Origin of the sequence: Prochlorococcus marinus (genome assembly GCF_001180245.1) — a bacterium.
Classification (GTDB): Bacteria; Cyanobacteriota; Cyanobacteriia; order PCC-6307; family Cyanobiaceae; genus Prochlorococcus_A; species Prochlorococcus_A marinus_F.
In genome coordinates, this window is sequence record NZ_CVSV01000131.1 from 111,402 (window position 1) to 169,072 (window position 57,671).

Annotated in this window: 64 protein-coding genes (2 of these 64 cut by a window edge); 35 read left to right on the plus strand and 29 right to left on the minus strand. The window is 32.1% G+C overall.

Going from position 1 to position 57,671, the window contains the following annotated elements:
• Together rplS and AMO19_RS05875 are read right to left on the minus strand one after the other, a co-directional pair.
• Positions 1-358, minus strand: partial view of a 50S ribosomal protein L19 gene (rplS, locus tag AMO19_RS05870; protein WP_257008970.1) — the 5' portion only. 122 nt of this gene lie to the left of the window's left edge; 358 of the gene's 480 nt are visible here — the first part of the coding sequence; its start codon is at positions 356-358; its stop codon lies off the left edge, out of view.
• A gap of 23 nt (positions 359-381) precedes the next feature.
• A complete protein-coding gene (locus tag AMO19_RS05875; protein WP_011862496.1) occupies positions 382-690 on the minus strand; it encodes a PepSY domain-containing protein in 309 nt (102 codons plus the stop codon).
• Between the two features lie 95 nt (positions 691-785).
• Between AMO19_RS05875 and map the strand changes: the two genes are divergently transcribed.
• The gene (gene map, locus AMO19_RS05880) at positions 786-1,625 is read left to right on the plus strand and encodes a type I methionyl aminopeptidase (protein ID WP_075507690.1); all 840 of its coding nucleotides are present in this window, start codon (positions 786-788) and stop codon (positions 1,623-1,625) included.
• Between the two features lie 3 nt (positions 1,626-1,628).
• On the opposite strand, the gene AMO19_RS05885 is transcribed toward map, so the two are convergent.
• Positions 1,629-2,348: an SDR family oxidoreductase gene (locus AMO19_RS05885; protein WP_075507691.1), complete on the minus strand. Its 720-nt coding sequence runs from the start codon at positions 2,346-2,348 to the stop codon at positions 1,629-1,631.
• 155 nt (positions 2,349-2,503) lie between these two features.
• Here AMO19_RS05885 and AMO19_RS05890 point away from each other — a divergent pair, with 155 nt between their 5' ends.
• The 5 genes from AMO19_RS05890 to AMO19_RS05910 all read left to right on the plus strand — a co-directional run bounded on the left by AMO19_RS05890 (position 2,504) and on the right by AMO19_RS05910 (position 5,863).
• The gene (locus AMO19_RS05890; RefSeq protein WP_075507692.1) at positions 2,504-3,613 is read left to right on the plus strand and encodes a phosphotransacetylase family protein; all 1,110 of its coding nucleotides are present in this window, start codon (positions 2,504-2,506) and stop codon (positions 3,611-3,613) included.
• 25 nt (positions 3,614-3,638) lie between these two features.
• Positions 3,639-4,151 (plus strand): hypothetical protein, encoded by a 513-nt coding sequence (locus tag AMO19_RS05895; RefSeq protein ID WP_011817989.1) that lies wholly within the window; start codon positions 3,639-3,641, stop codon positions 4,149-4,151.
• 66 nt (positions 4,152-4,217) lie between these two features.
• The gene (locus tag AMO19_RS05900) at positions 4,218-4,715 is read left to right on the plus strand and encodes a YajQ family cyclic di-GMP-binding protein (RefSeq protein WP_075507693.1); all 498 of its coding nucleotides are present in this window, start codon (positions 4,218-4,220) and stop codon (positions 4,713-4,715) included.
• A 26-nt stretch (positions 4,716-4,741) separates the two neighbouring features.
• Positions 4,742-4,951, plus strand: coding sequence for a hypothetical protein (locus AMO19_RS05905; protein ID WP_011817991.1), 210 nt, complete (start codon positions 4,742-4,744; stop codon positions 4,949-4,951).
• A 108-nt stretch (positions 4,952-5,059) separates the two neighbouring features.
• Complete coding sequence (locus AMO19_RS05910) at positions 5,060-5,863, plus strand: prohibitin family protein (RefSeq protein ID WP_025926125.1); 804 nt, start codon at positions 5,060-5,062, stop codon at positions 5,861-5,863.
• 71 nt (positions 5,864-5,934) lie between these two features.
• Here the strand turns inward: AMO19_RS05910 and hemL are convergent, their stop codons facing one another.
• The gene (gene hemL / locus AMO19_RS05915; protein WP_075507694.1) at positions 5,935-7,236 is read right to left on the minus strand and encodes a glutamate-1-semialdehyde 2,1-aminomutase; all 1,302 of its coding nucleotides are present in this window, start codon (positions 7,234-7,236) and stop codon (positions 5,935-5,937) included.
• A 226-nt stretch (positions 7,237-7,462) separates the two neighbouring features.
• Entirely contained in the window at positions 7,463-8,308 is an 846-nt protein-coding gene (xth, locus tag AMO19_RS05920) for an exodeoxyribonuclease III (RefSeq protein WP_075507695.1), read from the minus strand.
• Positions 8,309-8,379: 71 nt separating this feature from the next.
• On the opposite strand from xth, the gene AMO19_RS05925 reads away from it, so the two are divergent.
• Genes AMO19_RS05925 through AMO19_RS05940 form a run of 4 tightly spaced genes read left to right on the plus strand, consistent with a single transcriptional unit; the run spans position 8,380 to position 11,542 of the window.
• Entirely contained in the window at positions 8,380-8,673 is a 294-nt protein-coding gene (locus AMO19_RS05925) for a hypothetical protein (RefSeq protein ID WP_075508041.1), read from the plus strand.
• Between the two features lie 32 nt (positions 8,674-8,705).
• Positions 8,706-9,317, plus strand: coding sequence for a hypothetical protein (locus AMO19_RS05930; protein ID WP_075507696.1), 612 nt, complete (start codon positions 8,706-8,708; stop codon positions 9,315-9,317).
• A gap of 39 nt (positions 9,318-9,356) precedes the next feature.
• Positions 9,357-10,589 carry a nickel pincer cofactor biosynthesis protein LarC gene (gene larC, locus AMO19_RS05935; RefSeq protein WP_075507697.1) on the plus strand — a complete coding sequence of 411 codons (1,233 nt, stop codon included), beginning with the start codon at positions 9,357-9,359 and terminating at the stop codon, positions 10,587-10,589.
• Positions 10,586-11,542, plus strand: a complete 957-nt coding sequence (locus tag AMO19_RS05940; RefSeq protein ID WP_075507698.1) for a hypothetical protein — start codon at positions 10,586-10,588, stop codon at positions 11,540-11,542. The genes larC and AMO19_RS05940 overlap by 4 nt, the downstream gene beginning before the upstream one ends.
• Here the strand turns inward: AMO19_RS05940 and AMO19_RS05945 are convergent.
• From AMO19_RS05945 to AMO19_RS05960, 4 genes are read right to left on the minus strand one after another with little or no spacing between them, the layout of a single operon-like run.
• Positions 11,539-13,077, minus strand: a complete 1,539-nt coding sequence (locus tag AMO19_RS05945) for an ABC transporter permease (RefSeq protein WP_075507699.1) — start codon at positions 13,075-13,077, stop codon at positions 11,539-11,541. The genes AMO19_RS05940 and AMO19_RS05945 overlap by 4 nt on opposite strands.
• Positions 13,078-13,105: 28 nt before the next feature.
• A complete protein-coding gene (locus tag AMO19_RS05950) occupies positions 13,106-14,254 on the minus strand; it encodes a CobW family GTP-binding protein (protein ID WP_075507700.1) in 1,149 nt (382 codons plus the stop codon).
• A gap of 29 nt (positions 14,255-14,283) precedes the next feature.
• On the minus strand, positions 14,284-14,574 hold the full coding sequence (locus AMO19_RS05955) for a 4a-hydroxytetrahydrobiopterin dehydratase (protein WP_075507701.1): 291 nt from the start codon (positions 14,572-14,574) through the stop codon (positions 14,284-14,286).
• A gap of 35 nt (positions 14,575-14,609) precedes the next feature.
• Positions 14,610-15,065: a secondary thiamine-phosphate synthase enzyme YjbQ gene (locus AMO19_RS05960; protein ID WP_075507702.1), complete on the minus strand. Its 456-nt coding sequence runs from the start codon at positions 15,063-15,065 to the stop codon at positions 14,610-14,612.
• A gap of 108 nt (positions 15,066-15,173) precedes the next feature.
• Between AMO19_RS05960 and AMO19_RS05965 the strand changes: the two genes are divergently transcribed.
• Both AMO19_RS05965 and AMO19_RS05970 read left to right on the plus strand, forming a co-directional pair.
• Positions 15,174-16,679: a carboxypeptidase M32 gene (locus AMO19_RS05965; RefSeq protein ID WP_075507703.1), complete on the plus strand. Its 1,506-nt coding sequence runs from the start codon at positions 15,174-15,176 to the stop codon at positions 16,677-16,679.
• A gap of 63 nt (positions 16,680-16,742) precedes the next feature.
• Positions 16,743-17,330 carry an inorganic diphosphatase gene (locus AMO19_RS05970; protein ID WP_025887731.1) on the plus strand — a complete coding sequence of 196 codons (588 nt, stop codon included), beginning with the start codon at positions 16,743-16,745 and terminating at the stop codon, positions 17,328-17,330.
• Between the two features lie 6 nt (positions 17,331-17,336).
• Here AMO19_RS05970 and hemC read toward each other — a convergent pair whose 3' ends face one another.
• Complete coding sequence (gene hemC / locus AMO19_RS05975; protein ID WP_075507704.1) at positions 17,337-18,287, minus strand: hydroxymethylbilane synthase; 951 nt, start codon at positions 18,285-18,287, stop codon at positions 17,337-17,339.
• Positions 18,288-18,384: 97 nt separating this feature from the next.
• Entirely contained in the window at positions 18,385-19,569 is a 1,185-nt protein-coding gene (gene rpoD / locus AMO19_RS05980; protein ID WP_075507705.1) for an RNA polymerase sigma factor RpoD, read from the minus strand.
• 321 nt (positions 19,570-19,890) lie between these two features.
• On the opposite strand from rpoD, the gene priA reads away from it, so the two are divergent.
• A complete protein-coding gene (gene priA / locus AMO19_RS05985; protein WP_075507706.1) occupies positions 19,891-22,167 on the plus strand; it encodes a replication restart helicase PriA in 2,277 nt (758 codons plus the stop codon).
• Here priA and AMO19_RS05990 read toward each other — a convergent pair whose 3' ends face one another.
• From AMO19_RS05990 to AMO19_RS06000, 3 genes are all read right to left on the minus strand, one after another.
• Positions 22,168-23,277, minus strand: coding sequence for a DUF3153 domain-containing protein (locus AMO19_RS05990; protein ID WP_075507707.1), 1,110 nt, complete (start codon positions 23,275-23,277; stop codon positions 22,168-22,170).
• Between the two features lie 3 nt (positions 23,278-23,280).
• Positions 23,281-24,132 carry an acetylglutamate kinase gene (argB, locus tag AMO19_RS05995; RefSeq protein WP_032514873.1) on the minus strand — a complete coding sequence of 284 codons (852 nt, stop codon included), beginning with the start codon at positions 24,130-24,132 and terminating at the stop codon, positions 23,281-23,283.
• A 64-nt stretch (positions 24,133-24,196) separates the two neighbouring features.
• Positions 24,197-24,727, minus strand: coding sequence for a DUF2854 domain-containing protein (locus AMO19_RS06000; RefSeq protein WP_075507708.1), 531 nt, complete (start codon positions 24,725-24,727; stop codon positions 24,197-24,199).
• A gap of 42 nt (positions 24,728-24,769) precedes the next feature.
• On the opposite strand from AMO19_RS06000, the gene AMO19_RS06005 reads away from it, so the two are divergent.
• Positions 24,770-24,952, plus strand: a complete 183-nt coding sequence (locus AMO19_RS06005; RefSeq protein WP_075440528.1) for a hypothetical protein — start codon at positions 24,770-24,772, stop codon at positions 24,950-24,952.
• Position 24,953: 1 nt separating this feature from the next.
• On the opposite strand, the gene AMO19_RS06010 is transcribed toward AMO19_RS06005, so the two are convergent.
• A complete protein-coding gene (locus AMO19_RS06010) occupies positions 24,954-25,379 on the minus strand; it encodes a single-stranded DNA-binding protein (RefSeq protein ID WP_075507709.1) in 426 nt (141 codons plus the stop codon).
• 28 nt (positions 25,380-25,407) lie between these two features.
• On the opposite strand from AMO19_RS06010, the gene AMO19_RS06015 reads away from it, so the two are divergent.
• A complete protein-coding gene (locus AMO19_RS06015; protein ID WP_075507710.1) occupies positions 25,408-26,205 on the plus strand; it encodes a precorrin-6A/cobalt-precorrin-6A reductase in 798 nt (265 codons plus the stop codon).
• A 13-nt stretch (positions 26,206-26,218) separates the two neighbouring features.
• The gene (gene cutA, locus AMO19_RS06020) at positions 26,219-26,524 is read left to right on the plus strand and encodes a divalent cation tolerance protein CutA (protein ID WP_075507711.1); all 306 of its coding nucleotides are present in this window, start codon (positions 26,219-26,221) and stop codon (positions 26,522-26,524) included.
• Between the two features lie 6 nt (positions 26,525-26,530).
• Here cutA and AMO19_RS06025 read toward each other — a convergent pair whose 3' ends face one another.
• From AMO19_RS06025 to AMO19_RS06040, 4 genes are all read right to left on the minus strand, one after another.
• Positions 26,531-27,532, minus strand: a complete 1,002-nt coding sequence (locus AMO19_RS06025; protein WP_075507712.1) for an adenosine kinase — start codon at positions 27,530-27,532, stop codon at positions 26,531-26,533.
• A 15-nt stretch (positions 27,533-27,547) separates the two neighbouring features.
• Positions 27,548-28,858, minus strand: a complete 1,311-nt coding sequence (locus AMO19_RS06030; protein ID WP_025887755.1) for an adenylosuccinate synthase — start codon at positions 28,856-28,858, stop codon at positions 27,548-27,550.
• An 81-nt stretch (positions 28,859-28,939) separates the two neighbouring features.
• Positions 28,940-29,377, minus strand: a complete 438-nt coding sequence (psb27, locus tag AMO19_RS06035; RefSeq protein ID WP_025926148.1) for a photosystem II protein Psb27 — start codon at positions 29,375-29,377, stop codon at positions 28,940-28,942.
• Between the two features lie 26 nt (positions 29,378-29,403).
• Complete coding sequence (locus AMO19_RS06040; protein ID WP_075508042.1) at positions 29,404-31,206, minus strand: proline--tRNA ligase; 1,803 nt, start codon at positions 31,204-31,206, stop codon at positions 29,404-29,406.
• Between the two features lie 175 nt (positions 31,207-31,381).
• Here AMO19_RS06040 and AMO19_RS06045 point away from each other — a divergent pair, with 175 nt between their 5' ends.
• The 5 genes from AMO19_RS06045 to lepB all read left to right on the plus strand — a co-directional run bounded on the left by AMO19_RS06045 (position 31,382) and on the right by lepB (position 33,669).
• Positions 31,382-31,732 (plus strand): resolvase, encoded by a 351-nt coding sequence (locus AMO19_RS06045; protein ID WP_075507713.1) that lies wholly within the window; start codon positions 31,382-31,384, stop codon positions 31,730-31,732.
• A 96-nt stretch (positions 31,733-31,828) separates the two neighbouring features.
• Positions 31,829-32,083: a hypothetical protein gene (locus tag AMO19_RS06050; protein WP_025894160.1), complete on the plus strand. Its 255-nt coding sequence runs from the start codon at positions 31,829-31,831 to the stop codon at positions 32,081-32,083.
• Complete coding sequence (locus AMO19_RS06055; RefSeq protein WP_075507714.1) at positions 32,073-32,627, plus strand: inorganic diphosphatase; 555 nt, start codon at positions 32,073-32,075, stop codon at positions 32,625-32,627. The genes AMO19_RS06050 and AMO19_RS06055 overlap by 11 nt, the downstream gene beginning before the upstream one ends.
• On the plus strand, positions 32,624-32,980 hold the full coding sequence (locus AMO19_RS06060; protein ID WP_075507715.1) for a Spx/MgsR family RNA polymerase-binding regulatory protein: 357 nt from the start codon (positions 32,624-32,626) through the stop codon (positions 32,978-32,980). Before AMO19_RS06055 ends, AMO19_RS06060 begins: the two co-directional genes overlap by 4 nt.
• 29 nt (positions 32,981-33,009) lie before the next feature.
• On the plus strand, positions 33,010-33,669 hold the full coding sequence (lepB, locus tag AMO19_RS06065) for a signal peptidase I (RefSeq protein ID WP_075507716.1): 660 nt from the start codon (positions 33,010-33,012) through the stop codon (positions 33,667-33,669).
• A 53-nt stretch (positions 33,670-33,722) separates the two neighbouring features.
• Here the strand turns inward: lepB and AMO19_RS06070 are convergent, their stop codons facing one another.
• Positions 33,723-35,051 carry a histidine phosphatase family protein gene (locus AMO19_RS06070; RefSeq protein WP_075507717.1) on the minus strand — a complete coding sequence of 443 codons (1,329 nt, stop codon included), beginning with the start codon at positions 35,049-35,051 and terminating at the stop codon, positions 33,723-33,725.
• A gap of 116 nt (positions 35,052-35,167) precedes the next feature.
• Between AMO19_RS06070 and AMO19_RS06075 the strand changes: the two genes are divergently transcribed.
• The 4 genes from AMO19_RS06075 (at position 35,168) to tal (ending at position 39,885) form a co-directional block, all read left to right on the plus strand.
• On the plus strand, positions 35,168-36,529 hold the full coding sequence (locus AMO19_RS06075) for a CPBP family intramembrane glutamic endopeptidase (protein WP_075507718.1): 1,362 nt from the start codon (positions 35,168-35,170) through the stop codon (positions 36,527-36,529).
• Positions 36,530-36,613: 84 nt separating this feature from the next.
• Entirely contained in the window at positions 36,614-37,042 is a 429-nt protein-coding gene (locus tag AMO19_RS06080) for a hypothetical protein (RefSeq protein ID WP_075507719.1), read from the plus strand.
• Positions 37,042-38,793 (plus strand): peptidoglycan D,D-transpeptidase FtsI family protein, encoded by a 1,752-nt coding sequence (locus tag AMO19_RS06085; RefSeq protein WP_075507720.1) that lies wholly within the window; start codon positions 37,042-37,044, stop codon positions 38,791-38,793. The genes AMO19_RS06080 and AMO19_RS06085 overlap by 1 nt, the downstream gene beginning before the upstream one ends.
• 90 nt (positions 38,794-38,883) lie before the next feature.
• On the plus strand, positions 38,884-39,885 hold the full coding sequence (gene tal / locus AMO19_RS06090) for a transaldolase (RefSeq protein WP_075507721.1): 1,002 nt from the start codon (positions 38,884-38,886) through the stop codon (positions 39,883-39,885).
• Between the two features lie 23 nt (positions 39,886-39,908).
• On the opposite strand, the gene AMO19_RS06095 is transcribed toward tal, so the two are convergent.
• From AMO19_RS06095 to AMO19_RS06115, 5 genes are all read right to left on the minus strand, one after another.
• Entirely contained in the window at positions 39,909-41,042 is a 1,134-nt protein-coding gene (locus AMO19_RS06095; RefSeq protein ID WP_075507722.1) for an NAD(P)/FAD-dependent oxidoreductase, read from the minus strand.
• Complete coding sequence (gene frr / locus AMO19_RS06100) at positions 41,039-41,587, minus strand: ribosome recycling factor (protein WP_075507723.1); 549 nt, start codon at positions 41,585-41,587, stop codon at positions 41,039-41,041. Before frr ends, AMO19_RS06095 begins: the two co-directional genes overlap by 4 nt.
• 20 nt (positions 41,588-41,607) lie before the next feature.
• Positions 41,608-42,312 carry a UMP kinase gene (gene pyrH, locus AMO19_RS06105; RefSeq protein WP_075507724.1) on the minus strand — a complete coding sequence of 235 codons (705 nt, stop codon included), beginning with the start codon at positions 42,310-42,312 and terminating at the stop codon, positions 41,608-41,610.
• 128 nt (positions 42,313-42,440) lie between these two features.
• On the minus strand, positions 42,441-43,133 hold the full coding sequence (gene cobO / locus AMO19_RS06110) for a cob(I)yrinic acid a,c-diamide adenosyltransferase (RefSeq protein ID WP_075507725.1): 693 nt from the start codon (positions 43,131-43,133) through the stop codon (positions 42,441-42,443).
• Positions 43,134-43,167: 34 nt separating this feature from the next.
• Entirely contained in the window at positions 43,168-44,337 is a 1,170-nt protein-coding gene (locus AMO19_RS06115; protein ID WP_075507726.1) for a site-specific integrase, read from the minus strand.
• A 65-nt stretch (positions 44,338-44,402) separates the two neighbouring features.
• On the opposite strand from AMO19_RS06115, the gene hemH reads away from it, so the two are divergent.
• From hemH to AMO19_RS06130, 3 genes are all read left to right on the plus strand, one after another.
• Complete coding sequence (gene hemH, locus AMO19_RS06120; protein ID WP_075507727.1) at positions 44,403-45,578, plus strand: ferrochelatase; 1,176 nt, start codon at positions 44,403-44,405, stop codon at positions 45,576-45,578.
• A 137-nt stretch (positions 45,579-45,715) separates the two neighbouring features.
• Entirely contained in the window at positions 45,716-47,479 is a 1,764-nt protein-coding gene (ilvB, locus tag AMO19_RS06125; protein ID WP_075507728.1) for a biosynthetic-type acetolactate synthase large subunit, read from the plus strand.
• Between the two features lie 67 nt (positions 47,480-47,546).
• On the plus strand, positions 47,547-47,897 hold the full coding sequence (locus AMO19_RS06130) for a hypothetical protein (RefSeq protein WP_075507729.1): 351 nt from the start codon (positions 47,547-47,549) through the stop codon (positions 47,895-47,897).
• A gap of 5 nt (positions 47,898-47,902) precedes the next feature.
• Here AMO19_RS06130 and pgeF read toward each other — a convergent pair whose 3' ends face one another.
• Genes pgeF through AMO19_RS06145 form a run of 3 tightly spaced genes read right to left on the minus strand, consistent with a single transcriptional unit; the run spans position 47,903 to position 50,815 of the window.
• The gene (pgeF, locus tag AMO19_RS06135; RefSeq protein WP_306452421.1) at positions 47,903-48,685 is read right to left on the minus strand and encodes a peptidoglycan editing factor PgeF; all 783 of its coding nucleotides are present in this window, start codon (positions 48,683-48,685) and stop codon (positions 47,903-47,905) included.
• A gap of 22 nt (positions 48,686-48,707) precedes the next feature.
• A complete protein-coding gene (locus AMO19_RS06140) occupies positions 48,708-49,613 on the minus strand; it encodes a Tab2 family RNA-binding protein (RefSeq protein ID WP_075507731.1) in 906 nt (301 codons plus the stop codon).
• Positions 49,610-50,815 carry a S1 RNA-binding domain-containing protein gene (locus tag AMO19_RS06145; protein WP_075507732.1) on the minus strand — a complete coding sequence of 402 codons (1,206 nt, stop codon included), beginning with the start codon at positions 50,813-50,815 and terminating at the stop codon, positions 49,610-49,612. Before AMO19_RS06145 ends, AMO19_RS06140 begins: the two co-directional genes overlap by 4 nt.
• 66 nt (positions 50,816-50,881) lie before the next feature.
• Between AMO19_RS06145 and AMO19_RS06150 the strand changes: the two genes are divergently transcribed.
• From AMO19_RS06150 to folE, 6 genes are all read left to right on the plus strand, one after another.
• Positions 50,882-51,676, plus strand: coding sequence for a creatininase family protein (locus AMO19_RS06150; RefSeq protein WP_075507733.1), 795 nt, complete (start codon positions 50,882-50,884; stop codon positions 51,674-51,676).
• Positions 51,677-51,788: 112 nt separating this feature from the next.
• The gene (locus AMO19_RS06155) at positions 51,789-52,517 is read left to right on the plus strand and encodes an aldehyde oxygenase (deformylating) (RefSeq protein WP_075508043.1); all 729 of its coding nucleotides are present in this window, start codon (positions 51,789-51,791) and stop codon (positions 52,515-52,517) included.
• A 108-nt stretch (positions 52,518-52,625) separates the two neighbouring features.
• Positions 52,626-53,666: a long-chain acyl-[acyl-carrier-protein] reductase gene (locus tag AMO19_RS06160; protein WP_075507734.1), complete on the plus strand. Its 1,041-nt coding sequence runs from the start codon at positions 52,626-52,628 to the stop codon at positions 53,664-53,666.
• A gap of 3 nt (positions 53,667-53,669) precedes the next feature.
• Entirely contained in the window at positions 53,670-54,677 is a 1,008-nt protein-coding gene (locus tag AMO19_RS06165) for an acetyl-CoA carboxylase carboxyltransferase subunit alpha (protein ID WP_075507735.1), read from the plus strand.
• Positions 54,652-55,386 carry an SDR family oxidoreductase gene (locus tag AMO19_RS06170; RefSeq protein WP_075507736.1) on the plus strand — a complete coding sequence of 245 codons (735 nt, stop codon included), beginning with the start codon at positions 54,652-54,654 and terminating at the stop codon, positions 55,384-55,386. The genes AMO19_RS06165 and AMO19_RS06170 overlap by 26 nt, the downstream gene beginning before the upstream one ends.
• A 153-nt stretch (positions 55,387-55,539) precedes the next feature.
• Positions 55,540-56,280 carry a GTP cyclohydrolase I gene (gene folE / locus AMO19_RS06175; protein ID WP_025945790.1) on the plus strand — a complete coding sequence of 247 codons (741 nt, stop codon included), beginning with the start codon at positions 55,540-55,542 and terminating at the stop codon, positions 56,278-56,280.
• Here the strand turns inward: folE and AMO19_RS06180 are convergent.
• Positions 56,277-56,933 carry a phosphoribosylanthranilate isomerase gene (locus AMO19_RS06180; RefSeq protein ID WP_075508044.1) on the minus strand — a complete coding sequence of 219 codons (657 nt, stop codon included), beginning with the start codon at positions 56,931-56,933 and terminating at the stop codon, positions 56,277-56,279. The two genes, folE and AMO19_RS06180, sit on opposite strands and share 4 nt — an antisense overlap.
• 55 nt (positions 56,934-56,988) lie before the next feature.
• On the opposite strand from AMO19_RS06180, the gene AMO19_RS06185 reads away from it, so the two are divergent.
• A protein-coding gene (locus AMO19_RS06185) for a site-2 protease family protein (RefSeq protein ID WP_075507737.1) crosses the window boundary here: on the plus strand, positions 56,989-57,671 show its 5' portion. The gene runs 541 nt beyond the window's last position; the window shows 683 of its 1,224 coding nt (coding positions 1-683); the start codon lies at positions 56,989-56,991; its stop codon lies off the right edge, out of view.

Consider the following 57,671-nt stretch of genomic DNA (forward strand, 5'->3'; position numbering starts at 1 on the left):
GTAGCATAAATACTCTTTCAACACCTATACCCTGAAAAATTCTTCTAACTGTAATAGTCTGGTTAATTCCTCCATGTCTTTTTGCTATGACAACGCCTTCATAAGGTTGGACTCTTTCTTTATTACCTTCTGTAATTTTCACTCCAACTTTAACAGTGTCACCTACATAAATTTCTGGTAATTCTTTTTTTAATTGTTCGTTTTCAAATTCCTTAATAAGATTGGATGCGCTTAAGGTTTGTGTAGTCTCAGAAACCGTATTTTTATCTATTTGTTCAACTGCTACATCAACTGATGCGTCGGCTTTAATACCGGTTTCTAAATCCTTCTCTTGTTTCTCTTTGGCCATTTTGGTCATTATTATCCTACAAGTTCTATATCTTAACCTTTTGACTCGCCTTTAGTAACCTTTTTGGTAAATGAAATTGTTTTTGAAAACATTTGGAATCCTGTGACGAGCATCCATAAAACTCCAAGGGAATTAAATATTACGTATATAAGTTCCCCATTATCTCCAAGCCATTCGCCCTCGTGGAGAGACATTAACCAATGAACTTGTTCTCTAGAGTACCCCAGTAAATCTTTTGAAACCCTATAAAGAAGACCAGTAATTGAAGATATAAATAATGGAAGAAAAATCCAGGGCGCCAAAGCCTTATGAAATTGCCTAGAATTAAATAAAGTTTTCATTTTAGTTTCTTTCCCGTTGTTATTGATAGATTTAAAGTAGCCAAGATTATAAAGGCTATTTTGAAGATATTCACTTATTACTATTATTTATTCCAATGAGACATTTTGCAGATCTTTTGTTAAATAAAAATAATTCTAAAGCTAATGATCAAGTTCCTTTTATTCAGAGGAGAAGAGGAATCGAAATAAAGTCTTCTCGGGAAATAAATTTGATGAAAAAATCTAGCAGAATTGTAGCTACTGTTTTGAGAGAAATTAATGACTTAATTAAACCTGGAATGAGTACAAAAGATTTAGATGATTTTGCAGAAAAGAGAATAAAAAGTTTTGGAGCTGTGCCAAGCTTCAAAGGCTACCATGGATTCCCTTCTAGTATTTGTTCTAGTATCAATAATGAGGTTGTCCACGGTATTCCAAATAAAAATAAAATAATTAAAAATGGTGACTTGGTTAAAATTGATACAGGGGCATATTTAGATGGTTTCCATGGAGATAGTTGTATATCAATTTGTGTAGGAGAAGTTAGTCCAAAGGCTCAAAAACTTAGTGATATAGCTTTTAAAGCATTGTATGCGGGCCTTTCGAAAATCAAAGCAGGTAATACACTTCTAGATGTGGCTGGAGAGATCGAAGACGTTGTTGTAAAAAATGGCTTTAGTGTTGTAGAAGACTATACAGGTCATGGAGTTGGCCGAAATCTTCATGAAGAACCATCGGTATTTAATTTTCGAACCAAAGAATTGCCTAACGTCATACTTCGCGAAGGAATGACATTAGCGGTGGAACCTATTGTTAATGAAGGGACTAAATTTTGCAAAACACTAAATGATAGATGGACCGTAATAACAAAAGATGGAAAACTATCGGCCCAATGGGAGCATACAATAGTTGTTTTAAAAGATGGTATTGAAATATTGACAGATCGAGATTTTTAGGCACTAAGATTTATATTTATAGATAATTTGGCAATATAAAAAATTAAAAAATTCTTTTAATGGGAAAAGTAAATATGTTAAAGGGTTTGGACTAATTATTACTAAATAATTTTTTGAATTGGCTAAATCATAAATTTTTTTAGAAACAAATTTGGGACTCATTATTCCGATAGGATTTAATTCTGATTTAAAAGGCCCTAAGATGATTTTTTTAATTATTAATTTTTTCTTTGTATTTTTGTCCAGTAGATTTTTTTTGAAAGAAACTAATTGACCAATAAGGGATTTACTAATCTCATATGACGGATTTAAGGCGGGTAATATTTCTGCTTCAGATGTATTTATCCAAATCTCTTTTTTTATTTGTGAATCATTGCTTAGAGCAATATCTTCAAATAAATTTAAAAATTTGAATTTGCTTAATGCATTTATCTCAATTGAGTTTTCATAATTAGAATTTTCTCTACTCAAATCATAGATACCATGGTTCAAAATTAAAATGTCTATATTCTCTAATTGTTTTTTTAATGACGACTCCTTCCCACATTCCCATTTAATCCATTCATTTGGAGATTCAAGATTTATTTCATAATTAGTTTTACTATGAGTAAATCCAATCACTTTATATCCTTTTTGACGAAACAACTTTGTTAATTCTTTCCCTAGCGCACCTGAAGCTCCAGTAATCCCTATGGTTTTTTCGTTTTTGGTTGGATTTATCATTTTGCTTGATTTTTATGAGATACCAAAGAATTAAAATAAATTTATCAAAAAAAGATTATTTATTTTTTTTATTTGATTAAAACTCATAAATAAATATTTGTTTAGTTCTGAAAAAAATATTATCTTAAACCTATTAATAAATAATTTACTAAATTATGAGCGATATATTATTAATTGGCTCGTGTGAGCCATTTAGTGGTAAGTCTGCAATGGTTCTTGGGATAGCAAAAAAACTTTTACAGAAGAAAAAAAAAGTACGCATTGGAAAACCTTTAGCAACTTGCATTGAACTTACAAATCTCCCCTCAATGTCTTATGAAGGATTAATAGATGATGATGTTAAGTTTATTGGATCAACGTTAAATATCGAAGAGGAGAATTTAATTTCTTCAGTAGGGTTATTGGATAATATCTCAGCTGAAAAAAGAATCTTCAATAAAGACTTACTCCCAGGAAAAGGTTTTGATCAGATTGAAGGATTGGTTAATGATGATTTTGAAGGTCTTAATATTTTAGAGGCAGCCGGAAGTCTTCATGAGGGTATGATTTATGGCTTAAGTCTCCCACAACTAGCTAAGGATTTAGATGCGAAAGTTTTAATTGTGAATTTATGGGAGGATTGTAAAAGTGTTGATGCATTACTTGATGCGAAAAAACAATTAGGTGAGAAATTGGCTGGAGTTGTATTAAATGGAGTTTTGCCGCAAGAACTCGAAAAAGTAAAAAATGAAATAATACCCTCTCTTAAAGATCTGGATATTGAAGTGTTTGGAGTGATGCCTAAATCACCACTTCTTAGAAGTGTCACTGTAGGCGAGCTTGTAAGAAGACTTGATGCCCAAGTAATTTGTTGCCCTGAAAAAGATCAATTGCTTGTTGAAACATTAAGCATTGGTGCGATGGGGGTAAATTCTGCAATGGAATTTTTCAGGAGAAGACGAAATATGGCTGTAGTTACTGGAGCTGATAGAACTGATATCCAACTTGCTGCTTTGGAGGCTTCGACTCAATGCCTTATTTTAACTGGTTTAGGAGATCCTTTGTCACAATTGATTCATAGAGCGGAGGAATTGGAGGTGCCAATCTTAAAGGTGGAATTAGATACTCTTTCCTCCGTGGAAATTATTGAACAAGCTTTTGGTCATGTCAGAATACATGAATCAATTAAAGCTTCTTATGCTATTCAATTAGTTCAAGAGCATGTAAATCTAAACAGAATTCTCGAAAAGATAGATTTTCCCTGCAATTTTTCAGATAAATGCTAATTTCAAATATAGGAACTTTATTATTTTGAGTCGCTCTTTAGATCTACCAGCAACCGAAGGTGTTGATGCCTTAGCTCAAGAACTTGCAAAACTCCAAGATAATGGGAAAAGGAGAATTGCTTTTTTAGGTAGTAGACACGTACCGGTCGTAGATATCCACTTAATTGAGTTGATAGCAAGGTCGTTAGCAGAGGAAGGACATAATATCCTTACGTCTGGGTCTCAAGGTGTTAATGCAGCTGTTATTCGAGCTGTCTTAGATATTAATCCATCATTATTAACTGTTTTATTACCACAAAGTCTTGATAGACAAATTCCTGAAATAAAGGACCAACTTGAGAGGGTTATGCATTTGGTTGAAAAAAGTGAAAATGATGAATTACCTTTGCCACTTGCAAGTAGTCTTTGTAATCAAGAAATTATTACTAGGTGCGATCAATTAATATGCTTTGCCTTTCACGATAGTGAAACTTTGCTAAATAGTTGTAGATGTGCTGAAGAAATGGGCAAAGTGGTTAGTTTGTTGTTTTTTGATTAAATTAACCCATTTCCCCTTATTAAAAGATGATTTATGCTAATAATATTTAGCGTTTAATAATTTACCATGGCAGAAAGTTTTTCATTTGATGTAGTTTCTGATTTTGATAGACAAGAATTAGTCAATACTTTGGATCAAGTTAAAAGGGAAATTTCTCAGCGTTACGATTTGAAGGGCACGGATACTTCAATTGAATTAGATAAAGAAAATATTTTTATAATCACCAATAGCGAACTAACCTTAAATGCTGTAAATGACATAATTAGACAAAAGGCAATAAAAAGAAACTTATCTTTGAAAATATTTGACTACGGTGAACTTGAAATGGTTAGCGGTAATAGGATTAAACAGACAATTTTATTAAAACAAGGAATTAAACAAGAAATTGCAAAAAAAATTAGTAAAAATATAAGAGATCAAATAAAAAAAATTAATGTCAGTATCAATGGAGAAACTCTCAGAGTAGCTAGTAAGAGCAAAAATGATCTTCAATTAGCAATTAAGCTTGTTAGTGAGTTGGAAGAGTCTTTGAACATTCCCCTAAAAGCTAATAACTTTAGATAAAATTTTTAATAGGATTATTTTAAAATATGGCAGATCATTCAGAATCTCTCATTAAATCACTCATTAAGAAGGTAAAAGAATATCCTCGTTTTTCAAAAGGAGAAATAGAGAAATTTTGTTGGATGGCGGTACATGAGCATAAGCATGGTGTTTTACCCTCTGAATATGACATAAGGGAAATAGATGAGGATCTTTATTTAGAACTTTTGCAAGAATTTAAATCAAATATCCATTAAAACTATCTGTATTTAAAATCACAATTATTAAAAAAATATTTTAATTAAATGTCTTATTAATGCACTAATTAGTCTATTTAAATATGATTAATTAAAAGAAAAAATTTAATGTCAACATCCTTTAAAAATGTCACACCAACAGGTCCTGGTGGGACAGCAACCCTTTTGATTGTATTGTCTTTTACTGGGTTTCTTTTACTTACCCAATCTCTTTTTGTTGTGCCTTCAGGACAAGTTGCAGTTGTTACAACTTTAGGGAAAGTAAGTGGGCCATCAAGGAGAGCTGGTTTAAACTTTAAACTTCCATTCATTCAGTCTGTATATCCATTTGATATAAAAACTCAAGTTCAACCTGAAAAATTTGAAACTTTAACTAAAGATCTTCAAGTTATTAGAGCTACCGCTACTGTTAAGTACTCAGTAAAACCTAACGAAGCAGGTAGGATTTTCGCAACAATTGCAAGCAGAAATAGCGATGTATATCAGAAAATTGTTCAGCCATCTTTGCTAAAAGCTCTTAAATCAGTTTTTTCTCAATATGAGCTAGAAACAATTGCTACTGAATTTGCAGTGATTTCTGAGAAAGTAGGAGATACTGTTGCAAAAGAACTTAATTCATTCGACTACGTAGATGTTAAAAGTTTAGATCTTACTGGATTAGAGATCGCTGAAGAATATAGAGCTGCTATTGAACAAAAGCAAATAGCTGGTCAGCAATTACTTAGAGCAAAGACAGAAGTTGAAATTGCAGAACAAGAAGCACTTAGATATGAGACATTAAATAGAAGTCTTGACGATCAGGTGCTTTTCAAATTATTTCTTGACAAATGGGATGGAAGTACACAAGTTGTTCCTGGCTTACCAGGTTCAGAAGGAGGTAGCCCCCCAGTAATAGTTGGTGGTAGAAGATAATTATTTAGATATAATGTTTCTAAACTTCTAATCATTTACTCATTTTTCTTTAAAGAAAGATTGGTAAATGATTATTTTTTTATTGCATTGAAAGATTCGTCAAAAGCCTCAATAGTTTTATCGATTTCTTCTTCGCTGTGAGCTAGTGATGTGAAACCAGCTTCGAAAGGACTTGGCGCTAGGTAAATTCCTCTTCGAAGCATTTCTTTATGCAACTTACCAAAAAGTTCGGCATCATTTGTTTTTGCTTCATCAAAGTTCCTAACAGGCCCATCGCATAAGAAAAATCCAAACATAGCACTTACACTTCCACCGTTGATAGCAATACCGTTATTTTCTGCAGACTGAATTATCCCTTCAATTAATCTAGAAGTTGTTAAATCAAGTTTGTCGTAAGTACCATCTTGTTTGAGCAGTTCAAGTGTTTTTATTCCAGCAGTCATTGCAAGAGGATTGCCACTCAAGGTTCCTGCTTGGTATACAGGCCCTGAAGGCGCTACCATTGACATTATTTCTTTCTTGCCCCCATAAGCTCCAACAGGTAGGCCTCCGCCAATTACTTTGCCAAGGGTGGTTAAATCAGGAGTAACCCCAAACTTTTCTTGAGCACCTCCATAACTTATTCTAAATCCAGTCATTACTTCGTCAAAAACTAACAAGGATCCATTCTCAGTGGTTAATTCCCTTAATCCTTCCAAGAATCCAGGTTCTGGAGTAATAAATCCAGCATTTCCAACTATAGGCTCGAGTATAACCCCCGAAATGGCATCAGGATTTTCAGAAAATAATTTTTTTACTGCTTCAAGATCATTGTAAGGAGCAGTAAGTGTGTTGGCAGTTGTTGTCCGTGGAACACCTGGAGAGTCTGGTAAACCCAGAGTGGCCACACCTGATCCTGCTTTTACTAAAAACATATCTGCATGACCGTGATAACAACCATCAAATTTAATAACTTTATCTCTTCCAGTAAAAGCTCGCATAAGTCTCAAAACAGCCATGCATGCTTCAGTTCCACTATTGACAAATCTAACCATTTCTACAGATGGGACTGCATCTATTACCATTTCAGCAAGTTGGTTCTCTAGAACGCATGGAGCACCAAAGCTAGTGCCTTTCTCAATTGCTTCCTGTAACGCAGTTGTGACTTCAGGGTGGGCATGTCCACATATAGCTGGTCCCCAGCTTCCTATGTAGTCAATATATCTATTTCCATCAATATCCCAAGCAAAAGGACCTTTGACTCTATCAAAAACAATTGGCTGGCCTCCTACAGACTTAAAAGCTCTTACTGGAGAGCTTACTCCTCCTGGCATTAGTTGTTGGGCGGCAGAGAAAATTTCTTCTGATTTTGTGTAATTTAATATGTCAGTCACAATTTAGCTAAATGATGTTTTGAGAAAAATCTAGTCATGTTCTAAATTAGAAATAAGTAAAAATTTTGTCAATCAGATTGAAATTCTACATTATGATATTTTTATTGCGATAGTTTGGATTGTAAATTATTAATTTTAAAGAAATCATTATAAAAAACAATCACATCTTAGATAACTCTTTATTAATAAGCGTTTTCAAGCATTTAAGAAATTCAATTTATTTTATTTATATTTCGAAGAAATTATCCTCATCCTCAAAAAAATCTGCATTTATTTCGTTTAAGTTAAGATCTATCATTACTGGCGCATGATCACTTGGACGCAAATTTCCTCTAGGGGAGCTGTCTATGACACAACTTTTAAGTTTTGATGACAGTTCTTTGCTGATATATATGTGGTCTATTCTCCAACCTTTATTTAATTCAAATGCATTGTTACGGTAATCCCACCAACTCCAATGGCCAGTATTTTGTTCGAAAATCCTGAACGAATCTATTAATCTGTTTTTCAGAACATTATTTAGTGCATTTCTTTCTATCTCAGATGCCATTATTCCTCCTTCATATTTCTTTGGATCATGAATATCCAAGTTAGATGGAGCAACATTAAAATCCCCCATAAGACAAATTAATTCTCCTTTTTTTTCTTGCTCATCCAAAAATGAAGCTAAACAATTTAACCAATTGATTTTGTATTCGAACTTGCTAGATTCTAGAGAAGATCCATTTGGCACATAAACATTTATGATTTTAATACCATTAATATCAGCAGAAATCAGTCTTTTTTGATCAACGAAAATCTCTATATTTTGATTAAAGTCGGTACAACCGTAGAATCCTTTTTTAACACTTTCTGGCTTTGTTTTGGAAATAATAGCCACACCATTGTATGATTTTTGTCCATAGATCTCTACTAAGTATCCTAATTTTTCAAAAGCTTCGACAGGGAAACTATCATCTATCACTTTAGTTTCCTGCAAACATAGGACATCTGGATTGGCTTGATTAATCCAATCTAATATTTGTGAAAGTCTGGTTCTTATCGAGTTAACATTCCAAGTTGCTATTAACAAATTTCCACCAAATTATGTAAAATTAAAATAGCAAGAAATTTTGGCGTTAAAGAATTTTGAAATTAAATAAAATGAAAAATTACTTTTGCAAAAGCGTTTTTAAACCAATTACTGTTGTAATTTTTTTTACTTTATTAACTTCCTTAAAAAGTGATTATCTAAATGCTGAATATTTATTTGAAGAAATAGAAATCGATACCTCTACTAAAACAGAAGATGATAGTTCAGCTCTTCCAACTAATCCTTTTGAACTTGTGGAAATGATTCGGAGACAAAATAGTATGAATGATGCGACTGATCCTTCTGATGCAATTGACGATGCGTTAAGGTCTTTCAATAGTTTGGAGGAAAATATAGAAATTTAATACGTTAAATTGTTATTTTCAAATTTTTTAATATGTTAAAAAACCCTATCCCAAAAGTTACTAACCGATTACAGCACAGAGCAATCGGTATTATTAATGGTAAATTCACTCCCCTTAGTAATGAACAATTAAATAGAGGCTTTTTAATTGACAATAAAGACGAAAAAATTGAAACAGTAGTTCTTGGTAAAGCATTATCACTTTTAAAAAAGCATATTGATTTAAATAAAAGTTATTATTGGATTGTTTATCCAAAGAATAAAAATACTCAAAACTTGCATTTACAGGTTGCTGGTATATGGGATCCCTATCAACTTAATGATTTCCCTAATGATTCTCCAAAAACTAACTTCTCAAAATTATTAGAAGAATTAGATTTAAAAGATAATTATTTTTCTGTTAGAGGAGAATTAGTTTTTGTTAACACGCAAAAGAAAGAAATTATTATCAAAATATGTCCTGCTATAAAGTCAAAAAATTTAAAAAATAAAAATTTTAAATTAGTCATAAAAGGAGAGCTTTCTCTTGAACTTTTGCATAGCTTTGTAAGTTTAGATATCAATAGAGATGGAAATTCTTTGCAATTAATAAATTACGAAGTGATTGAAAAAAATCTTTCTAAAATAACTAGAATGAGAGCTTGATTTCCTCCGCAATTTTGCCAGTTAAGAAATATTTGATTTATGGATGATGTTTTTATTGAATGTTCTCCAGGTGTCTCTGGAGATATGTTGTTAGGAGCTTTTTATGATTTAGGGGTGCCTAAAAAAGTTATTGAACAGCCACTTGTTGATCTTGGATTGAAGGATCTATATCAACTAGACTTTAAGGAATCAAAAAGTTGTTCAATCCGTGGCATCAAGGCAAAGGTTGATAATGTTGACCCTAGTCCTATTAAAAGAACTTGGAGAAGTATCAAGGAACTTATTCTAAATGGCCACCTTGAAGATAAATTAAAAAAAATAATTTATGAAGTATTTGAATCTTTAGCAATTGCGGAAGGAAAAGTTCATGGTACTAAAGCTGATGAAGTTCATTTTCATGAAATTGGGGCTATAGATTCATTGGTGGACATAATTGGAGTATGTGCTGCATTGAATTACTTAAATCCAAAGAGGGTTTATTGTAATGAACCAATGTTGGGGAATGGTTTTGTTCAAACTGAACATGGAAAATTATCTGTACCACCTCCTGCCGTAATAGAGCTAATAAGACAAAAAAATATCAAGGTTTTATCAAGCCCTAACTCCATAGATGGTGAACTCTCAACACCAACTGGCATTGCTTTACTTGCTAATTTAGTCGACTATCTTGAACCTCCTTTAAAATATTCTATTAACTCTTATGGAGTCGGCATTGGTAATCTTAAATTTACATTCCCTAATTTGGTAAGAGTTTATAAAATTACTTCATTTGATGATTTTTCTATTAACGAAAATGAACAAATTAGTCCAAAGTGTGAAGAGATATCTATTCAAGAAGCATGGATTGACGACCAAACACCCGAAGATATATCTAATTTTGTGGAGAAACTAAGAATTGAGGGAGCTTACGACGTTTCCTATCAAGCTATCAATATGAAAAAAAATAGAATTGGATTTTCAATACAAGTAATCTTGCCCATAGAGAAAAAAGAGTTTTTTAGGAGATTATGGTTTGATTATTCCAACAGTATTGGGGTTCGTGAAAGGATCCAATCTAGGTGGGTATTACTTAGACGCAGAGGAGAATGTTCAACGAATTTTGGAAATATAAAAGTTAAACAAACTTTGAAACCAGATGGATCAATAATTACGAAACCAGAAAATGATGAGGTTTTGAGATTACAAATAGAGCATAAAATATCAACGTACGAAATAAGAAAAATAATAAGAGATTCAAGCAAAAATTTTAAAGCATTTGAAAACTGGAAATGAGATTTAGCTTTAGTAATCAATCACATCTTAAATTCTTTAAAAAAATTAATTTTGGTTGTTTAAAGAGTATTTTCTTTATTACAAGCTTGTCCTATTTTTGCATATATTTTTTTAATAATATTGATCAAATTTCTTTTGATGTCAATTTAGAAAGAGATGGAATTAATCTATTTTTATCATTTTTATTTTGTATTTTAAGTATTTATCTGAACGCTTATGCATGGAAATATATTGTTAGATGGTTCGGGAAAGAATTTAAAAGTAATAATCTAGTCTCATTTTATGTTTTAACCAATATTCTTAAATACGTTCCAGGAGGAGTTTGGCATTTTGTAGAAAGATTTAATTTTATAAAAAAAATAAGTAATCCTCATATTGCATTGTATTCGACACTTATAGAACCTTATTTTATGTTGTCTGGATCTTTTCTCTTGGCATCGATGGGATTAATATTTTCACCATTTTATATTTTTTTAATAGTTCCTTTGGTTTTCCTAAATAGGAAATTTATTTTTCGGATATTAAAAATATTAGGGTCTCTTAAGGGAAAAGTATTTGAGGTCTTGAGACTTCCAAATTCAAAGGACCAATTTGAAGAGAGAATAAATATTATTTCATTTTTCCCTACTAAAGCTTTATTTCTTGAAATTGGATTTGTTTTATCTAAATTTATTGGTTTTTATATTTGCTTAAATACTTTTTATGCGAGTAATACTCTGAACATTATATTTTTATTGGTAATCTTTTCTTTGTCATGGTCTGTAGGCTTGGTAGTTCCAGCAGCTCCAGGAGGAGTTGGTGTTTTTGAGGCTTGCCTCCTTTTATTTATAGACAAAAGTATTCCACAAAATATAATTATCATTAGTTTAGTTTATTTTAGGGTTATATCTACCTTGGCAGATTTGTTCTTAAGCCTACCTTTCTTAATAAGAAAACTTTATAAAAGAATTTAGTTTTTTTTCTCTAAACTTGGTATCAATGTTATTGAAGCAATAAGGCCTAAAGTCATGATAATAATGGCTGGTAATATTGCCTCTACCATTCTTTCATCTCCAGCATATTGATATATCCTCACAGATAATGTATCAAAATCAAATGGTCTCAAAATAAAGGTCATGGGTAATTCTTTTATCGTGTCTACAAAAACTAAAAGTGATCCTACGAATATTGGTCCCTGAAGAAGAGGAAGATGAATTCTTTTGATGATGCCCGGCCAATTCTCTCCTAGTCCAAGTGCAGCTTCATCTAGACTAGGAGAAATTCTCTCAAGACTTGAATCAATAGAACCCTTAGAAATAGTTAGAAATCGAACAAGATAACCCCAAATTAGTAAGCAAATAGCAATGAAATTCAATTTTGGAGAAGAAATGCTTATTAAAGATAAAGCTAATACAGTGCCTGGAATTGCATAACCTATTCCCGCAAGGTTTGTTATTAGTCCTAGTAATAAGCTTTTATTTGGACGTCTTGCTAAGGAAATTATTAAGGAAAAAAACATCGTTATTAATGCAGTAAAAAATCCTAGACTTATGGTCCTGAATGATAGGGTAAGCAATTCTACTGATAACCCTTTTTGAATTTGATCGATATTGAGCAGAACCCAAAAACATGGTATTCCAAAAGAGAAAATTGGAGGAAATAAAGATATTGTGATTGCCAAAAGAGCTCTTGTTTTTTTTAATTCCCACCCTTGGGAATCTTTTGATGCAGGATTTTCACTCCACCGCTTTGATTTTCTTCTCGAGAATTTTTCAAAAATAATTAAAGTGAAAATTATTAATAAAGCTATCAAAGACAGTCCAATAGCACTTTTTGGATTACCCTCAATTATCCAATTTTCGGCTATACCAGTAGAAATACTTGGAATATTTAATAATGCAAATGTTCCCAACTCATTCATTACTTCCATACACATTAAACTTATGCCTGTTATGAGTGCTGGTAACACCATTGGAAAAGCGATTTTAAAGAAGCTCCTCCACGGCCCAACTCCTAATCCTCTACTAGCATTGATTTGATTAACTCCAAATTTATTAAAACTTTCGTTAGCAAGAATGAATACATATGGATAAGTAGAGATTGAAAGTATTAATACCCCCCACCATAAACCGGTTACTTGATACCCAAAAATACTTCCTAAATCCTGCAAAACAGCGGTTATTAGGTATGCTGGGGCGGCTAGTGGAATGAGCTGACAAATACGGAGAACTTTTCTGAACTTAAAATCACAATTTGAAAGTAACCATCCATTTAAAGTACCTAATCCTCCTCCTAAAAAACTTGTTAGTACTAAAACTTTTAAAGTTTCTAATACCTCTTCTCCTCCAGCAACGCCTAATGAAAAATTCCCACTTACAACATATTGGACTCCTTCAAGAAGAAAATTGGAAATTGGAATGATTACTAAAAATGCAACAATAAACGAAGTAAAATAAAAAAGTTTTAATTCGTTTATTGCTTTTTTAAATCCTTTAATAAGTATTTTCAAAAATTAATTAAATCCTAATATGTAAACACTAATCTGAACTAAATCTACATGATGAAAGTTGATTCTTAATAGTTTGATGATCTAAGTTTTTACCAATTAATACTATCTTATTAGATTTTTCTTTTGTCCATTCTTCATCATCTAGAGAAAATCGTTTTCCAGATAGGTGAAAAATGTGTTTTCTATCACTTTCCATAAACCATAATATTCCTTTCGCTCTAAATACATTTTGTGAGATTTGATTATCTAAGAAATATTGAAACTTCCTTAAGGAGAATGGTTCAAATGTCTCATAAGAAACTGATGTAAAACCTTCTATATTATTCAAATCGTGAGAATGGGAAGAGTGATCGTGAGAATGGGAAGAGTGATCGTGAGAATGGGAAGAGTGATCGTGAGAATGGGAAGAGTGATCGTGAGAATGGGAAGAGTGATCGTGAGAATGGGAAGAGTGATCGTGAGAATGGGAAGAGTGATCGTGAGAATGGGAAGAGTGATCGTGAGAATGGGAAGAGTGATCGTTTGAATTTTGTTCTATATTTTTTTTATTTTTCTCGAATTCAAAAGTATCCGTCTCAAATAGACCAACGCTCATTATTGTATGTAATGAAACTTCACTATTAGTTGATCTCAAAATCCTTGGTTCTTTTTTTATTTTATTTATAAACTCCTCTATTTTATTTAGTTGTTCTTCATTTACTAAATCAGATTTATTAAGAAGAAGGATATCTCCGTATAAAATTTGAGAATAGGCGACACTTGTATTATTAATTTCAAAATCAAAATTTTCTCCATCAATGACAGTGATTATCGAATCTAATCTTACTTTTTCTCTAAGATCACCAGCGGCAAAAGTCATGGCTACAGGTAATGGATCTGCTAATCCAGTTGTTTCAACAATCAAATAGTCTAATTTTTCAGCTCTTTCTAAAACTTTGGATACAGTATTCAATAATTCGCCATTGATAGAGCAACATATACATCCATTATTTAATTCGATCATATCTTCTGAGCCTTCTATTATTAAGTCATTATCTATTCCGATTTCTCCAAATTCGTTGACTAAAACAGCTGTTTTAATACCAACTTGATTTTTTAAAATATGATTCAGAAGTGTAGTTTTGCCAGAACCTAAAAATCCACTAATAATAGTAACTGGCAATAAATTTTTAGACATTTAGAATAGTTGAAAAAAAGCTTAAATTTTTATTGATCGAAAATTTTGTTGATTTCCCAAGCTAATGTTTGATCCAGATTCGTAATACCTCCTAGATCATGTGTATTTAATTTAATTATTACTTTTGCATAAACATTCTCCCAGTTAGGATGATGATTATATTTTTCACAGATTAAAGCAACCTTAGTCATAAAAGCAAAGGCTTCAATAAAATTAGCGAAATTAAATTCTCTTTGGATTTGTTTAGATTTAATTTCCCAGCCAGGTATTTTGACAACTAATTCATTCAATTCTTCATCTTGCAAAATGTAGGGTTCCATTAAATAAGAAACTAACTTATTACATTATAAATATCTTACTTTTTCTCACCAATTATATGAACATTAATTATTCTTTCCTTTTGATCAAATCGATGTTCCCATAAATAAATTGCTTGCCATGTGCCAAGCATAATTTTCCCGTCTTGAAAACTCAAAGATAAACAAGTGTTTGTTAGGGATGTTTTAATATGTGCTGGCATATCGTCAGCCCCTTCTTGATAATGTTTATAGGATATTTCCTCTCTATTTTTTGATAAGGTTAAGTAGGAATCATAGGGAACTATCGATTGCATATACTTTTTTAGGTCCCTAAGAACATTTGGATCTGCGTTCTCATTAATAGTTAAACTGCAACTTGTATGAAGTGAAGTTAAATTTAAAATTCCGGAATGAAAATTATTTTTTTCAACAAATAAATTTACATCATATGTGATATCAATAAAACCCTCGCCATGGGTTATGAATTTTAATTTTGAAAATATTTGTTCCATATAAGTTAAAACTTAATTAATCAATATCCTATTATGGATAAAGATGCATGTTTTACTGCAGACATTAAAATTTTTATCTTAAGATAAATTTAATTTCCATTTAAATCTTTGGCTGAAACTCATTGGAATAAGCTGGGTGCTTATCTGAAAGAAACACAAATATTAGGTTCAATCCAAAATACACTTTATTGGGATCAGAATACTGGAATGCCAAAGAAAGGTGCTTCTTGGAGGTCTGAACAACTTACTTATATTGCAAAAGTATTGCATGAAAGAAATTCTTCCGAGGAATTTTCTAATTTAATACAATCTGCTAATAATGAACTAGCAGATATTGAACGAAATTCCGATAATCAACTTTTCGTAAAAGATAAAGAAAGAAATATTAGTCTTTTATTGAAGGAATTTAATAGAGAAAGAAATTTAGATCCTAAATTAGTTGAGTCTCTAGCAAAGGCAAAATCTAAAGGGTATGGGAGCTGGCAAGAAGCTAAGGAAAAATCGGACTTTAAAATTTTTCTTCCTTTCTTTGAAGAATTAGTTAAATTGAGGATTGAAGAGGCAAAACAAATATCAGATCAATATTCACCATGGGAAACTTTAGCCCAACCCTTTGAGCCTGAATTAACTTTAAAGTGGCTGAATAAAATGTTTCAGCCTTTGAAAGATACTCTCCCAGAGTTGATTAGAGGGATTAATAAATATAAGAAATATCAATGGGATTTAAGTCCAGAATCTCAACATAATTTATGTTCTCAATTACTTGATGAGTTTGGGAGAGATAAAGATCTAGTTGTTGTTGGTAAATCTCCCCATCCTTTTTCGATTACATTAGGGCCTAATGATTACAGGATTACGACAAGAATTGTTGAAGGTGAACCGCTATCAAGTTTTTTGGCAACTGCGCATGAGTGGGGACATTCTATTTATGAGCAGGGGTTGCCATCTCAAAGTCATCAATGGTTTGCTTGGCCTTTAGGTCAAGCAACCTCTATGGGTATTCATGAAAGTCAATCTTTATTTTGGGAAAATAGAATAGTTAAATCCAAATCTTTTTCAAAAAGATTTTTTAACAAATTTGTTTCGGCTGGATGTTCTCTTGATAATTATTTAGAACTATGGAAATCTATTAATCATTTGGAAGCAGGATTAAATAGGGTTGAAGCGGATGAATTGACTTATGGCTTACACATATTAATAAGAACCGAACTTGAAATAGATTTAATTGAAAGAGGGTTACCTGCTGAAGATATTCCAACGGAATGGAATAAAAGATATGATGAACTCCTAGGAATTAAACCATCTAATGATTCAGAAGGTTGTCTTCAAGATGTTCATTGGAGTGAAGGGGCGTTTGGATATTTCCCCTCATATTTGTTAGGACATGTTATAAGCGCGCAAATATCTTCTCAAATGGAAAGAGACATAGGGTTGATTGACAACTTAATTGAAAATGGTGAATATCAGAAGATCATCTTTTGGTTAAAAAATAATATACATAAATATGGCAGATCAGTTAATTGTATGGAGTTGGTAAGAGCTGTAACTAATGAAGAACTATCGCCAAACTATTTTATTAATCATTTAAGGTCTAAAATAAATGATTTTTGCTGAAACATTACTTTTAAAGAATTTGGTTAGGTGTGAGGATGTAAGATAAACAAAAATAATTTTTTGATGGCAAATCTAAATCAGCCCCCAAGCAGGGTTACCCCAAATTTATTGCACATACTAAATGCTTTCACTGACAGCTCAAATACAATAATAAATACTATTGTTGAATTGAACTCTAATACCATAAATAAATATGAATTAATTACAGAAACTGGCCATCTAAAACTTGATAGGGTAGGTTATTCATCACTTGCGTATCCTTTTGCTTATGGATGTATTCCAAGGACATGGGATGAAGATGGAGATCCGCTTGATGTTGAAATTGTTGGGGTAACTGAGCCATTGATACCCGGATCTATTGTGGAAGCAAGGATTATTGGGGTAATGAAATTTGATGATGGTGGAGAGGTCGATGATAAGGTAATAGCGGTTCTCGCAGATGATAAAAGAATGGATCATATCTCAAGTTATGAAGACCTTGGCGATCATTGGTTAAAAGAAACAAAGTATTATTGGGAGCACTACAAAGATCTAAAAAAACCAGGAACATGTACTGTCAATGGTTTTTTTGGGATAGAAGAAGCTGTTAAAGTGATTAAAGATTGTGAAGAGAGATACAAAAAAGAAATTGATCCTAAATTAGTAAATTAACTAATTTTATTTTTCTCTAAATTTTTCAAATATTTCTCTTAGTATTTCTTCGGCACCTTGCTGCTTTAATTTTTTAGCTAGTTCTTTGCCTACTTCTTCGGGATCATTAATAGTGCCAATATATTGATCTTTAATAAGCCTTTCTCCATCAAGAGATGCAACCATACCAGTAAGGCAAAGTTGTTCATTCTGAATTTTACTATTCACACCTATGGGGACTTGGCATCCACCTTCAAGCTCTCTTAAAAAAGACCTTTCTGCTAGACATCTTTGACTGGTGGGTCTGTCTTCTAAGATATTTATAATTTCTAAAACTTTTTTATCATCAGATTTACATTCAATGCCTAGTGCCCCTTGGCCAACGGCATGAAGGGAAACTTCACTTGGGATAATCTGGTGAATTCTTGATTCAAAGCCTAATCTCTTTAAACCAGCTGCCGCAAGAATTATACAATCAAATTCTCCTGCATCTAATTTTTCAATTCTTGTAATAACATTTCCCCTGATATCTTTGAAAACAAGATGTGGGTACTTATTTCTTAATTGTGCCAGTCTTCTTAGGGAGCTTGTTCCAACAATCGAACCTTCAGGTAAGTTTTCTAATTTATAACAGTCATTTTTTTTGTTTACTACTAAAGCATCTGCAGGATCCTCCCTTTTTGTAATGCATCCTAATTTAAGGCCATTAGGCAAATTGGTTGGTAAATCTTTTAGAGAATGTACTGCTATATCTGCATGGCCTACGAGCATTTGTGCTTCAAGTTCTTTTGTAAATAAGCCTTTGTCGCCTATTTTTGCTAAGGCTACATCAAGGATTTTGTCACCTTGAGTTGCCATAGCTTCTATAGATACCTCTAAATTGGGAATATTCCTTTCTAGTTGATCTTTAACCCATAAAGTTTGAACCATTGCTAGCTTACTTCTTCTACTAGCTATTTTTAGCTTAAAATTAGTCATTAAATATTATTTTGAGTTTGAATTAAAAATTAAGTCGAGTTTATTTTAAGCTATTATTTTGCCAGTTTTTTAGGCTAATTATTATACTTAACTTTTTTTATTTAATATATTCTTTTAAAACCCCATTTCGATTTGGATGTCTTAGTTTTCTTAGAGCTTTTGCCTCTATTTGTCTAATTCTTTCTCTAGTCACATCAAAAATCTGGCCAATTTCTTCAAGAGTTTTCATTCTTCCATCATCAATTCCATATCTCAATCTGAGAACATCTCTTTCTCTTGGACTAAGAGTGGCTAATACTCCTTCCAAATCTTCTCTTAGTAAGGTTTTAGAAACATCTTGCTCTGGATTTTCTATATCAGCCTCTATAAAGTCTCCTAGCCTTGAGTCTTCTTCTTTCCCTATTGGAGTTTCTAAAGAAATAGGAAGTTGCGCACTTTTAGCTATAAATCTTAATTTTTCGATTGTCATTTCCATACTCTCAGCGATTTCTTCTTCACTAGGTTTCCTGCCAAATTCTTGGCTAAGAACTTTTGTGGTTTTTTTAATTCTGGATATTGTCTCGTATAAGTGAACTGGCAATCTAATAGTTCTACTTTGATCCGCAATTGCTCTTGTAATGGCTTGGCGAATCCACCAAGTTGCATATGTAGAGAACTTATAACCTTTTTCATGGTCGAATTTTTCCGCTGCCCTAATTAGACCCAAACTTCCTTCTTGGATTAAATCTTGAAATGATAAACCTCTGTTCATATATTTTTTAGCAATGGAAACAACTAATCTTAAATTTGATTGAACCATTTTTTCTTTAGCTCTCCGACCTAAGAGAAGTCTTCTTCTGAATTTGGGAAGAGGCATATCTATTAACTCGGCCCATTCTCTTACAGATGGGAAATGTCCTTTTTCTGACTCATATTGAGTTGCAAGCTCTTCTAATTGGAGTAAGTCAGCAATTTTTCTTGCAAGCTCAATTTCTTCATCTGGTCTTAAAAGTCTAATTCTTCCAATTTCTTGGAGATAAACTCTTATTGAATCTTCAGTGTAGATACCTTTTGGCCCAAGTTTTATATTCCCAAGTCCTTTATCTTCTTCTTCAGAATCACCAAATTCATTATTGTTATTTTCAATATTGCTTTCGTTTAACTCAGCAGATTTCCGTAAAGTTTGATTATTTTTATTACTATCTTCTTCAACTACTGTTTCTAAATTTGTATTAATTTTTTTATTGATCTTTTTTTTTGAACTAGGCTTGGATTTCTTTGATTCTGCTGCGACTGGACACATAATTAACTCCTTTCTACGGTGAATTTAACTAGATAAAATTTTATTTAGGGCTAATTTGAACAATTAGTAGTAAAGTCCCCTTAATGTTTAAAAAACTTTTTCACAAAATGAGAATAAGAAAAGTTTTCTAAATTGTTGAAAAATTTAAATAGTGCTATAGATTACCTAAAGTAAAAAGTCTTGGGATTTCTCAGACAGGCAGATCATTTTTGAATTTTCAGTCAATGATCAGAGCTTCATGTCTCCCTTAAGAGCAGGATACTTACAATGTGCAAAAAACACTTTGTGGAATGTTCAACAATCCAATACTAAGAAAAAGTTTTGAAGCCGGCAAGTAATCAGTTATTAAATATCTCCTATAAATTGGAAATTTTGCTCGATGTAGGTAGTACTAATGAAAGCTTTTACTATTTAGATGGAAATAATCTTGGGGCAGAAGTTGGAGATATTGTAAGTGTGAGACTTAGGGGGAGATTATTGAATGGGTTGGTGATCTCCAAAAAAAACTTTTCGACAATCAATAATAATGAATCAAATATTACTGGAGGGAAAAGCATAAGATATTTGTTTGTTGAAGGTATTTTGCAGAAAAAAATAATAGATGAATCTTGGAGAGAATTGATAGACTCCCTAGCCTCTTTTTATATGGTTAGTAATTTAAAAATGTTTAAAACTGCATTTCCTCCTGGCTGGATTGGTAAATATAAAAATTTCTCTAAAGGTTTAAAAGATCAAATATGGATTGAAACTAAAAAAGAATTTGATATTAAGAAAAATGGATTAACCAAAAAAGAATTTTTTTTAATGGATACTTTATCTAAAAAAGGTAATTGGCAAAGTGAATTAATAAAGTCTGGTTTTAATTACACTCTAATTAACTCAATGGTCAGTAAAAATTATCTTGCTAAATCTAAAAGAAAAAAAAATATAAATAGTAAATTAAATTCCTTTGTAAAAGATCATATCGCAACGAAAAAACCAAATCTTACAAATGAGCAAAAAATTGCATTTCAAGAATTTCAAACAATGAAACCAGGAGATGCATTACTTCTTTGGGGCGAAACAGGTTCAGGTAAAACAGAAGTGTATATGAGAGTTGCTGAAGATCAATTTCTTAAGAAAAAAAGTTGTTTGATACTAGCCCCAGAAATTGGATTAATTCCTCAACTTATTGATAGGTTTAGTAGGCGATTTAATAATGTTGTTTACGAATATCATAGTAATTGTTCTCCCGATCATAGAACTTTAGTTTGGAAGAAAATTATTAATGCTGATGAACCTTTAATAGTAATAGGTACAAGGTCTGCAGTTTTTCTTCCAATTAAAAATCTGGGATTAATAATAATGGATGAAGAACATGATGTTTCTTATAAGCAAGATAGTCCTATGCCTTGCTATGACGCGAGAGAGATTGCTATTGAAACTGTAAAAAGGAATTCTGCAAAGTTAATTTTTGGGAGTGCAACCCCATCAATGAAGACTTGGAAAAAGTGTATTTTTGAAAGGAATTTTAAATTGGTAAGAATGATTCAAAGGATATCTAGTAATGAGACTCCTGAAATAAAAATTATTGATATGCGGGATGAGTTCAAGAAGGGAAATATGAAAATTTTTTCCAATGAATTATTACAGTTGCTTCCTCAACTACGCTTAAAAAAAGAGCAAGCAATAATTTTGATCCCAAGGAGGGGGCATAGTGGATTTTTAAGTTGTAGAAATTGTGGATATTTAATAAATTGCCCCAACTGTGACGTTCCTTTATCAGTTCATCTCGGATCACAAGGGAAAAAATGGTTAAGGTGTCATTGGTGTGATCATAAATCAAGATTGATCAATCGTTGCCCAGATTGTCATTCAACTGCTTTCAAACCTTTTGGAATTGGTACGCAAAGGGTAATAGAGTTTTTAAATGAAGAATTTCCTGACTTAAGAGTACTTCGGTTTGATAGAGATACAACTTCAGGAAAGGATGGTCATAGAGATATTCTTTCAAAGTTTTCTAAAGGTGATGCTGATATTCTTGTCGGTACTCAGATGCTGGCAAAAGGTATTGACATCCCCAATATTACTCTTTCAGTAGTTATTGCAGCAGATGGTTTGCTTCATCGCCCAGATATTTCAGCAGAAGAAAAATCATTACAATTATTTTTGCAAGTAGCAGGAAGGGCCGGCAGGGCACAAAAAAAAGGGAAAGTAATTTTTCAAACATATAAACCTAACCACCCGGTGATTTCGTATCTTCAAAAAAGAGATTATGAAAGATTCTTAATTGAAAATTCGAGATTGAGAAAGGATGCTAATTTATTTCCATTTTGCACAATTTGTCTACTTAAATTGTCAGGTGAAAATTATGAATTAACTGAGTCAATTGCAATAAAATTAGCAAAATATCTACACAGTTTTTGTGAGAAAAAGAACTGGAAATTAATTGGTCCTGCCCCTAGTTTAATAGCTAAAGTCGGTAAAAAATTTAGATGGCAGATATTAATACATGGTCCTGAAGGAACAAAGATACCTTTACCTGATAGATCAATATTATGGAAACTTATTCCAAAAAATGTTTTTTTAACAATAGATGTTAATCCAGCAGAGTTGTAATTACTTTGATGGAAGCTGAGGTAAATCTGAACCTAATTTAAATCTATAGAATCTTAATAAATAAGCCAATAGTATAATTATTAAAATAATAGATATCCCAATCAAGAGTTTGTTGAGGCTCCAGAAAGAAAATTCAAGACTATTTATCTGCCCTTGATTTAAATCCCAAATTATTAGATTTTTTGTGATTTCTAAATTTGAATTATTTTTATCGGTAAGGATAGCTTTATTAGGGTGAATAATTTTGAAAATGAGTTCTAAATTATCAATGCCTTTAATAGAATTTAGATCCAAATCTAACCTGTAAAAGTATTTTTTAAAAAAAATGAAGTTTTTTTGAGTAGTATTAATTTCTATATTTGTTGATTCTCCCGCTAACTTTCCAGCTGTATTTTGGGTGATTTTAAGAACTTGCTTTGTATCCTCTAAATTGAGATTTTTATGTTTCAAAGAAAAGGTTGAGTCGTCTTGTTCAATTTCTGCTTCAGGAAAAATATCTTTCATCTTCTCTTCAAATTTTAATTGCCAAGGAAATTTCTTTATGTATTTACTCTCTATTACTAAATTATTAGTTATTGAATCAAGTTCACTAAGATCAAGGGTATCCTCAATTTTTACGCAGCCACTTAAAAGTGGAATTAATAATAATAGTATTAAAACAATGATAAGTGAAAAGCCTTTCTGAAAAGGTTTTGTGTCACCAGTTGGTGTCTCAGTTACATTAATAAATTTTTTTTTCTTAAATACCTCTTTTTTTTTGCGCAGTGAGTTTAGAGATTTTTTATTGAGTGATGGGTCGCTTTCAAACTGTACGTTCCAATTTTCTGGCTTTTTAATATCAGGAGAGTCTATAACTTCCATCAAATATTTTGCATTTTCTCTCGTCTTATTATCGTAAGATTTTAGAAGTTCTTTACAAAACCTTTTAGCCTCCTCCCTTTTATTGATACCACATAGAGCAGTAATTAAGATTGTTCTTAAATTTACTCCCTCTTTGCTTGATAAGGGAAATGATTCGATTATGGGCAAAAGAAATTCAATACAATAATGATACTCACCTTTAGCTAAAGCAAGTTCTACTTTTTCTAAAACTTGCTCATAAGTTTTCATGGGTTAGGCGACTATCATTGTACCTATTCCGGAATTTGTAAAAATCTCAAGAAGTAATGAATGTTCTATTCTTCCATCAATTATGTGAGCTGCTTTGACTCCTTGGGCTAAAGCTCTTATACAGCATTCTGTCTTTGGAATCATACCTTCAGTCACAATTTTTTTATCAATAAAATCCCTTGCCTCTTTGAGATTAGTTTTTTCAACAAGACTATTTTTGTTATCTTTTTCTTTTAAAATTCCTTGAGTATCTGTAAGAAGAATAAGTTTTTCTGCATTTATTGAAGCAGCAATTTCTCCAGCAACAAAATCTGCATTAATGTTATGGGAAATACCCTCCAAGGTTGATCCAATGCTAGAAATAATTGGGATGTATCCTTTAGAAATAAGAGGATCTAATATTTCAGGATTGATTTTTGTAACCTCTCCCACTAACCCATGGCTACCATCTCCTAGTTCTCTAGATTGAATTAAGTTGCCATCAAGACCTGATATTCCCACAGCTAAGGATCCAGTTTTATTAATCCCTTTTACAATTTGTTTGTTAACTCTACCCATTAGAACCATCTCGACAATTTCCATTGTTTTTTGATCAGTAATTCTTAATCCATTTTCGAATTTAGGAGATATTTCTAATTTCTTTAACCAATTATTAATCTCTGGTCCACCTCCATGAATTACTATCGGACAAACCCCAACGGTTGATAAAAGTGCAATGTCTCTAAAAAAAGCATTTTTTAAATTATCATTTTCCATAACAGAACCACCATACTTGATAACAATTTTTCTACCTGAGAAACTTTGTATATATGGAAGTGCTTCGCTTAATATTGATACTCTTTGAGAATCATTCATTATTAAAATTCATTAAAACTTGATTGAATTGAGAAATTAGGTTTTTACAAATATATCCCTTTATTCAATAAAAGAGAATAAAATCAAATTCTTTTTTATTATCGTCGATAATAAATTCTGATTCAAGACCTTTGACGAAAAACCTATTTAATCTTTCTTGTTTTTCAATCCATTTTTCTAGAGGGACAGCGTTTAATTCGAAACGCATTCTGAGACCATTTTTTTCTTCCTTTGTAATTTCTTCTATTTCTTTTAATTGAGGGGGGTTATCCTCGTCCCACAAATTTAAAGATTCTAATGACGATTCAAGATGAGCTTTTATCCCATACCTCCATCTCGTAACATCTTTAACTAATGCTGTTAGTTCTTTTGGTCTATTAAATTTATTTGTCGCAAAATTTGTCTTGTCAAATAACTCTACAGGAGGTATTTCGGAAGTCTTTAAGCCTAAGCCAATTAGGAAAATAGGTACTCCATAAAAAAAAGTAGGTACACTTAAATTCACTGAGTCTGTAAAATAAGCAGTCATTCCAACAAAAGCTAACATACCCCCAGCGGTTACGATTAAGTTTCCAGGCGATAAGTATTTCTTCATTTTGATTTAGTAGAATGAGTTTTAAATGGGCTAACAAGTATTATGCAAGATCCTAATACTGCAAATCAAGGAGATTTAATTTTTAAACTTGATCAAGATAGAGCATGGCTACTAGAAAATCTTGATAAGGGTAAATGGCCAGAAATCAGAAGCGAACTTGCCGCGCTTGAAAGAAAAATAAGCAAATTAATTATAAGTGTTCAAGAAAATAATGTTGATATTTGATTTAAAAAGGTATTTCGTCCACTTCAGGTACCAAAGGTGAACTATCCCAACTAGATTTTTTGGAGGTTTCTTTATTTTCAAATGATTCATTATTTTCTTTTTGATCAGACTTAGTAACATCAACTGGCGATATTTGATGAATTTTTGAAGCTGTTAGTTCTGGTTGCTTTTCTTTCGTTCCGTCTTTTCTAGTGACAGAATTCATCTTTAATCGTCCCTCAATAACAATATTTTGCCCCTCCTTTAGTTCATCTACCATTTCTTGGGCAATATTTCCCCATCCTATGATCTTGAGATCTCTGGTTGGATCTTCAGTACGTAATCCTTTAAAATTAACAATCATTTCTGCAATTGGAGTTTGGTTTTCTTTGGTATACCTCATTTGCGGAGCGCTATTAATGACCGCCTGAATTAAACAATGATTCATTACTTACTATTTAATTAAAGACATACTGATGCAGAATCAAGGAAATTGCTATAAAAATGTTTGGATCCTTTCAGGAACTTCGGATGGACCTGTAATAGCTAATAGGCTTCTTGAACTTAATTATTCAGTCTTTGCAAGTGTTTTAACTTATAAAGCAGGGCAAGCTTATATTGAAAATCCAAAGTTACATATCATTACGGGGAAATTAAATAATAAAGATCAAATAATTAATTTCATAAATAAAAATAAAATCACATGTGTTATCGATGCTACTCATCCGTTTGCCGCAATAATTTCTAAAAATCTTAATAATGCATGTAAAGAGATTAATACACCTCTTTTACTATTTGAGAGGAAATCTCTAATAAATAAAACTAATAATTTTTTTTATATTGATCATTTAAAGGATATAAATAATGTTGATATTGAGAATAAGAATATTCTTCTTGCAATAGGATCAAGATTCCTTAACGATACAGCTAATTATTATATGAATTGTAAAGCAAATGTATTTACGAGGGTACTTCCAACTTACGAAAGTATAACTAAAGCTTTTGGATCATGTGTTAAAAATACAAACATAGCGATACTTGAACCGAGTAAAAATAATAAAAACATTTTAGAAAAAAAACTTTGTGATTTTTGGGAGATAGATTATGTTCTATGCAGAGAATCTGGAAGTTATTCACAGAAAAACTGGGAGAGTATAGTTTCTGGAAGTAGAATGAAGTTATTTTTGGTTAAAAGGCCGAAAGTTAACAATGATTATTCTTACTCTTTTGATCAACATCACAATTTGATAAATCACATAATTAAAAAATATTGATGTTTAATTCATTATGGAAATATTAGTTATTATCACAACTGAATCAAGTAAAGCGAATGCTTTGCAAATGGCTAAATTACTAATACAAAATAAACTTGCAGCATGTGTTTCGATAAAGCAAATTTTTTCAATTTATAAGTGGGATGATGATATTGAAGAAACTAAAGAGTTTGAAATCACAATAAAAAGTAAACTAGAATTTAAAGATTGTTTAATTGATTTCGTAAATAAAAATTCCACATATTATATCCCTCAAATTATTTACAAAAAATACCATGCTGAGATGAAATATTATGATTGGTTGAATAAGACTATTTGATTAAATCTATTTTATTAACTCTTTAAGATCAATATCTGTTCTAGATCCTAATTGCGTAATTATTTGTCCTGCGCAAATTGAAGCTATCTCTCCGCATTTTTTGAGGGAACAATTGTTTATTAATCCATGGATAAATCCTCCCGCATAGATATCTCCCGCTCCTGTAGTATCAATAATCTTGCCTTTCGTTATTGACTCAATTATTTCAACATTATTTTTGTTAACGATCAGAGAACCATTGCTTCCAAGTGTTACTATGACTAATTCACATAAGGAAGATAGGTTTTCTTGGCAGCTCGCTAATTTGTCTTTTTTAAATAGACTCAACACTTCGGATTCATTACAAAAAACAATATCTACATATTCATAAATTAATTCCAAGAAACTCTCACGATGTCTATCTACACAAAATGAATCAGACAAAGAAAGGATTATTTTTGTATTAGATTGTTTTGCAACTTGGGCGGCTTTAATAAAAGCTTTTTTAGCTAATTCGCTGTCCCATAAATATCCTTCTAAATATAAGTATTTACTTTCCTTAATAACAGTAAAGTCAATGTCCTTTGGTTCAAACTCTACAGATGCTCCTAGGTAAGTGCACATAGTTCTTTGTGCATCAGGTGTAACCAAAATGATTGAATGAGCTGTTGGAGCACCTTCAATAGTAGGTGGAGTATTAAATATAGTTTTACTTTTTTTTATATCGTCAGAAAAGAAATTCCCAAATTGATCATTTTTCACTCTTCCTATAAACTGCACATCATTGCCTAATTCTGCTAAAGAAACAACGGTATTTGCTGAGGACCCACCTGAAATTTGTTTGATCACTTTGCAATTTTCTAACAATCTCTGAGATTCATCAGAATTAATTAGATTCATTGATCCTTTATCCAGATTATTTATCTCAAGAAACTCATCTTCAATACTTACAATAATATCTACTATTGCGTTGCCCAGACCAATGAGATCGACTTTTTTATGTTCAAAATGTCTAAAGGATTCCTTCATTAATTTGGAACTAAATTACCTTAGCAGTGCTCTTTTAGGACCATGTATTGGGTCTTCAATTACTATAGTTTGATCTCTATTCGCCCCCAACGAGACAATGGCAATTGGTACCTCCATTAATTCAGCTAAAAATCTTAGATAATTCATAGCATTTTCTGGGAGATCAGATAGTTTTCTGCAATCTGCAGTTGAACATTGCCAACCTTTTAATTTTTTGAAGATTGGCTTACATTTTTTTAAGTCATCTGAATTTGTAGGAAAGTAGTCTATTTCCTCTCCATCGAGATCATATGCAATGCAAACTTGAATCTCATCTAACTCATCTAAAACATCAAGTTTCGTAACGGCTAAACAATCAAGACCATTTACAGATACAGCATATTTACCAATAACTCCATCAAACCACCCACATCTTCTCCTTCTCCCAGTAGTGGTTCCAAATTCACTGCCTCTATCACAGAGTTGATCATTAATACTTCCTTGTAATTCAGTTGGGAATGGTCCTTCACCTACTCTTGTGGTGTAAGCTTTTGCGACACCTATGACTCTATCAATTAAAGTTGGACCCACTCCAGCTCCAATACATGCCCCTCCTGATATAGGGTTTGATGAGGTAACAAAAGGATAAGTTCCATGATCTAAGTCAAGTAGAGTCCCTTGAGCACCTTCGAAAAGAATATTTTTCTTGTTTTTCGAGGCTGTATGGATAGTCCTCGTACAGTCAACAACATGCTTTGATAATCTTTCACCATAGTCAAGATATTCTTCAACAATATCTTCTAATTTAAGTGGTTTAATGCCATAGATTTTTTCTAGTAGACCGTTTTTTTCTCTTAATGGAATTTCGATCACATCACTTAGCCTTTCCTTATTGAGCAAGTCTCTTATCCTAATGCCATTTCTTTGTGATTTATCCGCATAAGTTGGGCCAATCCCACGACCTGTTGTCCCTATTTTGTTTGAACCTCTATCAGCCTCCATCGCTTCATCTAATATTCGGTGGTAGGGCATTGTTACATGTGATGTTGATGAAATTTTTAATCCTGAGATATCAATTCCATTATCAATTAACATGTCAATTTCTTTAAGCAAGATTTTTGGATCTACTACAGTTCCCGAACCAATTAGACAAGAAGTATTTTTATAAAGTATCCCTGAGGGAATTAAATGTAATTTTAAGACTTTATCATCTACGACAATAGTATGACCTGCATTTACTCCCCCTTGATAGCGCACGACAACATCTGCCGATCGACTAAGTAAATCCGTTATTTTACCTTTTCCTTCGTCACCCCATTGGGCTCCGATTACAACAACATTGGCCAATTTTAGAAGAGCATTATTTTTGTGAGAATATTCAATATATTCAAAAATCTTGGTTTACTTTTAAAAAGTAAATGAATTGTATCAACTTTCTCTTAGAACCATTTTTTCAGCAAGAGAAAATTCTTTGGTTAAACGCTCTTTAAGTTTATCTGGCAAAGGTCTACTTGCAAAGTTTTTGTAATGACCTGCCATAGCATTTAAGGCTGTTTGCATTGTGGTAAATGATTGCGTTTTATTCACCATCCCTCTATTTCTATATCTGGAAATATAGTCAGTTATGAGTGTAAGAGCTTCACTTCTTACTTCATCTTTATTTGGAGAATCTTTTGGAGTATCAACAGCTGTTTGTAATGTTTTAACAACTGAAATTGTATCCTTTGTATAGTCACCTGTCATAGCGGTTTTTGCAGCTATGGAAGGGGAACTAAATAGTGTAAAAACAACAATTAAGGATATTGCAAAAGATATAGCTTTGGTAAGATTCTTAAAAAATAGTTTTGATGTCCATTTCAGTAACATAACTTAGCTCCCAAAAAAAATAAGCCTCAAGACTTTCTATTGTACATTATTTCAGATTCGGAAATAAATGTTTCTAACAATTTATCAGTACTAATTTTAAGCTTAGTATTATTTGTCCTGCATAAAAGTTCTACTTTTTTATTAATAGAATCTCTGCCAATAATTATCTGGAAAGGAATACCAATTAATTCTGCATCTTTAAATTTCACTCCAGCTCTATCGTTTCTATCATCAAGAAGGACATCAATTTTATTAATTAAAAAGTTGTTATAGATATGCTCAGTAAGATCAATTTGAATTGGATCTTTTAGGTTTGTTGGGATAATAATAACTTCAAAAGGAGAAATCTGGATAGGCCAACAAATGCCTTTTTGATCATGATTCTGTTCGATAGCGGCTTGAGCTATTCTTGTCACTCCTATTCCGTAACAACCCATCCATAAATTTTTTAGCTGACCGTCCTTATCAGAGAACTTTGCATTTAGTTTTTCACTATATTTCTGACCAAGTTGGAAAATATGTCCAATCTCGATACCTTTTTTTTCTTTAAGTTCTTCATCATTATTAATACTTACTTTATCTCCTTTTTTGGCATTCCTGATATCCCCAATTAGATAGTCTTTCGATTCAAAAGAAAATTCTTGAAAAACTTTATGGAAATTAAATTTATTCCCACCACTTATAAAATTTGAAAGGTCACTTGCAGAATGGTCAATTATTCTTGTCCATTTTTTATCCCAATTAGAACTAGCTTTAATAGTTTTATTATCTAAATCTGGCCCGATAAAACCTAAAGGAAAATTAACTAGGTTTTTTTCGATAGTATTTTTGTCTTCAATCTTTTTAAGATTGAGGAGATTGAAATTATGAAGTTTATTGATTAAGTTAAAAAGCTTTACTTCATTAATATGTTGATCGCCTCTTATGCATGCAAGAATTGGGACCTCAAATTCACCTTCGAACTGTGCAAGGAATATTACTACTTTAATAAGCTGACTAGGGTCTAAATTGTTATTATCGCAAACTTCTAGGATTGTTTTTTGCTGAGGTGTTTCTAACCATTCTGCAAGATTTTTCCCAAGTGGAATAGGTTGAGAAGGGAGAGAAACAGCTTTTTCAATATTGGCAGCATAAGAACCACTTTGAGTAAATAAAATGGAATCTTCCCCAGAATCAGCTGTGACCATAAATTCTTTAGATGAGGCGCCTCCAATTGCCCCACTATCAGCCTCAACTCCTACTGTCTGCAGTCCACAAGATTTAAAAATATTTTCATAAGCATTGCCCACCTTTTCATAGAAAGAAGCCAGATCGTTTTCAGAAGCGTGAAAAGAATAACCATCTTTCATTATAAATTCTCTACTCCTCATCAATCCAAACCTTGGCCTTATTTCATCTCTAAATTTTGTTTGAATTTGATAATAACATTGTGGTAATTGCTTATAGGAGTTGATGGTCTCTGATGCAATACTCGTGATAACCTCTTCGTGAGTTGGAGCTAAACCAAATTCTTTACCTTGTCTATCTTTGAGATTAAACATTATTCCTTCCCCTGCAGTATATCCTTCCCACCTTTCACTTTTTCTCCATAAATCTGCAGGATGAAGTTGGGGTAATAGTAATTTTGTACAACCAATACTATTAAGTTCTCTCTCTATTATTTCGGATATTTTTTCAATAACCCTAAGCATTATTGGCATATATGCATAAATACCGCTGTTAACTCTGCGAATATACCCAGCTTTTAAAAGTAATTGATGTGAAATAATCTCTGCTTCAGAAGGTGTGTCACGAAGTGTCCCCAGAGGAAATGAGGTTGTAACGCGCATACAAAAAAATTCCTTAATAATATTTAATTTTATCAATTAAGATGGAAAATTAATTTAAAGTGTCTTGAGTCCCTCAACGCGGCTAGTCTAAAAATATTGTTTCTGCTAACTTCTTCAGTAATGAAGTTCAAACTCTTTTAAAAGTTCATTATTACTAAAACATTTTCTTAAGTTTATGGAAAATATAGATTCCAATATTTCAAGCGAAGAGGAATTAGTAGGTATTGATGAAGTTCAAAAATTTCTACACAGATCAAGAGCTTCTGTCTATAGGTACACAAATACAGATTTAAGAAATTTAAACCCTAGTTTTAATCCAAGAAAACTAAATCCCGAATTTAGAACTGATCAAAAAGATCCTTTAAAGTTCCATCCTAATGAAGTGGCAAGGTTTGCAAAAGATATTTTAAGAATTAAGGAGGTTACTGTAGAGGTCTTTAATACACCTTCATCCGCTGCTCAAAATGTACTGGTGCAAATATTAGACGAACTAAAATCTATAAGGTCTTTGCTAGAAAAAGAGTAATTAAAAAGTTACTAATCAATGTTTTGATTTATTGACATTTTGAATGTAGGATAATGGTGTTTAATTATCTCCTTAATCTTTACCAATAAAGAGTTCTTGAGTTACACGAAATCAAAGCAGTTTATTCAAAGTAAATCAAGCGAAGAATCTTCTCATGGTTCTGCCCGAAGTGATTTTGAAAGAGATGATGATGACCCCTTAAGTATAAGGAGTTTATCAATAACATCTTTGGGTATTATTTTTGCCTTTTTGACAATTTTTTTACCTTCAATAAGCATTTTAATTGGCAGACCTTTATCTCAAGGAAACGAGATAATTCATAATCACGATTTTAAAAAAGATGGACCTTAGTTCAATACCTCCATCTCCAATGAAGGGAATAGTGAATATTGTTGTTGAAATACCTGCAGGGAGTAGGAATAAATATGAATATTGCTCTGACGCAGGAATAATGGCCCTAGACAGAGTATTACATTCTTCAGTGAGGTACCCTTTTGATTATGGTTTTATCCCAAATACCCTCGCTGATGATGGAGCTCCCCTTGATGCAATGGTGATAATGGACGAACCTACTTTTGCGGGTTGTCTAATAAAAGCTAGACCTATTGGAGTTTTGGATATGCATGATTGTGGTGCTTATGATGGAAAACTTTTATGTGTGCCTATGGCTAATCCTAGGCAGGCTAATATTGTAAGTATTAATCAAATTGCTCCTAATCAGCTTGAGGATGTTGCAGAATTTTTTAGAACTAGTAAAGGACTCGATGGAAGAACAGTTCAAATTGATGGTTGGAGGGATTTTGATGTAGTTGAAAATTTATTGCAAAGTTGTAGGCCCCCAAAAAAGAAAAACTTTAAAGTACTTAAGAAATCAAATATTAGTAAATTAAATTGAAAAAAATAATTTTTTATAGTTATTTAAAATGCTCTACATGCCGAAAAGCTGCAAAGTGGCTTGAAAGCAAAGATTTTGAATTTCAGTTAATTGATATTGTAAAAGAACCTCCACTTGTTAATTATTTAAGTCTTGCCTTAGAACAATACTCTGATAATAAGAAAAGGATTTTTAATACAAGAGGTAAAGCCTTTAAAACTCTTAATCTTGATATTGATAGTTTGTCAAACGAAGAAATTATTCAACTTCTTTTAAGTGATGGCAAATTAATAAAAAGACCATTTTTGATTTACGAAGAAAAAAAAGTAATATTAGGTTTTAACGAAATTGAATATGAAAAACAATTTATTTAAGTTTAGAAAATCAAGACTTTATTAATTCTATGCCTGGTTCCATAAAAAGTTTTTTAAAAGAATGGGGTCTGCTAATTCTATTAACTTTTTTTGTTTCTTCTTGCAGATCATTTTTGGCAGAACCACGTTATATCCCTTCTGGTTCAATGCTCCCAGAATTACAAATAAATGATAGGTTAATTATTGAAAAATTTTCGTTAAGAAACTCTTTACCAAAAAGAGGAGATATTGTTGTTTTTAACTCACCTTACTCGTTTGACAAAAAATTAATCTCATCAAGATCTAAGCCTTTACCAAAAAAAAGAAATTGTTTTTTTATGAGTTTTCCTCCAATGTCGTTTATTCCTGGTTTGAGGGATAAAGCTTGCGATGCATATATTAAAAGAGTGGTGGCACTTCCAGGCGAAATTGTAAGTGTAAACTCTAATGGTGAATTAATAATAAATAATAAATTAATTCCTGAACCCTATGTCTCTTATAAATGTTCATTAACCCTATTTAATAATTGTGGTAAATTTGAAAACATAAAAGTGCCAGAAGATCATTTTTTAGTTTTAGGTGATAATAGGGCAAATAGCTGGGATGGAAGATATTGGCCTGGAAGTAAATTTCTTCATAAAAAAGAGTTAATTGGCAAAGCATATTTCAGATTTTGGCCTCTTAGTCAAGTTGGCTTTTTCAGTAAATGAAGCCTTTTCCCTGACTCTGACTTCATCAAAATAAATTTTTGACAAGGTTTAATTTAAAGTGCTCCTGAAGCAGTTGAATCAAATATTCCCCCTAGGTGTGTTGTAATGTTAAGAGCACTAATCACAGGTGGCTTATTGGGATCATTAAAAAGATCAATTATAGTTATGCCGCCATTACCCTGTTTTATCATCCAAATATTTGAATAATTAATCCCAAGGATATTACAAATTAGAGTTTTATTGACTGCATCATGAGCAACCATGAGGGTTTGATCATTATCCTTTTGATATAAACAAATTTTGTCAAAAGCTTCTACTGACCTTTCTGATACATCTTTTATACATTCACCTTCGGGCATTATTACTTCTTCAGGTTTATCATGCCAATTTTTTAGTAAAGCAGGCCACTCTTCTCTAATTTCTGCTTCCAATTTCCCCTCCCATAATCCGTGACTGATTTCTACTAGTGAATCTATTTTCTCAATTTTTAAATCTTTGTTATTTTGAAGGATTATTTGTGCAGTCTCATAAGGCCTATGCATTGAACTTGAAAATGCCTTATTAAAAGAAATATTTCTTAAATATTCAAAAGTCTTTCTAGCTTGATCCTTTCCGTTTTCATTTAAAGGGATATCAATTTGGCCTTGAAATCTACCTTCTTTGTTCCAGTTAGTTTCACCATGCCTTATAAGAAATATTCTGGAATCTCCAATTTTATTTGGAATATTTTTATTAAGATGGGAAGTTTGATTTAAGCATTCAATTTGAGTCTTATAAGAGTTATCTTTCTTTGAAATATTGAGTATCGAGAAAGAAGCATTTTCTAATCTTATTTTTCTAAAACCTTGCTTAGGCTTTCCTAATAACAAAAGTATTAAACATCTGAGAATTGCATTATGTCCAACAACTAAAATATTTACATCATCTTTGTCTAGATAAATTTTTAAAATATCTTCTAAAAAATTTGTTGCTTGAAAAAATAACTCTTGAATTGGTTTATAAGTTTTATTATCGTTTCTTTTTAAGATAAGATTTTCTGGATCATTTTTCCATGTAGGGTAAATTTCTGGAAATTTCTTTTTTATTTCATCAATTTTTAGACCAGACCATTCATTAAGATCTACTTCTAGCAAATTGTCGTCGAATAAAATATTTTGTTCTTTATTGAAGGCCTTTTTAATTGTTTTTGCAGTCTCTGCCGCTCTGACAAGTGGGGAGGAATAGATTTTATCGAAGTTTATTTTTGATAATGCTTTTCCTGCTTTTTGGGCTTGTTCGTATCCTTCATCAGTTAATAATGAATCGTCTGTTCTTCCTTGAATTAATCCTTTAGCATTGAAACTGCTTAGTCCATGCCTAACTAAAACTAATCTTATAGCCATTATATAAATTTGAAAATTAAGATAATTTAATCATCTCATGGAGTGATTAAAATAGATACATAAATATAAGGAAATTCAATGATAACTAACTATAGTTTTCAAGAATATAATAAGTTATGAACTTTAAAAATACTTCTAAGTCAAAACTCACTTTAGCTATTATTTCTATCGTCATAACTTTTTTTGTATGGCAACAAGGATTAAGAGACAGTTTAAATAGACCATCTGTTTCATTTGATATTAGTCAAAAAGAGCAAGAAATTGCTGAATTATCTGTCCAATCAATACCTTTAAATCTTAAAAAATTTTTTATCATTAATGATCCTGTTGATCAAATAAATAAATCACTCTCTGATGTCTCATTTGAAGAGCTAACAGAAAGAAATAAATTAATTCGAATAATTACTTCTGAATCAAATGATCCTTTAATTTATAAAAATATATCCAAAGATTTTGAAGATAAAAACTATAAATTTCTGATTGATGAGCTAGAAAAAAAATCTGATAATAATACATATAAAGTAAATTTCGAAAAATTTGATTTATTTAAAGGTGATAGATTTTTATATCACCTTTTAAGCCGCAAATTTGATTTTGACGATAGTGCATTAATAACAAAATCATTTTCACGTAAAATGTTTTTTAAAATATTAGCCATAAGACTAATACCACTTTTAACAATACTTATTGGCTCTATTCTCGCTTTAAAAATATTATGGACAACCATATCTTTGAAAAAGTTTGGTTGGCAAGAAATTAAATCCTTAGATTTAGAATTAATAGATATGGTTTTATTAATTGCAGGTGGATTTGTTGTTTTAGGAGAAGTGGTATCACCTTTATTTTCTATCAGTTTGGTCGAACTTTTTTCTAAAAATATCTCTAATGAATTGTCTCAATCTTTAAAAATTTTCTTTGGATATCTTTTTATGGCTATTCCTCCATTATGGATAGTTTTTTATCAAATTAAATCCTTGAATGGTGAATTTACTTTTAAAAAGGATTATTTACAGTTCAATTTTTTGCCAATAAAGTATGCAATTTTTCAGGGAATTAAAGGTTGGTTAACAATTGTTCCTTTTGTTTTATTGATTTCTCTTATTATGAATAGTCTGATCGATAATCAGAATGGTAGTAACCCCTTGCTGGAAATTGTTCTTAACAATAATAATTACTTATCATTTTTTCTATTATTTGTAACAACAACTATATTAGCTCCTCTATTTGAAGAGATTATATTTCGCGGTATTTTGCTTCCAACTCTTTCAAGAGATTTTGGAGTAATTTCGGGCATAATAGTTTCAGCTTTTATCTTTGCATTAGCCCATTTAAGTTTGGGAGAAATGCCTCCATTATTTGTTCTAGGGATTGGATTAGGGATTACAAGAATTGCTTCTGGAAGTTTGTTTTCTTCAGTTATCATGCATTCTTTATGGAATGGATTGACCTTCTTAAATTTATTCTTATTGAGGACATAAAGAATTTAATTTTTTACTTGCGAATCAAACAAAAAAATGTTTATTTAATTAATAACACTTCTTTTATTTAAAAATAAATCATAGATGAAACCTTATGGTAATCAACTTAATTTAAAAAAAAAAGTTTCATATGAAAGTAAAAAAAATTCCGAAAAAATATCCATAATTAATATTAAATTAGTACATCAAATTTTCGACACCATTAATATCTCTCTTTTGGTATTAATTTTCACCTTATTTTTCTTATCTTTTAATAGTCAAAGAAAATGGTCAAATACATACAAAAACTTATCTAAAACAATATCTATCAATAATAATCTCATTGATTATATTTCTAAAATTGAGGAATTTTATATAAGTGAACTTGAGTCTCTCCATATTTATAGAAAAACTAAACCTGAAGATTTAATCTATCTAGATAAAATTCCAGAAAGAAAAGAAAGTTTGTTTAAGAAAAATTTAAGTAGTTTCATTGAAGGTTTTAGTGATAGCAAATATCAAAGGGGCTATTGATGAAAAAATACAAAAAGATTGTTCGTCTAATACCCCTTGATCAAAGAAGATTTAAATTTCTCTATATTTTTAACTTACTATTAATATTTTGTTTGTTCGGTAGGTTAGTTAGATTGCAAGTCTTTAACGCCTCTGATTTGCAAAGGAAAGCTAGATTAATACAGTCTTCTAAAACTAATGCCTTAAAAAAAAGGAGAGCAATTGTTGATAGAAATAATAGACTAGTTGCTTACGATAAACCGCTCTATAGATTATGGGCCCATCCAAAATATTTTAATTTTCCTGGAGATTCAATTAACAGAGTTCGCAGTGTTGAAGAAGTTATAGAAAAATTGTCACCTATCTTGGATATAAATGGTGAAATACTATTGAGTAAATTTAGTAATAAAATGAGTGGTATCAAGCTTTTGGATAAAATTTCCGAAGAAAAGGCTGAAAAGATTAAAAACCTTCAAATAAGTGGCATTGATTTATTTAAATATTCGCAGAGATATTATCCTCAAGGCAAGCTTTACTCTAATCTTGTCGGTTTTGTTAATGATGAGAATATAGCTTCAGCAGGTTTAGAGCTTCATTTAGATAATCAAATTAAAGTTTTTAATAAAAGTAATTTAATAAAAAGAGGAGGAGATGGAACTCCTTTACCGGATAATTCAGCTCCAGGTGATTTTGTTTCTGATTACAAAAGTTTAGGCCTAACTATAGATTCAAAATTACAGAAAGCTTCATTCAGTGCATTATCAAAGCAAGTAAGCAAATGGAAAGCAAAGAAAGGATTTGCCATAGTTATGGATGTTAATAATGGTCGGATTCTCTCCTTGGTTACAGTACCATCTTACGATCCAAATAAATTTTGGCAGTACGATTCTGGACTTTTTAGGGGTTGGTATTCTCAAGATTTATTTGAGCCTGGTTCAACTTTTAAACCTATTAATCTTGCCTTGGCTTTAGAAGAAAAAGTAATCCAGAAAGATGGACTAGTTGAAGATATTGGAAAAATTAATGTTGGAGGATGGACACTTTCTAATTGGGATAAACAAGGTAATGGATACATTGACTATCCAAAAGTTTTGCAGGTTTCAAGTAATGTTGGGATGGTAAAAATAATGCAAAATTTAGACCCTTCAATTTATTGGGATTGGCTAGAAAATTTAGGTATAAATAAAAATTTAGAGACTGATTTATTTGAATCAACTGCTGGCCAACTAAAGAGAAAAGATTTATTTGTAAATCAATCAATTGAGCCTGCTGTAACTTCTTTTGGCAAAGGTTTCTCAATCTCTCCACTTAAATTACTTCAACTTCATGCGGCTCTAGCAAATGGTGGTTATGAAGTTACTCCACATGTAACCTCAACTTTCAAAGAAAGAGTTAATAAAAATCCAAAAAAACAATTTTTTTCACACGAAGTTTCTAAAACTGTTCTTGAATGGATGGAAAGCGTAGTTGATAAAGGTAGTGGATCTGGAGTGAAAATCGAGGGTTATAGAATAGCGGGTAAAACGGGCACTTCCCAAAAAGCCTTGAATGGTTCCTATACAAATAAAAAAGTTTGCAGTTTTGTGGCGACCTTACCAGTTAATGATCCTAAATATGTTGTCCTTGTAGTCGTTGATGAGCCATCTAAATCTTATGCATATGGTTCAACTGTTGCTGTACCAGTTGCTAAAGAAATTATCGAGAGTCTGATAGTAATTGAAAAAATACCTCCCAAGATTAAAGATCATGGAATGATTGTTAAAAAACTCTAAAATTTTCCAATTTTATAAATATTTAGTTCATTATCTGATGATTTCATTAGGAATAAAAGCTAGTTTATGTATATACATGATTATCTAGATATGAAATCAATTTTAGAACAATTGTCCTCAATGACTGTTGTTGTTGCTGATACTGGAGATTTAGATTCGATAAAAAAATTTCAACCTAGGGACGCCACCACCAATCCATCTCTAATACTAGCTGCTGCTAAGAACCCTGATTATGTGAAATTAATTGATAAAGCTTTAGAAAACTCAGAAAATGCATTGCCCCAAGGATTCTCCGAAATTGAATTAATAAAAGAAACTGTTGACCAAGTTTCAGTATTTTTTGGAAAAGAAATATTGAAAATTATTTCAGGGCGCGTATCTACAGAAGTTGATGCAAGACTGAGCTTTGATACCGAAGCTACGGTAGAAAAAGCGAGAAAATTGATCAATCTTTACAAAAATTTTGGAATTGAAAAGGAAAGAATTTTGATTAAGATTGCTGCAACTTGGGAGGGAATTAAGGCAGCTGAAATTTTGGAAAAAGAGGGTATTAAGTGCAACTTAACTTTACTTTTTAACTTCTGCCAAGCGGTAACCTGTGCCAATGCAAAGATAACTCTAATTTCTCCGTTCGTTGGCCGTATCTTAGATTGGCATAAAGCAAAAACTGGTAAAACTAGTTTTGTTGGTGCTGAAGACCCTGGTGTTATTTCGGTTACTCAAATATACAAGTACTTTAAAGAAAAAGGATTCAAGACAGAAGTAATGGGGGCTAGTTTTAGAAATCTTGATGAAATAAAAGAATTAGCAGGTTGCGATCTTTTAACGATCGCACCAAAATTTCTTGAGGAACTTAAAAAAGAAAAAGGAGAGTTAGTTAGGAAATTAGATGTAAGTACCCAAATAAATAATTCTATTGACTATGAATTTGAAGAAAAAGATTTCAGATTAAGTATGTTAGAAGATCAAATGGCAAGTGAAAAGCTTAGTGAAGGTATTACTGGATTCAGTAAGGCTATTGAAGAATTGGAAGAACTGCTACTAAAGAGATATTCAGAGATTAAAAATCACAAATTGATTTCTGCTAACTAAATTTAAGTTTGAATTGAAAAGAATTAAGTCCTACTTTTTGTTAAAAGCCGTCTGATAACTCTTTTCGCAATATCTTCGTAACTCATTTCTCCCGATAATATTTGAGCAATACGTTTAGGTGCTGTTTTTCTTTTGATCCCTAATTGATATCCAGTTCTGGGAAATCTATAAAATACTTGGGCTATTCTCCTCCCCCAAGCCATTGATTTCCCCCAAATGTTGTTAATTTTTTTTGTATAAAGATTTAAATCATCTACTTTTCCTAACAGGGACTGGTCTATGTATTCTGCAGCATAAAAACTGCTAATTAAAGATGGTCTAATTCCTTCAGCTAAAAATGGATCACATAGAGATGCTGCATCTCCAACCGCTAAAACTTTGTCACCATTAATTGAGTGGAAGCCATTCCATATTCTCAGTTTCTTAATAATTGTTTTATGAGGAAAATCATCAAAACCGAAGCTTCTGATTACTTGTTTATTTATAGTCTGATTTTCTAAAAGACCATTATTTATAAAAGTACCTAAACCAATATTTAAGCTTTCTCTTAAAGGGAATGCCCATGCAAAACCATATTTTATAAATCCAAACTCAAATCTAACTGCATCTCTAGGTATTTCACCTAACCCTTTTAATCTTAATGAGAGTGTGTTTGCAAATTTCGGTTTTCTTGGTCCTAAATTGAAATAACTCGCCCATTTCGATTGGGACCCATCTGCAATTACAAGAAATTTTGTAATATATTTCATTTTGTTATTGCAAGTAATTTCCCATTTATCATTTTTTTTTATGATTTTTTCTATTAATAATGGCCTCATTATCTGAGCTCCATTACTCAAGGATTCATCAAGTAATAATTGATCTAGTTTTTCTCTTTTAACTATCCAAAATGGGGATTCACCAGTCAGATCAGCAGTTACATTATCTGCAGCCTTCCATCTGAATTCAACATTCTTAATTTTTGATTCAATACAATCTTCAATATTTAAAGGAAGAAATCTTTGCATTGAAGATGCCATCCCCCCTGCACATGGTTTGTAATCTTGAGATTTTTCTTTTTCAATAATTAAAACTGAATATCCTTTCTTTGATAGGTTAAGGGCAGTGGAAGATCCTGATAAACCTCCACCAATTATTACAACATCAAATTCTATCAAACTTTTAGAATTTCCTTCTCTTTTTCAGACAATTTAGTTTCTATTAAAGCAATATATTTATCGGTAATTTTCTGAATTTCAGATTGATTATCTCTCGATTCGTCAATAGAAATAAGGCCATCTTTTTCTTCTTTTTTTTCTTTTTCAACAGCTTCTCTTCTGATATTTCTCAAAGCTACTTTTCCTTCCTCTGCATATTTAGAGGCTAATTTACAAAATTCTTTTCTTCTTTCTTCTGTTAAAGGAGGAACATTTATTCTTATTACTTTCCCATCATTATTTGGAGTAATACCTAAATCACTCATAGAAATAGATTTCTCTATCGCTTGTAAACATGAAATATCAAAAGGTTGTATTGAAATTGTTTGCGAATCAACAGTGCTTATAGTGGCAAGCGATTTGATTGGTGTTTCTGCTCCATAGTACTCAACACTTACTCTGTCTAATAAGGAAGCATTAGCTCTGCCTGTCCTGATTGTATTAAAGTTTCTTTGTGTGGCTTCAATACTTTTATTCATATTTTCTTGAATTTCTTTTTCTTTCATAATTAAAAAATAAATGATCTTTAACTAATTAAAGAGCCTATTGGCTCACCAGCAACAGCTTTGGAAATATTTCCTTTTTTGAATATATCAAAAACCATAATTGGGATATTATTATCTTTGCAGAGTGCAATCGCAGTACTGTCCATTACTGCAATTTCATCACTAAGAACTTGTTGATAACTGAGAGAGGAATATTTTCTTGCATCTTTAAATTGATTAGGATCACGATCGTATACTCCATCAACTTTAGTAGCCTTCATAACAACTTCAGCGTTTATCTCTGCTGCCCTCAAAGCTGCCGTAGTATCAGTTGTAAAAAATGGATTTCCGCATCCACCTCCGAAGACTACAACTCTGCCTTTTTCTAGGTGCCTCATGGCTCTTCTTCTGATATAGGGTTCTGCAATTTCCTGCATTTCGATTGCTGTTTGCACTCTGGTTGCAACTCCTACTCTCTCAAGACCATCTTGAAGTGAAATTGCGTTCATTACTGTTGCAAGCATCCCTACATAATCAGCAGTCGCGCGATCCATTCCGTCTGCAGATCCTTTAAGCCCCCTAAAAATGTTTCCACCACCAACAACTATTGCAAGTTGTACATTATTTTCGACTACTTTTGAAACATCCTCTGCAATTGACTGAACTATAGCAGGATCAATACCATAAGGTTTTTCACCCATTAGTGCTTCACCACTAAGTTTTAAGAGAACTCTTTTGTAAGCCATTCAATAATTGTACTTTTAAGACCTTAGCAAGTAAATGCACCAATTTTATTTTTTGTTCAGATATTGCTTGCGTCTTTAAACATTTCTAAACTTGCCTAGAGAGAATTTTAAATAATAATTTACTTCAACTAAAATTCAACACACTTTTGCGCTTTTATTCCTTGTTCTTTAAATGGATGTCTTATTAGTTTCATCTCAGTAACTAAATCAGCGTAATTAATAATTGAATCAGATGCTCCCCTTCCAGTTAAAACAATGTGATTTTTTCTATTATTAAAGCTTTTTAAAAAGGTGATTATTTCTTCGGGAGCAAGATAACCAAGTTTTGTGGCAATATTAATTTCATCAAGAATGATAAGTTTATAAGATTCGTTTTGGATGTATTTTTTGGCTAATTGCCAAGCCTCTTGAACTAATTTTTCATCTCTTATTCTGTCTTGAGTTTCCCAAGTAAATCCTTCTCCTAATGAATGCCAAGATAGGTTTGAAGAAAAGTTTTTAAGTGCTTTTTCTTCTCCAGTAGTCCAACCTCCCTTGATAAATTGAATTATCGCCACTTTATAACCATGCCCTAAAGTCCTTAAAACCATACCTAAAGATGCAGTTGTCTTGCCTTTGCCATTTCCTGTAAAAACAATCAATAATCCTTTTTTTGTTTTTCTAATTTGTAGTCTTTCGGCTTGAATATCTTTTCTTTTCCGCATTCTTTTTTTATATGAGCTCTCATCGCTATCTGGTGAAAATTTACCTCCCATTCCAAGTTTATTTGCTTGATTATCGAGGTTAAGTATTTTCTCGGAAAATGGAGGTTTTTCTTGCATATGACCTTTAATTTTATTTAATCATTATAAATCTTTAAATATTTTTAACTCTTTTAACTTTTAAAAGTGCATTATTTACTGCCTGTTGTTGATCTCTTTTAGTAATCCAATGGTGATAAGTTTGAGTATGTAAACTAACCGAATGCCCCATCATTCTGGCAGCCACAGTATCAGGCAAATCATAAAAAATTGTTCTAACTGCCCAAGCATGCCTTAGATCATAAGGTTTTATTTGCAAAGAGTAACGCTTAAACTGGTCTGTAATTTTTTTTCCAATATTCTGTAAGGTTGTAACTTTAAGGTCTTTATTAATGTTTGGTAAAAGTTCTGGATTTCCGCCAAGTTTTGATAATTCGAACTTTTCCACCCATTCAGGATGAAATGGCCAAACTTGGTGTTCCCCAGTTTTAGTCGTAGGCAAAACTCTTATAATTTTGTCCCCAAAATTAGTAAGAGAACTTAAATCGCAAAAAAATACTTCATGATTCCTTAATCCATATGTAGCCATTAGACCAAAAACAAATTTCCAAGACTTGTTTGGTATCTTTTCCCAAAGTTTCTCTATTAATTCGTCTTTAGGGAGATCTCTAAATCCAGCTTTGTTAAGACCATATCCCCTAGAATTTAATTTCCAATCTTCCGGTAGTTTAATGTCCAAAAACTTAGCTAAAACACTTAGAGAAGTAGCGCATTGTTTCCTACTTCTCGTACCTTCTTTATAACTTTCAAGTGTTTTTTGAAATATTTTTTCTAAAGCTTCATTTTCGTGATCACTATAAACATCTAGGATTCTTTTCATATATGGTTTGTAAGAACTTCTCCAAGTAGTTTTTCTAGTGCTGGTTCGAAAATCACTTTTACTTTCTTTAAAAAAGAATTCCTCGAATTGATTTAATCTTTTTGGGAATTCAAAACCATCTTTTATTTCCTTTTTATAAGGGTTGGCTATCCAATTAATCCAATCAAATTGATTTAATTCCAATTGCAGATTGATTAATTGCAATTTTTTTTTGGCTTCCTCTAATCCAGAAATATCAGCCTTTAAGCCAAGAGATATTCTTTGAATTTTAAAGTTATTGTTATCTTCTTTGGAGGGTAGTGAACCACGAATATTTAATTTCTCTCCTCTTTTCTCAATTTTAAGCTTACTGCCTTTAGTAGCAAATTTGTCATTGACATTATTAATTTCCTGAATTACGTTCATTTACTTATATAATTGACCATATAATGACGTTTTTAATGTTGATTTTCAATCTCCATAAATTTTAAATGGATAAAATAGGCGTCTTACTAATGAATTTAGGAGGGCCTGAACGCATTACTGATGTCGGCCCATTCTTATACAATCTTTTTTCTGATCCAGAAATTATCAGGACACCGTTCCCTGTTTTTCAAAAGCCCCTAGCTTGGTTAATTAGCACTCTTAGGAGTACTACTTCACAACAAGCTTACCTCTCTATAGGTGGAGGGTCACCTATCAGAAGGATAACTGAACAACAAGCAAGAGAATTACAATCTAAATTAAGGGACAAGGGGTTTAATGCCACTACCTACATCGCTATGAGGTATTGGCATCCTTTTACAGAATCTGCAATTGCAGATATGAAAGCAGATGGCATAGATCAAGTTGTTGTAATACCCTTGTATCCGCATTTTTCGATAAGTACTAGTGGTTCGAGTTTTAGAGAATTAAAAAAATTGCGAGATTCTGATGATGAATTTAAGAAGGTTCCAATGAGATGTGTAAGGAGTTGGTTCAGTCAATCAGGTTATTTAAAGTCTATGGTCGAATTAATTTCTGAACAGATTTCACGTTGTGAATCACCTTCAAAAGCTCATATATTTTTCACTGCTCATGGAGTTCCTAAGAGTTACGTAGAGGAAGCTGGAGACCCTTACAAGCAACAGATTGAAGATTGCTCCTTATTAATTATAAATGAGTTGGAAAAATGCTTAGGTCATAGTAACCCTCATACACTTTCTTATCAAAGTAGAGTTGGTCCTGTTGAATGGTTGAAGCCTTATACAGAAGAAGTGTTAGCTGATCTTGGAAGGTCAAATGTTAATGATCTGATTGTGGTCCCTATAAGTTTCGTTGGAGAGCATATCGAAACATTGCAAGAAATTGATATTGAATATAAAGAAATTGCTGAAAAGGCTGGTATTAAAAACTTTCGGAGAGTTAAGGCTCTAAATACTCATCCTACTTTTATTGAAGGTCTTAGTGATCTAGTGATTTCCTGCTTGGAAGGACCTCTAATTAATATTGAGGAGGCTTCTCAGTTACCTGAAAAAGTTAAACTTTATCCTCAAGAGAAGTGGCAATGGGGTTGGAATAATAGTTCAGAGGTGTGGAACGGAAGGGTTGCAATGATTATTTTTCTTGTGCTTTTTATTGAACTTATTTCAGGCTCTGGGCCTTTACATAAATTAGGCATCTTATAAAGAAAAATTGATATTTATTTGAAAATTTTTAAATTTTTTAAAAGGTTTATTTGAATATATTTCTGACATTACATTTCTAAATGAGGCAAAAGTATTTAATTGAGTTTAATATTTATAGTAAATATTGAATTTCTTTAGTGACCCTTACTTCGAGATCCTTTTCAAAGGGTAGTTCAAAACATGAAAATCCAGTTTGGATAACGGGTGCAGATGCACTAATGGATTCTTTAAAAATTCATGGAGTAAAAGTTATATTTGGTTATCCTGGTGGAGCCATACTACCAATATATGACGCTGTTCATAAGGCAGAACAAGATGGTTGGTTAAAGCACTTTATGGTTAGGCATGAACAAGGTGGTTCACATGCGGCTGATGGATATGCAAGATCTACTGGTGAAGTAGGAGTATGTTTTGGAACCTCAGGCCCAGGGGCAACAAATTTGGTAACTGGAATTGCCACTGCTCAAATGGATTCAGTCCCTCTAGTTGTAGTTACAGGTCAAGTCCCAAGACCTGCTATAGGGACAGACGCTTTTCAAGAAACTGATATTTTTGGGATAACTCTTCCAATAGTGAAACATTCATGGGTAATAAGGGATCCTTCAGATATTGCGAAAGTAGTATCTGAGGCTTTTTTTATAGCCTCATCTGGAAGACCTGGTCCTGTTTTAATTGATATACCCAAAGATGTAGGTCAGGAGTTCTTTAATTACCAAAGAGTTTTGCCTGGTGAGATTATTCCTAAAGGATTTAAAAGGAATGGAGAAATTAATGATTGCGATATCAACAAAGCAGTGAAACTAATAGAAGATTCTGAAAGACCTCTTCTATACGTAGGAGGTGGTGCAATATCTTCAGGAGCTCATGATGAAATAAAAACTTTAGCAAAGAATTATCAAATACCAGTTACCACGACCTTAATGGGGAAGGGTGCTTTTGATGAAAAAGACAATTTATCAGTAGGGATGTTAGGAATGCATGGAACTGCTTATGCAAATTTTGCTGTTACAGAATGCGATCTTTTAATTGCTATTGGGGCTAGATTCGATGACAGGGTGACAGGAAAATTAGATACTTTTGCACCTAATGCAAAGGTAATTCATATTGATATCGACCCAGCAGAAGTTAATAAAAATAGACGTGTAGATGTTGCAATTGTCGCTGATGTTTCAAAAGCTGTCCTGAAAATTAATGAACAATCTTTAAAAAATAAATTTACTTGTCGTACGAAAAACTGGTTAGAAAAAATTGATTTTTGGAAACATAAACACCCTTTATATGACCCGCCTAAAGAAGGAGAAATTTATCCTCAGGAAGTTCTTTTAAAAGTGAGGGAACTTTCACCAGAAGCTTATATAACTACAGATGTAGGACAACACCAGATGTGGGCAGCTCAATATCTTAGGAATTCTCCAAGAAAATGGATTAGTAGTGCAGGCTTAGGAACTATGGGTTTTGGATTGCCAGCGGCAATTGGAGTAAAAGCAGCCTTACCTAATTCAGATGTAATTTGTATTGCAGGAGATGCAAGTGTCTTAATGAATATTCAAGAATTAGGAACTTTATCTCAATATGGTCTAAAGGTGAAATTGATTATTATCAATAATCGCTGGCAAGGGATGGTAAGACAATGGCAGGAAAGTTTCTATGATGAAAGATATTCCTCATCTGATATGAGTTGTGGTGAACCTGATTTTGTAAAACTTGCTGAGTCTTTTGGAGTTAAAGGGTATTTAATTTCTGATAGAAAACAATTACAGAATGAATTAAAAAATGCGCTTGATCATGACGGCCCTGCCTTGATTAATATTCTTGTAAGAAGAGGTGAAAATTGTTATCCAATGGTTCCTCCTGGTAAAAGTAATGCTCAAATGGTTGGATATGTTAATTGTGAAGACTAATTTTTTAAAATTCCTCATTTTAAAAAATTAACTTTAAGTTAATTTTAAAATCTTAGATATTTCTGAATTGAAAAAATTATCAAAAATTTTAATTATAATCTGTTTGATTGTTCTTAATCCTGTAATAGTAAACTCGGCCGAAATTCTTCAAATTAAAAGTTCAAATACTATTTTGGTGGGGGATCAAAATAGAAATTTAACTATTGGATTATTTTGTGTAGATGTAAATGAAAATGATGAGATTGAAGCAACTAATCTACTTAAGAGTGAATTCCCAAGGGGGAGCAAAGTGAAAATAAAGCCTTTTGGTTTCAAAGAGAATGTTTTGATAGCAAAAGTCTTTAATATTAAAGGTACTAAGGAGATGACGGAATTATTGGTCGCTAATAACTTAAGTAATGAAATTTGTCCAAGTTAATTATCCTATGAGCAAATAAGATTCCATTGTCTTGAAATTGTTTTGCTCCTTCTCCAGGAATAAAATTCATTATTGAATTTGTATGTGCATAAATTTGAGATGTCTATATTTATATGAGGGATGTTCTCATTTAAAAGTTGTCTATAGGCAAATCTTTTTAGATCAAGTTGATTTAAGTTTTGCTCTCTAAGGTGATTTGAATCATTAAAACAAAAATCTTTTTTAGTTTTAGTCAATTTGACAGTTATGTTTTTGTTTTCGGCCTTTCTATAAAATTCTTTGAAAGTAATTTTATCAACTAGATAATATTCCTTGGAAATCGCTGGTCCTATTGCAACAAGTAAGTCATCTCTAGATGTCCCAAAAGTATCGAAAATTTTTACCAGATTTTTTATTATTTTTTTTTCTAAACCTTTTCTTCCACAATGCAAGGTTGCTACATTTCTTGTACTTTTATCTGCAAAAAATATTGGCATACAATCAGCTGTATAAACCCATAAGTTTTGACTGCATTTATTGCTAACAAGACCATCTGCATCAGTCTTAGTCCCTTTTTGCGAGTGAGATCCAAACACTATTACATTACTGTGAATTTGATTGGAAACACAGTTTATAGAATTTTCATTAAAGTGATTACCTAATAATTGAAGAAATTTCTCAGAGCAAGACTTCGTGAAGTATGCATGTTTGAAATTATTTTGACTAAGAATAGGTGATGAATAATACTCAAATTTTTTGTTTTGAATATAAATTTCATCTTTTGAGAAATATATTTCTTTGTAAGGAATAGTTCCTGCTCCTAAACTGAATTTATGTAATTAATTCAATATCCCTTAATATCCAGAATCCTGCAAATTTTTCGATATATGGCGTTGACTGTATGGAAATAAATTGATAACCAAGAGAATTTTTTTTATTCTCTAAAAACTTTGTATTCAAAATGTTTGCATCTTTTTCTGGTAAATCGGTTACTAGCCACTTATCATCTTCTGAAGCTTCAAGTATGAGTTGTTTCTTATTCATGACTAGTTTAATAGGTTCTAAACAACTGAACCATGCAGAAAGTGCTAAAGATCTATCTTTGCTAAAAAGTCTTAATCCTGGAACTAAATAATTATCATCTAAATCTTGCTGAATTGGGAAAATATCTCCAAATTCTATAGGCCAATTTTCTGCTGATTTTAATTCGCCAATTGATATTTCAGAGATAGTTAAAGCATCGCCCCTCACTGCTTCTGGCAGAGGTTGAGGAGGGTTTTCCATTTTAGAAGAAAAAGTAGGGGCTAATACACCTCTTACATAACCTTTTTCCTTTGGATAAATCTCTTTCTCGAGAAATTCAATTCTATCTAATAAATCGTAAGTTCTCCTACTTACAATAGCCTCAATACTAAGGGCCTCTAGAGATTTTTTAATGATCGATTTCATTGACGACCTCCAGAATCGAACTATTGAAGGTTTCTCCCACCCTTGTTTTTTTGCTTCACTTATTGCTTCATTTAGTGCTTTTGTAAGCCATACTGAGTTAACTTCATTGGCAGGGCATTTTTTATTCCAAAGAAAAATATCTTCTGTCTTATAACTTCTTGTAGAGCAAATAATTAACTCCCACCTTTTTTTTCCGTTTGATTCAATAATTGGTCTTGAGTAAAAGTCTAATTCCCAATCTGAAATTTTTAATTTAATACTTGACTCTATTTTTTTGTTGATGTTCATTTATCTTGTTCTTTTTTATCGAAAAGTGCTTTAGTTTTTAATGCTCTCTCGGTGGCTTCTTGCATAACTTTTTGCTTATCAATAATTAATTCTCCCGCAGAGTTTTCCAAGAGTGCTGTATTGAGGCCAATACGCCCTTTTTCGAGGTCAATTTCAGATATCAAAGCTTTTATAATTTCCCCTTCTCTAAAAACTTCACGTAAAGAACGAATCGATCCATTTGTTAGTGAGGATTGATGAAGAAGTCCACTAGCTCCCCCTAAATCAATAAAAAAGCCATATGGTTTTACAGCTAAAACTTCTCCTTCAATTAATTGACCTAATTCTAGACTTGTAAGTTTAGAAACTAATGATGCTTTCTTCTCAGAGAGAACTAATTTTCTGGATTCTGGATTAACCTCAAGAAACGCCACTTTTAGATTTTTGCCAACAAATGATTGATAGTCTTGACCATCTTCAAGTTGGGATCTGGGGATAAATCCTCTTAATCCATCTACATCACAAGTAAGCCCACCTCTGTTAAATCCATTAATTAAAACGCTAATTAATTCTCCATTTTTTGCGAAACTTGAGACTTTCTCCCAACTTTGCCTAAGAATTAATGCCCGAGCGCTCACCGTTACCATCCCATCAGCATTTTGTTCTTTGATAACTAAAACTTCCATTTCAAGGCCTATAGAAAACTTTTCTTTAAAGTTAGTTATGACACCCAAACCACATTCTTTTTTGGGCATATAACCAGGTGCCTTTCCACCAATGTCAACATATAATCCATCACTTTCGATTGCTATAACCTTACCTGAAATTGTTTCTCCAGTAGCCCCAATTGGCTCATTTGCATTTAAAGCCTCCAAAAAAGCACTTTCATCAAAATCGAATTCATCAACTGTTCTTTCTAATTGAAAATCTGTATTTTGCTCAGAAAAATTAAGCGGTCTTTTTAAGTCTTGTTGAGTTAAATTTTGTTGATAAATATCAAAATCCTTAGTCTTTTCACTACTGTCCTCAATTTCTTTTACTGAATTATCTTCAATGATTTGGGGTTTGATTGCAATATTTTCTTTTTTTATATCTTCTTGCGAATTGTTTTGCTCATTATTTATTTCTTGAGAATCTTTCTTGCTTATGTGAAGTACCTGAAGAGGTTTTTTATTGCCCTTTGGTTGGATATTATCTTGGGCATTTTTATTACTAGCTCCCATCGTAGGTAAAATAAGAATAATTAATTATTAACATACTCTAAATGTTAGTACTCAAAATTAAAATTAATGAACTTTAAACCAATATCTAATAAATTTGAATATTTAAATTGGCAAGAAATTGAGAGTATTGCAAAAGAAAAAAGATCAACAGTGATTTGGCCATTTGGAGCTGTTGAGCAACATGGACCTCATTTGCCTCTTGCTACAGATAGTATTTTTGTTGATGACATCATTAGCGAAGTTTTTAAAATATTACCTGCCGATATTCCATTAAAAAAACTTCCAACTCAATATATTGGGTTTTCGCCAGAACATAAAGGTTTCGCTGGGACAATTTCACTTTCCTCAAATTTAATAACCTCAATGGTTAAGGAAGTCGGAGGTCAATTATCTGAAATGGGTTTTAAAAGATTGATTTTAATAAATGGACATGGAGGTCAAATCTCACTACTAAATACAGCGGCAAGAGAGCTAAGAAGTTTCTCACCAGGGATAGCAGTTTTCCCCTGTTTTCTATGGAGTGGTGTTAATGGATTAAGTGAGTTGTTAACAAAAACTGAAATCGAGGATGGGCTTCATGCTTCTTTAGCTGAAACAAGTTTGATGCTCGCTTTGAAACCAGAATTAGTAGGTGATGAACGCCCAAATGAGACCATTAAAGGAGAAATCCCAGAAGGCTGGAGTCTAGAGGGGAATGCACCTACTGCTTGGCTTACTGACGACTTCAGTAAATCAGGTGTTATTGGAGATAGTAGAGGAGCAAATGAGTCTTTAGGAAAAAATTTAAAGGAATTATTGATTAATCATTGGTTCAAATTGATTATGAATCTGATGCAATCAGATTGGCCAAACAATTCTTAAATAAATTTTAAGTAAAAAATGTGACTTAACAATTGAAACTATTTTCATGATATTTAAATAAACTCTCTATAATCGTGTAATATTCATGCATAATGAGCTAAAGATTACTGACATGCAAACTCTAGAATCAAATAAAAAAACTATTGATGAATCGATTAATCCGATTTCTTTAGATTTACCCGACTTCACTACAGATTCTTATAAGGATGCATACAGCAGAATTAATGCGATTGTTATAGAGGGAGAGCAAGAGGCTCATGATAATTACATCTCAATAGCAACTTTAATTCCAAATGAGTTAGAGGAATTAACTAAATTGGCGAGGATGGAAATGAAGCATAAAAAAGGCTTTACTGCTTGTGGAAGAAATTTAGGAGTAGTAGCTGATATGGATTTTGCTAAAAAATTCTTTTCTAAATTACACGGTAATTTTCAAGTTGCTCTTGAAAAAGGAAATTTAACAACATGTCTTTTAATACAAGCAATCTTAATTGAAGCATTTGCAATTTCTGCTTATAACGTCTACATAAGAGTTGCGGATCCTTTTGCAAAAAAAATAACAGAGGGAGTGGTTAAAGATGAATATCTTCATTTAAATTACGGTCAAGAGTGGCTTAAAGAAAATCTATCAACTTGTAAAGAGGAATTAATGGAAGCTAATAAGGTTAATCTTCCGTTAATTAAAAAGATGTTAGATGAAGTAGCAGATGACGCATCAGTTTTAGCTATGGACAGAGAAGAATTGATGGAAGAATTTATGATCGCTTATCAAGATACATTGATGGAAATAGGTCTCGATAATAGAGAAATTGCAAGAATGGCTATGGCAGCTATCGTCTAATTACATTTCTAATTAATTAAGGCTTTTAATAATTAATCAAACCTATTTAAGTAGTTACCTCTGTGCTATTGTTCATAACATTGTATAGAAACCATTTATAAATTTTAAATGTTTGGGTTAATAGGCCACTCAACCAGTTTTGAAGATGCAAAGAGAAAAGCTTCGATGCTAGGCTTTGATCATATTGCTGATGGAGACTTGGATGTTTGGTGTACTGCTCCTCCTCAGCTTGTTGAAAATGTAGAAGTTAAGAGTGCAACTGGAATATCTATTGAAGGTTCTTATATAGATTCGTGCTTTGTTCCTGAAATGCTTTCTAGGTTTAAAACCGCTAGAAGAAAAGTACTAAATGCTATGGAACTAGCTCAGAAAAAAGGAATTAGTATTACCGCTTTAGGAGGATTTACTTCTATTATTTTTGAGAATTTTAATCTTCTACAGCATAAACAAATTAGAAATACTTCATTAGAGTGGGAAAGGTTTACTACTGGCAATACTCATACCGCCTGGGTTATTTGTAAGCAACTAGAAATAAATGCTCCTCGAATTGGGATAGACCTTAAAAAAGCAACTGTTGCTGTAATTGGCGCTACAGGTGATATTGGTAGCGCTGTTTGTAGGTGGCTTATCAATAAAACTGGGATTTCAGAACTTCTTATGGTAGCAAGACAACAAGAGCCTCTGGCGCTGTTACAAAAAGAATTAGATGGTGGCACCATAACAAGTTTGGATGAGGCATTGCCTCAGGCGGATATTGTTGTGTGGGTAGCAAGTATGCCTAAAACTATTGAAATTGATACTGACAACTTAAAAAAACCATGTTTAATGATTGATGGAGGATACCCCAAAAATCTTGATGAGAAATTTCAGGGTGAAAATATTTATGTTTTAAAAGGAGGTATAGTAGAGTTTTTCAATGATATTGGTTGGAATATGATGGAACTTGCGGAAATGCAAAACCCTCAGCGAGAGATGTTTGCTTGCTTTGCAGAAGCTATGATTTTAGAATTTGAAAAGTGTCATACAAACTTTAGTTGGGGAAGAAATAACATTTCCCTTGAAAAGATGGAATTTATTGGAGCAGCTTCTTTAAAGCATGGTTTTTCCGCCATTGGACTTGATAAGCAGCCTAAAGTATTAACTGTCTAAATCATGGCTAAACGTTACCTTCTTGATTTTGAAAAGCCTCTTGTTGAACTTGAGAAGCAGATAGAGCAAATTAAAGAATTAGCTCGAGATTCAGAGGTAGATGTTAGTCAACAGCTACTACAGCTTGAAACCTTAGCTGCTAGAAGAAGAGAAGAAATATTTAAATCTCTCACCCCTGCTCAAAAGATTCAGGTAGCTAGACATCCTCAAAGACCAAGTACTTTGGACTTTGTTCAAATGTTTTGTGATGACTGGATCGAATTACATGGAGACAGAAATGGTGGCGATGATATGGCATTAATCGGGGGGATAGGTTCGATAAATAATAGACCAGTGTTGATGTTAGGGCATCAAAAAGGAAGAGATACAAAAGAAAATGTAGTAAGAAACTTTGGGATGGCAAAACCAGGCGGTTACAGAAAAGCTCTCAGATTAATGCAGCATGCAAATAGATTCGCTTTGCCAATTCTTACATTTATTGATACTCCAGGAGCTTATGCTGGTTTACAAGCTGAAGAACAAGGTCAAGGTGAAGCCATTGCAAGAAACCTTCGAGAGATGTTTGGATTGAAAGTTCCAATTGTTGCTACTGTCATCGGAGAAGGAGGTTCAGGAGGCGCACTTGGAATAGGTGTCGCCGATAGGTTACTAATGTTTGAACACAGTGTTTACACGGTTGCTAGTCCAGAAGCATGTGCATCAATTTTGTGGAGAGATTCTGCGAAGGCACCAGAAGCGGCATCAGCACTTAAAATTACAGGCAAAGATTTACTTAAATTAGGTATTATAGATGAGGTTTTACCAGAACCTTCTGGTGGGAATAATTGGGCTCCTTTAGATGCTGGTAACACACTAAAAGAGGCTATTGAGAAACACCTGAATGCTCTACTTCAAATGCCTGAAGACCAATTAATTGAGGAACGATACAAAAAGTTCAGGGTTTTAGGTAAATTTATCGAAGCAAATAATATTGAAGAGATTTATAGTGAAATCCCCCAAAAAACTGAATAACTTGAAACTAGCTTTTATAACGGGTGCTACGAAAGGTATTGGTAGATCTACCGCAATTACTTTTGCCAATGCTGGCTGGGATTTAATTTTACTCTCCAGGAATATGGATTTAATGGAGAAACTAAAGAGCGAACTGTTGACCACTAAATCAAAAATTAACCTAGTAAAATGTGATTTAACTAATCCCCTAGAAATAGAGCATTGTGTTAAAGAGGCAATTGAGAAATATGGATGTCCTTCAGTCTTGATAAATAATGCCGGTTGCGCATTTAATAGCCCTTTAGTCGAAATGGAATTAGGTCAATGGGAACAAACTATTCAAATAAACCTGACAAGTGTTTTTCAAATTTGTAGTTCAATAATTCCTCAAATGAGAAAAAATGGTGGTTTAGTTATTAATGTAAGTAGTCATGCCTCTTATAATGCATTCTCCCAATGGGGAGCTTATTGTGTTTCAAAATCTGCATTAGCTATGTTTACTAAATGCTTGAGAGAGGAGGAGAGATCTAATTCAATAAGAGCTTGCACAATAACTCTTGGTTCAGTCAATACTCCTCTTTGGGACTCCGAATCAATCAATTCTGATTTTGATAGAAATTCTATGCTCTCCTCAAAGGAGGTATCAGAAACTATTCTCTACATGGCTAATAAACCTCAATCACAATTGATTGAAGACTTGACTTTGATGCCTTCTGGCGGAGCCTTTTAAACATTCTGTTTATCTGATTAATCTTAAAACAGTGATTTTTTTTAGTACTATTAGAACCCGATTGAACAAGAGAATGTGATATAGTATATGAGCAATTAAGCTTTAGGAAGATACAGTAAATTAAGTTGCATACTATTTTCTGTTTAGAATTTTATGACCTCTACATTACCCAACGATAATATTAGAAACTTTGACGACCAGATTACTAATAAACTAATTTCTGAAATTATAAGAGACAGAATTAAGAATTCTGGTACAAGATTTAGTGCGAACGATAACATTTCTGATTTTATAAATCCTGGTGAATTAGAAATTTTAGAAAAAGAAGTAGCCTCAAGAGTTAAAGACCTACTAAAGTCCCTCGTAATTGATGTTGAGAATGATCATAATACTCAAGAAACTGCTGAGAGAGTTTCCAAAATGTATCTAAACGAAGTTTTCAAAGGCAGATATCATGAACAACCTAAAGTTACAAGTTTTCCTAATGACAAGAATCTTGATGAAATTTATACAGTTGGTCCAATTTCGGTCAGATCTGCATGTTCACATCACTTAGTACCAATTTTAGGAGAGTGTTGGATAGGTATTAAACCTGGAAATAAAGTCATAGGACTTTCAAAATTTGCGAGAGTTGCTGATTGGGTTTTTTCAAGACCCCATATTCAGGAAGAAGCTGTAATGATCCTTGCAGATGAAATTGAAAAACTTTGCGAACCTAAAGGTTTAGGCATTATTGTAAAGGCCCAACATTATTGTATGAAGTGGAGGGGAGTCAAAGAACCAAATACAAGCATGATTAATTCTGTTGTGAGAGGCGATTTTAGACACGATTTAAGTTTAAAACAAGAATTTTTTGAGCTTGTAAAACAGCAGTCCGCTACTAATAATTACTAAAATCTTTTTAACAACTTAAAAAGATTCTCTGTTTTTTTTATATCTTTTAAACCTGGAGATATTTCAATACTACTTGAAATATCTAACCCATCTGGTTTGAAGTCAGTAAAGATTTCATCAATCCATTCAATTGATATTCCACCTGCCAACAACCATGGTTTGCTAAATTGCAAATTCTTTAGATAAATAGAATTTATTTTTTTCCCTGAACCTCCATAAGTTTCTTTATTCCAAGAATCAAGTAGTATCGCATCTACAAAATCTTCAAAAGGTTTTATTTTATCTATGTCCTTTTCCGTTTTTATTCTGAAAGCCTTCCATAGGCCAATATGGGGGATTTTTTCCCTTATTTCTTTGCAATAATCAATATCTTCATCTCCATGTAATTGAATGATAGTTTCACTTGGTTTGCCTAAGAAGTTTTTGATAATTAAATCTATAGGACAATTTTGCACAACAGTTACTCTATCGATTTTTGGATAAAAGTTTTCTAGGGTTTTAAATATTTTTTTCTTAATTTCAGCTGATACATACCTTGGCGACTCTTCAACCGAAATAATGCCAATAGCATTCGCTCCTAATTTAGCGACTTGAAGAGCTTGTTCTTCAGAAGTTAGTCCACAAATTTTAACTAAAGGATTAGTCTTGGGCATATCATTATCCTGCATGTAAGATTAATATTATTGCTAAATATAGCGGAGATTATTTTTGAGAAGTTGGCAAATTTTTAAAATATGGGGAATTCCCTTTAAAGTTCATCCCTATTGGTTTGTTATTCTCTTTTTATTCTCATGGAGTATTAGTAATCAGGTAAATTTATCTTCTGGCGATATCTACAATAATAAAGAAGCTTGGATTATAGGGTTTTTAACGTCTTTTTTCTTATTATCTTCAATTATTTTTCATGAGGTTTTTCATACTTTTGTTTCACTTAATCAGGGTGTAAAAATAAAAAAAATTACTTTTTATTTTTTAGGAGCAATTTTACAAATAGATAAGTATTGTCAAACTGCTTTAGGTAATATAAAAATTGCAATTGTAAGACCTCTTTTGTGTTTCGCTACAGCATTTATCTTACTTTTAATTTCTAATAACAGTGCATCTCAGGAACAAATAGCAATTAATGTAATTTCAAGAGTAGGTATATTTAATTTATTCTTAGGCTTCTTAAATTTGATTCCAATTGGTTCTTTGGATGGAGGGAATTTATTAAAAAGTATTATTTGGCATTTCTCAGGCAGTAAAAATAAAGGAAGAAATTTCCTCAATAAAGTAAATTTATTTTTATCTTTTTTTGTTTTATTTTTTGGAATAATTTGTTTATTTAGATTTAACTTTTACTTTGGTTTTATTCTTTCTTTTTTGGGCTTATTTGGAATTAATTCTTCAAA

Coding starts and splice junctions, on each gene's coding strand:
- AMO19_RS05875 (WP_011862496.1), bottom strand. CDS start 690: ATGAAAACTTTATTTAATTCTAGGCAATTTCATAAGGCTTTGGCGCCC.
- map (WP_075507690.1), top strand. CDS start 786: ATGAGACATTTTGCAGATCTTTTGTTAAATAAAAATAATTCTAAAGCT.
- AMO19_RS05885 (WP_075507691.1), bottom strand. CDS start 2,348: ATGATAAATCCAACCAAAAACGAAAAAACCATAGGGATTACTGGAGCT.
- AMO19_RS05890 (WP_075507692.1), top strand. CDS start 2,504: ATGAGCGATATATTATTAATTGGCTCGTGTGAGCCATTTAGTGGTAAG.
- AMO19_RS05900 (WP_075507693.1), top strand. CDS start 4,218: ATGGCAGAAAGTTTTTCATTTGATGTAGTTTCTGATTTTGATAGACAA.
- AMO19_RS05905 (WP_011817991.1), top strand. CDS start 4,742: ATGGCAGATCATTCAGAATCTCTCATTAAATCACTCATTAAGAAGGTA.
- AMO19_RS05910 (WP_025926125.1), top strand. CDS start 5,060: ATGTCAACATCCTTTAAAAATGTCACACCAACAGGTCCTGGTGGGACA.
- AMO19_RS05925 (WP_075508041.1), top strand. CDS start 8,380: ATGAAAAATTACTTTTGCAAAAGCGTTTTTAAACCAATTACTGTTGTA.
- AMO19_RS05930 (WP_075507696.1), top strand. CDS start 8,706: ATGTTAAAAAACCCTATCCCAAAAGTTACTAACCGATTACAGCACAGA.
- larC (WP_075507697.1), top strand. CDS start 9,357: ATGGATGATGTTTTTATTGAATGTTCTCCAGGTGTCTCTGGAGATATG.
- AMO19_RS05940 (WP_075507698.1), top strand. CDS start 10,586: ATGAGATTTAGCTTTAGTAATCAATCACATCTTAAATTCTTTAAAAAA.
- AMO19_RS05950 (WP_075507700.1), bottom strand. CDS start 14,254: ATGTCTAAAAATTTATTGCCAGTTACTATTATTAGTGGATTTTTAGGT.
- AMO19_RS05955 (WP_075507701.1), bottom strand. CDS start 14,574: ATGGAACCCTACATTTTGCAAGATGAAGAATTGAATGAATTAGTTGTC.
- AMO19_RS05960 (WP_075507702.1), bottom strand. CDS start 15,065: ATGGAACAAATATTTTCAAAATTAAAATTCATAACCCATGGCGAGGGT.
- AMO19_RS05970 (WP_025887731.1), top strand. CDS start 16,743: ATGGCAAATCTAAATCAGCCCCCAAGCAGGGTTACCCCAAATTTATTG.
- hemC (WP_075507704.1), bottom strand. CDS start 18,287: ATGACTAATTTTAAGCTAAAAATAGCTAGTAGAAGAAGTAAGCTAGCA.
- rpoD (WP_075507705.1), bottom strand. CDS start 19,569: ATGTGTCCAGTCGCAGCAGAATCAAAGAAATCCAAGCCTAGTTCAAAA.
- AMO19_RS05990 (WP_075507707.1), bottom strand. CDS start 23,277: ATGAAAACTTATGAGCAAGTTTTAGAAAAAGTAGAACTTGCTTTAGCT.
- argB (WP_032514873.1), bottom strand. CDS start 24,132: ATGAATGATTCTCAAAGAGTATCAATATTAAGCGAAGCACTTCCATAT.
- AMO19_RS06000 (WP_075507708.1), bottom strand. CDS start 24,727: ATGAAGAAATACTTATCGCCTGGAAACTTAATCGTAACCGCTGGGGGT.
- AMO19_RS06005 (WP_075440528.1), top strand. CDS start 24,770: ATGCAAGATCCTAATACTGCAAATCAAGGAGATTTAATTTTTAAACTT.
- AMO19_RS06010 (WP_075507709.1), bottom strand. CDS start 25,379: ATGAATCATTGTTTAATTCAGGCGGTCATTAATAGCGCTCCGCAAATG.
- AMO19_RS06015 (WP_075507710.1), top strand. CDS start 25,408: ATGCAGAATCAAGGAAATTGCTATAAAAATGTTTGGATCCTTTCAGGA.
- cutA (WP_075507711.1), top strand. CDS start 26,219: ATGGAAATATTAGTTATTATCACAACTGAATCAAGTAAAGCGAATGCT.
- AMO19_RS06025 (WP_075507712.1), bottom strand. CDS start 27,532: ATGAAGGAATCCTTTAGACATTTTGAACATAAAAAAGTCGATCTCATT.
- psb27 (WP_025926148.1), bottom strand. CDS start 29,377: ATGTTACTGAAATGGACATCAAAACTATTTTTTAAGAATCTTACCAAA.
- AMO19_RS06040 (WP_075508042.1), bottom strand. CDS start 31,206: ATGCGCGTTACAACCTCATTTCCTCTGGGGACACTTCGTGACACACCT.
- AMO19_RS06045 (WP_075507713.1), top strand. CDS start 31,382: ATGGAAAATATAGATTCCAATATTTCAAGCGAAGAGGAATTAGTAGGT.
- AMO19_RS06055 (WP_075507714.1), top strand. CDS start 32,073: ATGGACCTTAGTTCAATACCTCCATCTCCAATGAAGGGAATAGTGAAT.
- lepB (WP_075507716.1), top strand. CDS start 33,010: ATGCCTGGTTCCATAAAAAGTTTTTTAAAAGAATGGGGTCTGCTAATT.
- AMO19_RS06070 (WP_075507717.1), bottom strand. CDS start 35,051: ATGGCTATAAGATTAGTTTTAGTTAGGCATGGACTAAGCAGTTTCAAT.
- AMO19_RS06075 (WP_075507718.1), top strand. CDS start 35,168: ATGAACTTTAAAAATACTTCTAAGTCAAAACTCACTTTAGCTATTATT.
- AMO19_RS06080 (WP_075507719.1), top strand. CDS start 36,614: ATGAAACCTTATGGTAATCAACTTAATTTAAAAAAAAAAGTTTCATAT.
- AMO19_RS06085 (WP_075507720.1), top strand. CDS start 37,042: ATGAAAAAATACAAAAAGATTGTTCGTCTAATACCCCTTGATCAAAGA.
- tal (WP_075507721.1), top strand. CDS start 38,884: ATGAAATCAATTTTAGAACAATTGTCCTCAATGACTGTTGTTGTTGCT.
- frr (WP_075507723.1), bottom strand. CDS start 41,587: ATGAAAGAAAAAGAAATTCAAGAAAATATGAATAAAAGTATTGAAGCC.
- pyrH (WP_075507724.1), bottom strand. CDS start 42,312: ATGGCTTACAAAAGAGTTCTCTTAAAACTTAGTGGTGAAGCACTAATG.
- cobO (WP_075507725.1), bottom strand. CDS start 43,133: ATGCAAGAAAAACCTCCATTTTCCGAGAAAATACTTAACCTCGATAAT.
- AMO19_RS06115 (WP_075507726.1), bottom strand. CDS start 44,337: ATGAACGTAATTCAGGAAATTAATAATGTCAATGACAAATTTGCTACT.
- hemH (WP_075507727.1), top strand. CDS start 44,403: ATGGATAAAATAGGCGTCTTACTAATGAATTTAGGAGGGCCTGAACGC.
- AMO19_RS06140 (WP_075507731.1), bottom strand. CDS start 49,613: ATGAACATCAACAAAAAAATAGAGTCAAGTATTAAATTAAAAATTTCA.
- AMO19_RS06145 (WP_075507732.1), bottom strand. CDS start 50,815: ATGGGAGCTAGTAATAAAAATGCCCAAGATAATATCCAACCAAAGGGC.
- AMO19_RS06150 (WP_075507733.1), top strand. CDS start 50,882: ATGAACTTTAAACCAATATCTAATAAATTTGAATATTTAAATTGGCAA.
- AMO19_RS06155 (WP_075508043.1), top strand. CDS start 51,789: ATGCAAACTCTAGAATCAAATAAAAAAACTATTGATGAATCGATTAAT.
- AMO19_RS06160 (WP_075507734.1), top strand. CDS start 52,626: ATGTTTGGGTTAATAGGCCACTCAACCAGTTTTGAAGATGCAAAGAGA.
- AMO19_RS06165 (WP_075507735.1), top strand. CDS start 53,670: ATGGCTAAACGTTACCTTCTTGATTTTGAAAAGCCTCTTGTTGAACTT.
- folE (WP_025945790.1), top strand. CDS start 55,540: ATGACCTCTACATTACCCAACGATAATATTAGAAACTTTGACGACCAG.
- AMO19_RS06180 (WP_075508044.1), bottom strand. CDS start 56,933: ATGCCCAAGACTAATCCTTTAGTTAAAATTTGTGGACTAACTTCTGAA.